Below are 57,671 nucleotides of genomic sequence, written 5' to 3' on the forward strand. Positions count from 1 at the left end.
AAGATGCCAGCGGCGATTTCAGCGCTGAACTGGACTTGGCGAATGGGCGGATGTGCTACCTGCTTGAAATTGAAGGCCTAGACGATTTCGCCGCCGCGCATATTCACGAAGGCATGAAGGGCAAGAATGGGCCGCCTGTCGCCACACTGGAACTGGTTGGCGAAGACGGCGACGATGTCTGCACTGACGCTGACCCCGAACTGTTGAAGAAGATCGCAAAAAACCCGGCACGCTACTACGTCAACGTGCATACTGCCGCATTTCCAGCGGGCGCAGTACGCGGGCAGTTGGGCGAATAGGGCGGGCCGGGCAGGGCGCTTATGCGCCTCCTGTTGCCGCCATCAGTGCGGCCAGGCCTTCGCTCTCTTCAGCTGTCAGCTCTAGCGGGGCGCCGCAGCGCGGATCGGTCTTTTGCAGCGCGCGGATCATCGCGTCGTTGATCGGAATCGGGTCACAACCGTGATCCGTGCTGCAAATCATGTCGAACTGTTCTGCGGCCTTGGCGTGGCATTCGAGGCAATTTCCATCAAAGCGGTTCACGACATCGACGTGCCCGCGGTTGCGGATCGATGTGCCTTCGGATGAGACATCGAACTCGAAGAATTCCCAGTCCTTGGTATCCGCGTTGAAGCCGTTGGCGCGCTTTACCATGGCTTCGCCCGGAACCAGCTGAACGACAGAGCCGACCGGGAATACACCACCATCTTCGGAGGAAGCGATCGCGACAGTTTCCTCAAGATTACCGTCAAGGTTCCCTACAAAGAAGCGGTCAACTTGCGTCAGATCGCGGATGCAGCCGAAGCTGGCCGCTGTCATTTTCTCGGTCGCAGAAACGACGGCTTCTGCGTCCTCCTCGGCAGGTTGGGCGCAAGCTGAAAGGGCCAATGCGGCGGTGGAGGCGAATGCGATGTTGGCAACTGTGCGAGTCATGAATGATCCCCCGTTGTGTGTGGACACAGGAGTGATGGGCTACGGCCGTGCTGTCAAATGCCAATTGGCGACGGTGTGAAGCTTTAAGGAGCGAGCAGTTCCATGTGCACTTCGCCGACACCGCGTTTTACCAGTCCGATCTCTTCTGCAGCGGCGCGACTGAGGTCGATTGTTCGTCCGCTTACAAATGGTCCGCGATCATTGATCCGCACGATTACAGAACGGCCATTGCGGGGGTTTGTAACGCGCACTTTGCTGCCGAATGGCAATGTTTTGTGCGCGGCAGTAAACTGGCGCGGATTAAACCGTTCACCGCTGGCTGTTGGACGGCCTGCGAAGCGTCGACCGTAGTAGGAGGCATGCCCGATACCCAGATCGCGCAACACGTCGCCCGCAGCCGGCTCGCCGATCGGTTCAAACTCTGTGATGTCAACGGCGTCTTCGGGGTGATCGTGTGGTGGGGGGATCACATCGAATTTGGAGAAACCGTCTTCAAAAGAGGTCTCATGGGCGGGTCCTTCTCCGACAGAAATTTGTGGGGCTTCTTGTCCCAAAGCCAGTGATTCAGCGGTTGCAAGTAGGGCCGCTATCGATGCGCAGCAAGTCCACGCGAGGGTATGGAAACCTCTTCCCATGAGCAGGAGATAGCCGCTTTGCAAGCGAAGAGGCAAACCCGGGGCGTGCAAATCGGCGTACGAAAAGCCGAGTTGGTCGACGGACGTGCCAAATTTGCGGCAGGTTGCAATCCCGCGTAGACAAGTCCGTCCTACGTGCGAAAAAAAGCAAATGGGGCCGACATTGCTGCCGACCCCACTCTTACCGTCGCGTGGTCTTCTGTTCCGGCGAACCTTCCTAGAAGCGCTTGGCAATCGGTTTCTATCCCCTCCAACGGGTTGGAGGTTCTTTTCACCGACGCTCGCGTCGGCATCCGGTCTCGCCTTCCGATCAGTCCTACTTTTCCGTGCCGAAGCCCTTCCAAGCGGTCCTTTTCTTTCAACGCTACCGAGACCATTCCCCCTTCTCGGCTGCTTCCCTCAAGCGGCTGGTTTCTGCCTCAGCTTCCACCTTCCATCGTTTCACAACCAGGTTCCTGGCCTATCCAGTGAACGTGCTTCGCGTTCTTCTCGGGCAACTGCACTTGCTTCCGGTTTGCACTTTCTGCATGTCCAGTCTCAAAGACCGCGTGGACAATATCCACTGCGTCGGTTGATCTGAGAAACTCTCGTGAAATCAACTCGTTAGAGCCAGATTTCCGGTTGGGTTTCTCTCCCTTCCGATGTCTTGAGACTGCGCCCTCAGAGTGAGTCGCGCAAGCTTTGCAACCCCGACTTTTCCACTTTTCCTCAGATCAGTTGTGGATGAGAGTGGATAACTCAACCATTCATCGCAAAATCGATCTTCGGTTTAGGATTTATCGCGTTTGGCGAGCAGTTTGAGCCGCAACGCGTTCAATTTGATGAACCCTTCCGCGTCTTTTTGATCGTAGGCGCCAGCATCGTCTTCGAAAGTGACGTGCGATTCGGAATAGAGGGAATTCGTGCTCTTGCGCCCAACGACGCCGGCAACGCCTTTGTACAGCTTCATGCGAACCGTCCCGCTGACCCTCTCTTGACTGTGATCAATCGCGGCCTGGAGCATCTCGCGCTCAGGCGCGAACCAGAAGCCGTTGTAAATCAGTTCGGCATATTTGGGCATCAGCTCATCCTTGAGATGCGCTGCCCCGCGATCCAGTGTGATCTGCTCGATACCGCGATGGGCGCGAGCATAAATCTCACCGCCCGGTGTTTCATACATGCCGCGGCTCTTCATTCCGACAAAGCGGTTTTCGACCAGATCGAGTCGACCGATGCCGTGCTTGCCCCCGAGATCGTTGAGCGCGGTAAGCAGCGAAGCGGGGCTCATCGCTTCGCCGTTAAGCGCCACGCCATCGCCGCGCTCGAAATCGATCGTGATATATTCAGGCGTATCGGGCGCGTCCTCCGGATTGTCAGTGCGCGAATAGACATAGTCGGGAGTCTCTTCCCACGGATCTTCCAGCACTTTGCCCTCAGAAGAGGTGTGGAGGAGGTTCGCATCGGTCGAGAACGGGCTTTCCCCACGCTTGTCCTTGGGTACCTGTATCTGGTGCTTCTCTGCCCAGGCGATCAGCGCTGTACGGCTGGTCAAATCCCACTCGCGCCACGGCGCGATGACCTTGATATCGGGATCCAGCGCATAGGCCGACAGCTCAAAACGCACCTGATCATTGCCTTTACCCGTAGCACCATGAGCAATCGCATCCGCGCCGGTTTCATGTGCGATTTCCACCAAACGTTTGGAGATCAAAGGGCGAGCGATTGACGTGCCCAGCAGATAATCGCCTTCATAGCGGGCATTGGCGCGCATCATCGGGAAGACGAAATCGCGCACGAATTCCTCGCGTAAATCCTCGATATAAATGTGCTTGTCCGGGATACCCATGGCCCGCGCCTTGGTGCGAGCGGGCTCGATCTCTTCCCCCTGGCCAAGATCGGCAGTGAATGTGACGACTTCGCAGCCGCGTTCAACTTCAAGCCATTTGGCGATGACGGAAGTATCGAGGCCCCCGGAATAGGCGAGAACAACACGCTTGATATCAGACATGGTTTCAAACTCTCAATTAGACGCGGCGCGGCTAGCAGGCGCAGCGGGACTGGGCAATGAAGAAGCGCGTCGATTCGCAAAAGCTTGGCTTGCGGCTAAGAAGGGGCGGATCAATTCAAGCTCACATTCGTTGAGCAACAAAACAAGTTTAACCCGGGGGGAGCGTTCCATGTCATTCAGAGGTGCAGGAAGAAGTCTATTGATCGTTGCCATTGCAACGGCGCTTGGATTGGGATTTGCATTTCTAACGGGATCCGGCGGGATCACAATTGATGACTATCCGGCCTTGTTCGCCTGCGCGGTGGTAGCATTCGCTGTCAATTGGCTGGCATTCATCCCCTCGGCGCTCGCACAGAAGGACACGTATTACGATACCGTGGGTGCTCTCACTTACCTCTCGGTCATCGGGTACTCCACCTATCACGCAGCCCCGCTCGATACGCGCGCGATCGTAGTCGCGGTCATGGTGGGCATCTGGACTGTCAGGTTGGGCAGTTTCCTGTTCATGCGGATCCACGCGTCGGGTGGGGCAGACGAACGGTTTGAGAAGATCAAGAAGAACCCGCCGCGCTTTCTGGTGGCATGGACGCTGCAAGCGGTGTGGGTAATCTTCACAGCTTCCGCTGCGTTGGTGATCATCACTTCCCAAGACGCCGCACCGCTCGGCCTATTCTTCTGGGCCGGGGCTGCGATCTGGGTGATCGGTTTTGCGTTTGAAGTCATCGCCGATGACCAGAAGCGGCGTTTCAAGAAAGACCCTGCCAACAAAGGCAAGTTCATCAAGAGCGGGCTGTGGGCCTGGTCACAACATCCGAACTATTTTGGAGAGATCACACTATGGACCGGGATTTTGGTAATGGCAATCCCGCTGCTTTCAGGCTGGTCTTGGCTGGCGGTGATCTCACCGATCTTCGTCTATCTGCTGCTGACGCGGATCAGTGGGGTCAATCTGCTCGATGGCATTGGCAAAGATCGCTGGGGCGATGACCCTGCGTATCAGCAATATCGCAAGAACACGCCGGTGTTATTCCCACGTCCGCCGAAGGGTTGATCCGGCTTACTCAGCGGCTTCCTTTAGTTCCGGATCAAAGCGCCACTTGGGCACTTCGCCTTTCTCTCGCAAGCGGGCTGATTCCTCGACCATATATTCGCGAGTCATCGGCACAGCTGCGCGATCCTTCACATACTGGATCTGCCAATTGACCATGGTGCCGTTGCGGAAGCTTTGCTCTGCGCCCGCAAGGTAGAACAGCCACATGCGGTAGAATGTCTCGTCATACATCGCGGTGATCTCTTCGCGGTGCATGACAGTGCGCTTGTACCATTCCTCCAAGGTGTAAGAGTAGTGGAACCGCATCGCTTCGACATCCATAATCTGCCAACCGTACCTCTCGCTCTGACTGACAAGTTCTGAAAGCGCCGGAATGTAGCCGCCCGGGAAGATGTATTTACGGGTCCAGGCATCGGTGAATCCGGGAGGGCCAGCGCGGCCACAACAATGGCTGATCATGACGCCACCAGGCTTCAGGAGCCGGTGCGTATGCTCGAAAAACTGCGGGTAATGGATAGTGCCAACGTGTTCGAGCAGGCCGACAGAGGAGATTCGGTCGAATTCACCTTCCACATCGCGGTAATCCATCAGGTGGAACTGGACCTTGTCCGACACGCCATTGGCCTCGGCGCGTTCCTTGCAGAACGCGATCTGATCGTTCGCCAGCGCTACGCCGGTGACTTCCACCCCATACGTCTTGTGCAGATACAGCGCGAAGCCACCCCAGCCGCAGCCAATATCCAGAACCTTCATCCCTGGCTTGAGGCACATCTTCGCAGCCAGATGCGCTTTCTTGTCCATCTGCGCCTTCTCAAGCGAAGTGGAGGCCGGATCATCCTCTCGATAATAGGCCATGGTGTACTGGCGATCCTCGTCGAGGAAGCGTTCGTATAGCTCGCGTGTCAGATTATATGTGTGCTCTGCATTCTTGGCCGCAGATGTGCGCAGGTTGATGCCATCTACGGCTGCGATAATTTTCTGCCCAAGTTTGCGCAACGGTGTCTGCGGCTTGAGGGACTCTTCGCCCAAACGCTTGGCATTCATGGTCACGAACAGAATCATGTCGCGAATGTCGTGCGGCTCTTCGACCACCAGCCATTCCCACATGTAAGCTTCACCCGCGCCCAATTGCGGGTAACGCGCGATATGTTTGGCCGCTTTGGGATGCGTCAGGCGAATCCGGATCGGGCCCGGTTTTCCGCCGATTTCTTCGGGGTAGCTGCCTGGATCAGTCCCGTAAGTATATTCTTTGCCATCGTGATCCGTGACAATGAATTGGCCGTGTTTAATGGCCTTTTTCAGAAACTTGTCTAGCAACCACATAGAATTGCCACCCCTCTATTACCTCATGACAGACTGCGCATTGCGGATTAGGCTGTCAATCTTCTTGAGGAGAGGTTGGGTGACAGAGGCGAAGACGCAAATTACTGGGATTGATCCACAGAAGTTCATTTCACTCGTAGAACCAGAAGCCAAGCGCCAGGATGCCATGGCGCTCGACGCACTGTTCCGAAAGGTGACGGGCGAGAGGCCTCAGATGTGGGGGCCGTCGATTATTGGCTATGGCGTTTACAACACAACCTATGCCAGCGGCCGCGATGTCACGTGGATGCGAGCGGGGTTCAGCCCGCGCAAAGCAAAGCATTCGCTTTATCTGATGGGCGGATATTGCGACGACATCGCAGCCAGCAGACGCGAAGAGCTGTTAGCGAAACTGGGCAAATACAAGACCGGGAAGAGCTGCCTCTACATAAACAAACTCGCTGACGTTGACATGGACGTTCTGGAGCAATTGATCGCCGCCGATTGGGAGGCGATGGAGCGCATCTATCCGCGTTAGCGCGGTCAATCATGGCGGGATTTTTCCGGTGAACCAGCGGGATGATGGGACAGTGTCGAACCGCGTGAAGCTTGAAGCTGTTGAACTTCGGAAGAACTTCGGCAAGCGGGCTGTTTTGGATGGTGCTTCGTTTGAAGTTTGCCAAGGAGAGATTGTTGGCCTGTTCGGGCCGGATGGGGCGGGCAAGACGACGGCCTTTTATTGCCTGTTGGGATTGCTGCGCCCTGATATGGGCCGCGTAATGCTTGGCGGGCAGGACGTGTCGAGATTGCCATTCTACCGGCGCGCAATGTTGGGCCTCGCCTATCTGCCTGAACAGCCTTCGATTTTTCGTGGCTTGACGGTTGAAGAGAATATTCTTTCGATGCTCGAGATAGTCGAGCCTGTTCCCGAACAAAGGAAAAGGTTGCTCGAAGACCTGTTAGGTTCGCTTGATCTTGCGCGCCTCAGGACGGCGTCAGCAAAGTCGCTTTCCGGTGGGGAGAGGCGGCGCTGCGAAGTGGCGCGGGCGCTTGCTCTGAACCCGGCCATTATTCTGTTGGATGAGCCATTTGCTGGCATCGATCCACTCACGATTGCCAACATCAAACAAATGATCCGCGATATGCGGCAGCGTGGGATCGGGATCTTGCTGACCGATCAGAATGTTCCAGAAATGCTAAGCCTGATTGATCGTGCTTATGTTCTGGATGAAGGAAGGATCATCTTTTCAGGCAGCCCGGCTGAAATGCTGAGCGCGCCAGAAGTGATCGAACATTATCTAGGTAATAGTCGCCCGTAGTCATCTTAAACTACATCCCGGCATACCATTGATACCCGTAGTTATCTTCCCAGAATCCGCCTTTACCACCTTCGATATCGTCCAAACTCGACACGGCTTCTATGGCAGTCAGGTATTTCGGATGCTTGTAGCCTAGCTGACGCTCAATACGCATGCGCAACGGCGCCCCGTTCTTTTCCGGCAATGGATCGCCATTCAATTCATGCGCAACAATGGTTTGCGGATGATAGGCATCGACCATATCGATGCTTTCATAATATCGTTTACCGTACAAAATATCCGCGCAGTAGAAGACTATGAAATTTGCCTCTGGCAGCACCTCTGCGGCTTCTAAAAGCTGGGACAGCTGTGGGCCGCGCCACTCGCCAATTGCGCTCCAACCTTCGACGCAATCGTGTCGCGTGATCTGCGTGCGCTGAGGCATCGCGCGCAAACTGTCCAAACTTAGCGACAACGGGTTCTTGACCAACCCCCTGACTTGCAATCTCCAGTCCGGGAATCCTCTGGCTAATTGGTCAGCATAGATGTCGCTTTCAACAGTGACCGACCCGTTACCTTTGAATACCGGCGATATGTCAGCTTTGCTGTACTCTGGAGCCAAGGCCTCTCGATCAGCCAGTGCGCGATGCGCCTTGCGGTTCCATCCTTCGGCCAGATCGAACAATGATTGGCCTGTGCGGCTGTCAGCTATCTTCGAGCAGGCGCCGGTGAGCAACGCGCTCAGACCAAAAAGCGCTGCTCTACGTTTCATCGACACCTCCAGTGATCATGTCGCGGATCTGCTTGATCGGACCTGACAGCAGCACCAGCAATATATGGATCACGAAAAAGGCAAATAATGCCCAAGCCGCCAGAAAGTGGATTGAACGCGCGCTTTGCCGTCCGCCAAAAAGATCGACCAACCAGGGTGCGGCTGGTTCGAACCCTGGGCTGATTGCAAGTCCGGTAAAAATCAAAGCGGGCAGCAGAACGCCAAGGACAACCCCATACGCAAGCTTCTGTAAGAAGCCGTATTTTGCGCCTTCATGACTGAAATCGAGCGTGGCGTGCTTGACGATATCCGCCCAGATTTGCGTAGGCGTCCATTCCTCACGGCGCGTGCGTATGTCACGCCAGAAGTGTCCGCCGACGAGCATGCCGATCCAGAACACCAGCAGACCGATTGCGAACGGCCACGAGAGAAGGATGTGCCAATCCCGTGACTCCGCCAGATCATAGCGTTGCGGAATGGTTGCCCAATCCGGAAATCGAATGACGGCGGTCCATGCCTCTGAAGGTTGTGACCCGGCATCGCCCCAGTAGAGGTATCTGTGGGCGTTCGAGATCCCTAGCCCGCTCATGAAAAGCACAATCACGCAAAGCGCGTTCAGCCAGTGCCAAAGCCGAGTTAGAAGTGAGTGTTTTGTCTTCATTGCGCTGCTGCAGCGGCCAATTCGCGTGCGAGGTAGATCACGTCGCGCGGCTGATCGAGTAAGTGCTGGCCGCTGTCGACATAGACTGTTTCGCCACTGCGCAGATGACCTTGCGCCAGCATTAATACTGCCGCCGCGATCTCGTCCGGTCCAGTCTTTCGGCGCAAAGGATTCAGCCGATGTGAAACCTCGATCTCGTCTTCTGTCTGATCGTGACTGGCCAGAATAGCTCCGGGTGCGAGGCCATAGACTCTATCGATCGGCCCGCAAGCGCCATCAGCCAACATGGGAATTGTGGCCGCTAGAGCATGCTTGCTCATCGTGTAACTGAAGAAATCGGGGTTCGAATTCTCTAGTTTCTGGTCAGTAATATGAACCACTGTGCGGCCCGCATCGCTGTGCGCTTTGGCCAGGAAAGCTTGTGCCATTCGGGCGGGAGTTTCCGCATTAACCTGCATCGCTTCCTTGTTCGTCGCTGGATCCAGTTTGGTTGCATCATCGTATGAAAAAATCGATGCGTTGTTGACCAACATGCGCCAGTCATCATGCAGAATCGCCAATTCTTCGATCATTGCGACCGCCGCGTCGCCATCCTTGAGATCGCACTGGAAAATTTCCGCAGATGGCAAGGTTTCGGCCAACGCGCGCGCTTCCTCATCTGATCCGCGATAATGGATAATGCAATGCCAGCCTGCGTCGGCAAACGCTCGGACTATGCAGGCACCGATCCTTGCGGCACCTCCGGTAACAAGAATTGCAGGTCTGGACATCAATTCTATTCAGCAGAATTGCGTGAACTTGGCTAGAGAGCGTGCGAGCTTTGGAGATATGCGATGAAGATTGATCTGGTGGATGTCTTTGGATCCGGTCCATTGAGCGGCAACCCGCTTGCAGTGGTGCATGGGGCGGACAGTCTGACAACAGACCAGATGCTGGCACTGACGCAGTGGCTGGGATTTTCGGAAACGACTTTCTTGCTGCCACCTTCTGATCCCGCAGCCGACTACCGTGTGCGTATTTTCTACCCTGCGGGCGAGCTGCCTTTTGCCGGCCATCCGACCCTAGGTTCATGCCACGCATGGCTGGAAGCCGGAGGTGAGCCTCAACACGATGGGGTAGTAATGCAGGAATGCGGAGTAGGGCTGGTCGAGGTGCGGCAGGATGGCGCGCAACTGGCATTCAAGGCGCCGCCGCTTACCAAGCAAGGCGATCTTACTGCAGAAGAGCGGGAGAACGCGATCATGCTAACAGGCGTCGATCCAAGTGCCGTGGTCGAAGCGGTGCACGTACAAAACGGGCCTGGTTGGCAATTGCTCAGACTTGCCAGTGCGGCAGATGTTCTGGCAGCAGACCCAGTGGCGAAAGCAGCGCAGGGTACCGACATTGGCCTTGCTGGCCCATCCGAGGCAGGAGCGGAGACTGACTGGGAGCTACGCGCCTTTTTCTCTGACGCGATTGGCCGCTTTGTCGAGGACCCTGTGACAGGCAGCTTTAATGCTGGCGTGGCGATACATCTGTTTGCAACCGGCCTTGCCAATGGCAGCTATCGCGCTGCCCAAGGGCGCAAGGTTGGTGCGAATGGACTGGTGCATTGCCGCCAAGATAATGCGGGCGATGTTTGGATTGGTGGAACCTGCTCAACGGTAAGCAGCGGTGGCATCGTGCAACCAAATCTCTGATCATGCAAAAGGGCCGCCCATCGCGAAGACGAGCGGCCCGGTACCGAGCAGTCTAATTTGCGATCATCGTATCAACGGCATTGAAGACTGCCGCGGTCGATCTCGCGCCCAAGAACGCCGCCGATCGCCGCGCCCAGCAGCACGCCGAGCGTCTTGTCTCCATTCCCTGCAAGCTCGTGCCCAGCCAGCGCGCCGACACCTGCACCGATAACCAAACCAGTCGTGCCATTGTCACGTTTGCAGTAATATTCGCCGTCGCGGCCTTTCCAGATTCGCGAATCCCGTGTGATACGGCGCGGCGAGATATAGTACCCGTTGGCATCATAAATTGCCGCGCGATCCTTTGCGCGCTTGCCATGTGCGGGCGCATGCGGCGGCGGATCTGCTAGGGCTGGGGCCGCAGGGACTGTTAGCGTCGCGGCCGCGAGCGCCAATGCGAATTTATTCATTTCGGGTTCCTCCCAAGGTAATTTGTGGGTGGTTGGTAGGCTGAAGTGTCAGAACCTTGCATGAATGCGGGTGGTTTCTGAGCAGTTAGGGATTGCGCGAGGCAGAAACAGGCCGAAGCTGCGGGGTGAACTGGCGTTTTGCCTAGTTGGTGGCGGCTTCCGCTGCTTCGCGATCCCGTTGAGCGCGGCTCTTCTTTTCCGCAGCGGTTTTGAGCTGACCGCATGCTGCATCGATGTCCCGGCCGCGCGGCGTGCGTACCGGTGCGCTGATGCCGGCCTCAAACACGATGTTTGAGAAGCTCTTGATGCGTTCCGGCGTAGAGCACTCATATGCCGAACCGGGCCACGGGTTGAACGGGATCAGGTTCACCTTGGCTGGCAGGCCATATTCCTTGATCAGTCGCACAAGTTCGTGCGCATGCTCGTCGCTATCGTTCTTGTCCTTCAGCATCACGTATTCAAACGTGATCCGCCGGGCATTGCTTGCACCGGGATAGGCGGCGCAAGCGGCCAGCAGTTCCTCAATGCCGTATTTCTTGTTGAGCGGGACGATTTCGTCGCGGATTTCCTTGGTCACTGCGTGGAGCGAGACTGCCAGGTTTACCCCGATCTCATCGCCGCATTTGCCCATCATCGGAACCACACCGCTAGTGGAGAGCGTGATCCGGCGGCGCGACAAAGCAAGGCCGGCGCCGTCCATCACGAGTTTGAGCGCGGTTTTGACATTGTCGAAATTGTAAAGCGGCTCACCCATGCCCATCATCACGATATTGGTGAGCAGGCGGCCATCGGCGCGGTATTCGCTGCTGTCTTCTTCTCCATCAAGACCTGCCATGCTGCCCTTGGGCCATTCGCCCAGCGCATCGCGTGCGAGCATTACTTGACCCACAATTTCGCCCGGCGTCAGATTGCGCACCAGTTTCATTGTGCCGGTGTGACAGAAGCGGCAATTGAGCGTGCAGCCAACCTGCGAACTGACGCACAGAGTGCCGCGATCGGCATCAGGGATGAAGACCATTTCATACTCATGACCGTCGGCAGTCTTGAGCAACCATTTGCGCGTGCCGTCGGTCGAATGCTGAGCTTCAACAACTTCCGGCCGCGCAATGACAAAGCGCTCTGCCAGCCAGGGGCGCATCGCCTTCGAAATGTCGGTCATATCTGCGAACTCAGATACGCCGCGGTGGTAGATCCAATGGAAGACCTGTTTCGAACGTAGCTTGGCTTGCTTGGGATCGAGACCCGCCTCGGCAAACAGTTCCTGAATACGCTCTTTTGGCACGCCCATCAGATCAATACGACCGTCGGCGCGCGGCGTGATGTCACGCGGCGCGGGCACGGGATCAACCTGTCCCGGGATGCTCATGAGTGCGGTGTCGGCCATGGAGGCCGCGCATATAGGGGCGCTTTATCTGTTTGGCTAGCTTCTGCGCGCTTGCTCAAGTGCTGCAGGCGCGCAACCCAGGGTCGCAGCGTCGATCGCCGTTGCTACTCCGTCAAGCACGTAGGTGTCGGTAAAGCGGCGTCCGCTGGTCGTCGTTGAAGTAACACGCATGCTGTCTGAAGAGCGCATCCGAGCAATAATTGCTGCGTCCATCGCGCGATCTTTCGCCCATGCGTCACCGCCGCCGCCGGACAGTTCGAAGGTACGCCCGCCTAAACGGAGACTGATAGATGCGCCTTGAGCGATTTCGCGAGACAGGCGGATATGCAGTTGGTTGCGGATCTGGCGATAGGGCCAGCTGCCGATGCTGGCATAGGGCTCATAATCCCTCGCCGCGCTCGCCTGAGGACCGACCGGTTCCGCCAGGGCGATTGCATAGCATCTTGGTGCTTCGATATCGCGGAACGCCGCCCAATCGGAGAATACGCCTAGGCTGTCTTTCGCCGCGAGCGGTGCTGCGAGCAGCACACACAAGCCAAACACAATGGTGGGTGTGAACAATCTATTCATAGCTGATCTCGAGTACTTCCCATTCCTTCGTTCCGGAAGGAAGCCTGACCACGCGTAAATCCCCCACAGATGCGCCCCGCAGCGCCTTCGCCATTGGCGAATTCCAGCCGATCCGACCCTTGCCAGCATCCTGTTCGTCATCGCCAACGATGGTCACGATCTTGCGCTTGTCATCCTCGTCCGCGAGCTCGACAGTAGCGCCAAAGAATACGCGCGCCGTGTCAAGCTGCTCGCCCGGATCGACCACGCGCAAGGCCTTCATCCGGCGAGAGAGATGTGCAAGCTCCCGATCAATCTCTCGCATGCGCTTGCGTCCATAGAGATAGTCTCCGTTCTCGCTGCGGTCACCATTGCCTGCAGCCCAGCTGACGATTTCCACGATCTCGGGTCGTTCAGTGCCCAACAAGTGGTCATAGCGCGCCTTTAACGCCGCCATGCCTTGAGGCGTGATCGGATCGCCTTGAGGCTTCAATGTTCACTAGGACTGCAAGAAATAGTCGATATGGCGCGGTCGCCCGCCAGGAGCTTTTTCCGGGTACATGTTGTCATAGGTAACCGCATTGCCGAGCACGCGCATGATATAATAGCGGGTTTCGAAATTGGCCGGAATCTTTTCGATCCAGGTGACATAATCAATCGCGTCGGTGCGCGGGTCACCATTTAAGCGAAGCCACTGATTCACACGGCCCGGGCCAGCGTTATATGCGCCCAATGCCAAGGGGTAAGACCCGTCATAGTAATCGAGCATCCGGCGGAAATAGGCGTCGCCCAACCGGATATTGTACTGCGTGTCAGAGGTGAGATTGGCTGACATGTAGTTGACGCCCAACTTGCCGGCTTGTTCGCGTGCGGTTCCGGGCATCAATTGCATCATGCCCCGCGCGCCGGCATGGCTCACCCGATTTTGGTCAAACTCGCTCTCCTGCCGCATAATGGCGTGTGCCATGGTCCAATTGGAAGTGGTCGGAACACGCACGGTCGGATGAGCGAACCGTTCGAAGCCGAAAAGGCCGTGTTCGGGCGCAGTGGCCCCGGCAACCACGGCAAACTCGTCAAGCAACAGTTCTTCGGACAACTCCGACAACAGGACCATGTCTTCAGGCGTTCTCACGCTGTCTGCCAGTGCTTCGAAGAATGCACGTTCAGTGCGCCAATCACGGCGTGAAGAGGCAAGGGCGGTCAAAGCTTTCACAAGCGACTTGTTCCGGAATTCAGCACGCTCCTCAGTTGTGATCCCCGCCGCTGGCAGTTGCGCGAACTCGGGCACGGGTTTGCCCATCGCGCTGAGTGCCAGCTGACCATAATACTGGTCCGCAAATTTCGCCGCCATCTCGTAATAGCGATTTGCTTCGGCGGTATCACCGGCCTGCCGCGACGCGCGACCGGCCCAATAGAAACCTTTTGCTTTTGTCAGCGGAGTGCGTGCCGCAGCTCCGTAACGATAAAACAGCGGAGCCGCCTTTGCGCCATCGCCCAATTTCCAGAGGGCTTCGGTGCCACCCAGCCACATCAAATCGGTGTACTTGTCGCGCAGGCGGAACGACCCCGCGCTGATGTCCGTATCCGGCGCGAACAGATCATCCACAGAGGCGGCGATCTGTACCGCGCGTCTTGAGCCCGCTCCTTTAGCGGCGATCAGCATTTCGTTGACAAGGTCAGATGCTTCATGCGGCAACGATGCAAATTGCGGGCGGGACGTCAGCACATCGATTGCCCGATCCATCTGCCTGTTCTGGCGGTAATAACGCACCAGATTGTAGACCACGCCTGGCTGGTCAAGCGCGCTGCGCGCAATCGCCGAGCCTTCATCAGCGGGCAATTTATCCTGTAAAAGCGCAAGCCTTTTGCCGAACAGGTCACGTTTGTTTGAAGAGGTCATCAGCATATGGCGCACCGCACCATCTGCATCACCTTCCCACAGCAACGCTTCCATCCGCGTATCATTATCGGCTTGTGTGAACTGGCCTGCGAACAAACCTAGAAGGTAGGCTTCGGTCGTCTCCTGCATTGGCCCGCTGCGCCAAGCTTCGCGTGCCACTTCGGAAGCTTCTGGCCGACGTAGCGTACTAAGCGCCAAGGCATAACGCGCCCGCCCGGTATTGGTCACCGGCGGATGCGTATCAAAATAGGCAACAAGTTGTTCCGACGAAGCTGGCGTACCGTCCAGTGCATTCTCGGCGCGAAGTCTGAGCCGCGAAGAGCGCGGAAAATCAGGATAGGCCAGCAAGAAACCTGAGTACGCGTCGAAGCTCAGCTCTTCGTTCTCACTCAGGTATTCCCAACGATTGAGCACCATATCCATTCGGGTCGGCTGCTGTGCTACCATTTGAGCGCGCGCAAGATCCGCAGGGCTGGCATTTTTCGTTGCTGCAGGCGCGCCTATTGCCAGCCCGGTGGTGCCGAGCAGAAGCGTGGCGAACAGGTATTTTGCGCCGAATTTTCGGCTGGGGGACTTTTGCATGCTGGACATCCTGCCAGTGCGCTCCTTATCAGGCCGTGAATGGTTTGAAAAAGCCCACGGCGCTACGATTTCCCCTCAAACCGTAGTATGCCACCAAGAAAGGTCCGAGATCAATGTTTTCTGGCTCTATTCCTGCACTAGTCACACCATTTCGCGATGGTGCGTTTGACGAGCGCGCGTTTCGACGTCTTGTTGATTGGCAGATCGATCATGGAAGTTCGGCCTTGGTACCATGTGGAACGACGGGCGAAGCGTCCACATTGTCAAACGCTGAGCACCACAGAGTAATCGAAGTTTGCATCGAACAGGCGGCGGGGCGTGTCCCGGTAATTGCGGGCTGCGGCTCGAACGACACGCGCAACGCCTTGTTGCACATGAATTTCTCAAAGAAAGCGGGTGCGGCGGCTGGGCTGTGCGTTGCGCCATATTACAATCGTCCGAGCCAACGGGGGCTGATTGCACATTTCAGCTTTCTCTCGGAAAACAGTGATCTGCCCATTGTTCTTTATAACGTGCCGAGTCGCACGGTAACTGACATCGAAGATGAGACAGTGGTCGAATTGGTACGCAAATACCCGGACCGGATCGTTGCGATCAAGGATGCGAGTGGAGACCTCTCGCGGGTTGCAGATCACCGGATGGGTATCGGCCGTGAATTCTGCCAGCTATCAGGCAATGACGAGCTATGGCTGCCGCATTCCGCAGCGGGCGGGAAGGGGGCAATTTCGGTAACTGCAAACGTCGCACCGGCGCTTTGCGCGGAATTTCATCAGGCCATCGCTGCAAACGATCTGAAACGAGCACGCGAACTCAACGACAAGCTGTTTCCGCTGCATTACGCTATGTTCAGCGATGCATCTCCCGCGCCCGTGAAATACGCGCTCAGCCGTGTGCACGACTGGGTGGAACCGTCGGTCAGGTTGCCGCTTGTCGAATGTTCGGATGCGGCCAAGAAGGCGGTGGATGAAGCGCTGGAAATCGCTGGGTTGATTTGAGCTTTCAGCCCGGCGGATTATGCCGCTCTACGAACCCTACTGCCGCTTTGAGCATGGCTTTGCGTGTATCGGGCTGTGACAGATAGTGATCTTCACCGTCCAATGAGATCATTGCGACCGGCTTATCTGCGTCCTCCAAAGCATCCTTCATGAACAAGGATTGTTCATATGGGACAACTGTATCATCGCGTCCATGGATCAGCATTATCGGGGCGTCAGCCCGCTGAGCAAGCTTGGTTGGCGAGATCGCGTCCAGATCGGTCTCTTTGCCGAACTGCCGGTCCGCCGCGCGGCGGAAAATATCTCGCCTACCGGTTATGCGCCAATCGAGAAGACGTTTAAGATCAAACACTCCGTTGACTGCGACTGCGCAACGATAAACATCTTGCTCGATGGTTACGCCGGCAACTGCCGCATAGCCACCATAGCTTGCGCCGACGATGCAAGCGCGTCCAGCGTCAACAATACCCGCTTTGGCCAAGGCTCTGAGACCGTCCGATTTGTCCGTCTGCATCTTCCGGCCCCATTCGCCATCGCCGGCGTTGACGAAGTCTTCTCCGCGCCCAGTCGAACCGCGGAAGTTAGGTTGAAAAACGGCGTAACCACGCGATGCGAAGGCTTGTGCCCACCAGTCGAACTCAAGGTCGTTATGCGCATTCGGACCGCCGTGAGGCAAGATCACAACAGGCAGATTTTCTGGCTGTATTCCTGGCGGCAGGGTCAGAATTCCCTGCATATCGAGCCCATCTTGCGCCTGGTATGAGAATTCCGAAACTTGCCCGATCACCGGCCCTTGAATTGCAGGCCGCTCCAGCGCGAGAATCGAACGGCTGTCGTTATCCGGGTTGACCCTGAGCCAAGTGCCGCTGTCGTAGTTCCCGCTTGTCGAGACGACGATAGCCCGCATGTCGGAGCTGAAGCCCTCTACTTCGACACCGATCCCTTTACGACCGAGGGCCACGTTCAGCGCCTCTTGCATTCGAGCTTGCTTGGCCTCTTCGGCCAGCTGGTATTTGGCGTCGGTCGTCAAAATGCCCATGACAACGCCTGAGCTTTTGTCGCGAACGAACTCTGAGATTTGAACGTCTGTCCATAGCTCAGTGGTTGTCGAACCATCGGCAGAAACTTGCATGCGCTTGTTCTGCTCAACTGCATCGTCGTAGTAGCGATAGATTATGCTGCGTCCGTCAGCACCAAAGCCGGTCAAACTTACCTCGCCACGCGGCTGATTTCCTTTCGCAATCGTCTTCCCTTCGGCGTTTTCTATCCGCCAACCGCCGTTTTGTTCATTGATTTCCAGCGTCGCTCCAACCTTGCCTTCGGCGTTTACCAGCCATCTTCGCAAGGTTGGATAATCCGGCGCATAGGCAACCAGATCGACCTCTCCGCTCAGAAGATCAACAGCATACAGCGCAGGCGCGAAATCAAGAATGCGCGCACGCTCCCCAGATGCCCGTCCCTTTCGAAAGCCGCCGAAGTAGCCCTTCCATCGGCCGTCCACATTGCGAATGCCGTAGAAACCAACAATCGCATTCGCCACGTAGCGTTGATTGGCAAATATCGAAACAACGTCGCGACTGTCGTCCAGCGGAATCACGTTCCCCCGCCACCATTCGACCTTTTCATTCCCGAAACGGCGGGTGGTGCGATCCGTTTCAGTGCGCAAGAGAAGAATAGCTTCTTCACCAACCCATTCGATGCCTCGTACTCGCGCGTCGCCAACGGCAAGCTGCTTTACCGGATTGCCCGCGGAATCGATAACCGTGATTACGCGCTCACCGCGTGCGGTCTGCAGGAGCGCGGTGTATGCGCCTGACGGGGACACCACTGCGTCTTCAACTGCAGGAAGTTCACCGTAAAACTCAAGTGGCGGAACCTGAATCTGCGCTGCAATCGGCACGGGCGCCACAAGACCTGCTCCAAACAGCATGGTCGCAAACACTGATCTTGCAGTTGCGAGCGACTGCAGATTTATACGTGGCATAACTTTCTGAGCTTTCGAGATAATAGGCTTTGATGTTGATCGATCCTTGTGGATCGCGGGGATAAATTCAAGTCGCTTGCGATGAATACAAACGGACCTTTCGCATTTGACCACAAATCCCTACATGATCCGCATTATGGCGCGCCCCAAACCAGAATCCTTCGACAAGCAAAAGATCGTCGCTGAAAACCGGCGCGCAAGATTCGATTATGCTATCGAGGAGAAGTTCGAAGCAGGGCTCGCCTTACAAGGCACGGAAGTAAAAGCATTGCGTGCAGGTGAGGCGACGATCGCTGAAAGCTATGCGGAAGTACGCGATGGCGAAGTATGGCTCATCAACGCGAATATTCCGGAATATAGCCATGGCAACCGGCTCAATCATGAACCCAAGAGGCCGCGCAAGCTGCTGCTGAATTCGCGTGAGATCAACAAGCTGTTCGGTGCGGTCGAGCGCAAGGGCATGACATTGATCCCGATGTCGATCTACTTCAACAAGGCAGGGCGGGCCAAGGTAGAGTTGGCTTTAGGCAAAGGCCGAAAATCGCAAGACAAGCGTGAATACATCAAGGATCGCGATTGGAAGCGCGACAAGGCGCGCTTGATGCGCGAAAAAGGCTAGGGGCTCATTCGTCAAATTTTCTGTCGGTAATTCACAATATTGTCAGGCAGTTTCTGCTACCCATATCGACGACAACCAACGCTTTGCCGATTTACGTGGCGCGCCGCTCTTGCGCAGCTGCGGTGAGGAGCGCATGGCGACCACGGAACTGAAATGGCGAAACGATCAAAGACCTGGTTAGCGGACAAACTGCGCGGCTATTTTCCCAAACGGGAAGAAATGGCGCGCAATCGATATCTGGCGCCAATCGCACACAGGTTTTTGTCGCCAGAGCTTTGGCGTTTTACACGCAGGTCCGTTCCAAGAGGCGTGGCGCTGGGCCTTTTTGCTGGATTTATCATTCCGGTCGGCCAAATCTTTCTGGCGGCTTTCCTCGCTCTTCCTGCACGTGCCAATGTTCCGCTTTCCGCGCTTGTGACATTCGTGACTAACCCGTTCACTTTTCCGTTTTGGGCTGTTGTAGCAAACCGGCTGGGCGCATTTATTCTCAAGATCGACAGCGCTGCGACAGGCGGCGCGGCGCGATCCGAGATCGAAAGCGGCCGTTGGTCCTGGCTGATCGAAATGTTCGAAGGCGTCGGCGTGACAGTGCTTGTGACAGTGCTCGGCTTTATTGTCCTTGCTGTTGTAAGCGCTGCAGTCGGTTATCTGTTGTCGAGCATTGTATGGCGTTTCATGGTCTTTCGTCGGCGATCAAGGCAATTGCGCCGTATGGAAGCTCGGCTGGATGAGCGGTTGGGAGCGCATCAGGGATGACGCCATTTGGCGGCACAATCGAAACAACGGGAAGCAGAACTCACTTGCGGCTGTTCGTCAGTTTGGCGCTTGCTTTGGTTGCAAGTGCTGGCGTGCTTTGGATCGCCACAGGTGAATTGCTATTGGTACTTGCCTACTCGTTAGGAATTGCAATTCTGCTCGCAGGTGCGCTGGCTTTCCAAAGGATGCAAGCCGCACCTGAGTCAGAAGTAGTCGGCATGCCCGATTGGTCGGTCACTGTCGCAGCAATTGAAGTGCCAGGAGCGGCAGTTGCGATTACGGACCGGGCGAACCGTCTAACCTGTGCCAATTCGAGTTTTATAGAATGGTTCGGTCTGGACGCGGCGCCACCGAACATCGCTTTGAATCGGGCCAGTCAGGAAGAGCTTTTGCGTATGATTCGTCATGCCTGGCGGGATGGTTCAGCGCGTTCGGACAAGCTCGAAAGTGTGGAAACGGAGACAAGATGGCGCGCGGAGGCAGAACGAGCAGGTCGCGGTGATGATCACCTGATATGGCGGTTTCGCAAGATTGAGCCAGAGATCGCCGATCCGCTGGTGAGCTACGATGTCACAGGCGCATTCGGGACGATGCTCTCCAAGGCGGGAATTGAGACTGCGATCACTGCGCCTGACGGGACGATCAAGAGTGTGAGTTCCGGGTTCGCCGAACGTGCCACGGGAGACGCGAATTCGACATTGGCCGGTCAGGACTTCGTCTCATTTCTGAGGTCGGATGACCGAGACCGGATATTTTTCACAAGAGAAGGGCGAAGCGGTACACCGCAAACGCTGATTCACGTTCCGCTAGATGATCCGAATATGTCATCCACGACAGGCCCGGATGAGTCGCCTTCCTTGATGCTACTGATAGACGCAGGTGTCGGTATTGGCGGCGGATGGGAGAATTCATCTACAGGCACGGCTCAGCTCGAAGGTCTATTGGGTCAGCTTCCGCTGGGATTGGCGATGACCGATCGCGACGGGCGCTTCCTGTTTTCGAATGGCGCCTTTTTGCGGGCAGTTAATCGTGAAGAGCAGGGGCTGCCTTCATTCCCGACTGATCTAGTGGTGCGGGATGATAAAGCCGCGCTGTCCGACGCGGTTCGTCGCCACGGGCGAGGCCCATCGACCAGCGGCAATATGGCAATTCGCCTGGCGAATGAGCCGGACGAAACCATCTCGCTTGGACTTGCAGGAGTGCGGGGCATGGGTGATGCCTCGGTTCTGTTAAGCCTGACCGACTCCAGTCAGGAGACACAGCTTAAACGGCAAGTCGCACAAGCCACCAAGATGCAGGCTGTTGGTCAGTTGGCGGGCGGTGTTGCGCACGATTTCAACAATGTGCTGACTGCGATCATCGGGACGTGCGACCTGATGTTGTTGCGTCATACGCCCGGGGACAGCGATTACGACGATATCCAGCAGATTCTGCAGAACTCAAACCGGGCAGCCTCTTTGACAAGGCAATTGCTTGCATTCTCACGCCAGCAAACCTTGCGGCCTGAAATTCTGCAATTGCCTGATGTAGTGAGTGAAGTTGGTCCGCTGATCACACGGCTTCTTGGTGAAAAGATCGAATACAGTATCAATCATGACCGCGATCTTGGGGCGGTACGGGCTGACCCGCAACAGCTTGAACAAGTGATCATGAACCTTGCTGTAAACGCGCGCGACGCAATCAATATGCACCGTGGCGGAACCGGCAAAATATCGCTCACCACGCGTCGCGTGAACATGCGCGAGGTCGAGCAGATGGGCTCTGAGATTCTGCCCGCAGCAGATTATACTGTGCTGGTTCTGGAAGACACAGGCGGCGGTATTCCCGAAGCGGTAATGCCTAAACTGTTCGAACCATTCTTCACAACCAAGGAGCAGGGCAAGGGTACAGGGTTAGGACTGTCGACGGCCTATGGTATTGTGAAGCAATCCGGCGGCTTCCTTTTCGCGGACAATGTGAAAGGTTCGGGCGGGCGCGTAGTTGGCGCGCGTTTCACCATGTATTTGCCCGTTCATGAGGGATCTGTCCCTGCGGCCGTCGAAGATCCAATCGAAGAGCAATCGAGCGAATGGTCCGGCGGCGGTCGATTGCTGCTGGTGGAAGATGAAGACATGGTGCGTGCAGTGGCCGAACGGGCACTCACCCGGGCCGGCTATGACGTCACAACCTGCAGCGATGGCGAAGAGGGGCTCTCGGCCATAGCCAGCGGCGGGGAGTTTGATCTTGTAGTCAGCGACGTTGTTATGCCCGGTATGGATGGACCCGCCATGGCGCGCGCTATCCGCGAGCTTCATCCTGACCTGCCGGTATTGTTCATGTCTGGCTATGCCGAAGAACAATTGCGCAAGGATATCGACATTCCAAAAATGTACTTCCTGCCCAAACCATTCAGTGTGCAGCAGATCGGCGACAAGGTTGCAGATGTCATGCGAGGTCTCGCTCGAAAGTAGATACCCTCTGGGAAGCTATTAGGGTTCGGCCAGCTTTCGTTCACATAACAGTGGTGTAGCATGTCTCCTATTCCGGTTTAGGAGGTCACTACGACATGCATATATTGAAGAACCGCGGGCGTGCAGCTTTGGCAACCGCAATGCTGTTGTCGAGTAGTGCTGTTCTGTCGCAGGATGACAGCAGCGCGCAAGGAGATGTCTCCGTCACAATCTATAACAACGATGTGGCGCTGGTTCAGGACATTCGCCAAATTGCGATCAACGCTGGCCGAAGCCGGATCGAGTTTCCCGATGTCTCTGCCCGTATTCGCCCTGAAACCCTGAGCTTTGCTGCCAACGGCGCGGCCATTGTTGAGCAGAACTTCGATTTCGATCTGCTGACACCGCAAAAAATGATGGAGAAGTCCATCGGACAGACCGTCACGCTGATACGGACAAACCCCGCGACAGGGCTCGAAACCCGGGAGCGCGCAAAGGTGCTTTCGACTGCCGGTGGCGTTGTTGTCCAGATCGGCGACAGGATCGAAGTTCTTCGGGATGACGGTCTGCCTGTGCGCGTTGTATTCGATCGCGTTCCGCCCAATCTGCGCGCGCGCCCCACTCTGTCAGTCAACGTGCAAAGCGACCGTGCAGGCACGCGACCCGCTTCTATCCGGTATTTGACTTCGGGGCTGGGGTGGGGGGCCGACTATGTCGCGCTGTTTGACGAAGCTCGCGGTACTATCGACATGCAGGGTTGGGTTACCCTGACCAACAATACCGGGACAACCTTTCACAATGCGGACACATTGCTGGTTGCGGGCAATCCCGGTTCGGCTCAGCGCCAGTATAGCAACTATCCGCGCGGCCAGACTTCGCGCGGCGCTCCCGCCATTCGTCCTGGCATCGAAAGTGCCAATCGCGAGCAAGTCGGTGACTATTATCTTTATCCGATCAGCGGGCGGACCACGATCGCCAACGCTCAAACCAAGCAAGTGAGTCTTCTGGATGTGCAGGGTGTGCCAGCCCGCAAGGTCTACGGCCATACCGTTGGCTGGTTGGCGAACTTCGATGAGCCGCAAAATGTCAGCAGCCAGATATCATTCAGTTCATCGAGTGAAGGTGGATTGGGCGATGCGCTGCCGGCCGGCACAGTGCGCTTCTATCAGCGGGACCGGGAAGGCAGTCCTCAATTCATAGGAGAAAGCTCGGTCAGCCATACTCCCATGGGTAGTGAACTGACTTTGCGCACCGGTGACGCATTTGACATAATGGTCAAATCCGAAGTCGAAAAGCGCGAGCGAATCTCGTCGAGCGAGTACGACACCTACAAGCGCTGGCAAGTGATTGAAGACGGTGAAATCGCACGAGAAGGGACGGTACAATACGCCCGCCAATATTGGCGCACGACAATGCGTTACACGCTTACCAATGCGAAGCCCACGCCGGTGGAAGTTGAATTGGTCCAGGCGGGCCTGGATTGGGGCTGGTGGCGCCGCGATTTCCGCGTGATCAGCGAGGATGTTCAGGGTGAGCAGCTTAATGCCGACAAGCGCAAATATGTAATCTCCGTACCCGCAAACGGAGAGCGTGAAGTCCGCGTTACTTACGCTACGGCGTATTGATACAATGAGTGCGGTTCGCGCCTTCGTCGGTCTGGCGCTGGCTCTTGCCAGTTCGCCGCTGGCTGCGCGTGATCTGGTTCAGGCGTCACAGCCAAGCGATGTCGCAGTCACGATCTATCGTGACCCCTACGGCGACTTTGACCGCAATGACCCGCGCGGTTTTGCGATGATCAGTGAAACGCGCTCGGTCACTTTGCCTGCAGGCGACTCCACAATTCGGTTTGAAGGTGTAGCCGAGGGGATGATCGCGGTTTCTGCGATTGTTTCAGGTCTGCCAGGCGGAACGATCGAGAAGAACCGCAACGCCGATCTGCTTTCGCCAGCGGCGCTTGTCGATGGGACTTTGGGAAATCGTGTCACTATCACGCGAACCAATCCCGCAACCGGGCAAGAGGAGAGCGAGCAAGCAATTGTCCGCACCCGAGCAGATGGTGGGATCGTCCTTCAGACTTCGCTGGGTTACGAGGCGGTGCGGTGTTCAGGGTTGCCTGAACGGGTGAATTTCGACTCTATCCCTGATGGTCTGTCCGCACAGCCAGTGTTCTCCATCGACACACATGATGAAACCGGCGGTACTTACCAAGTGACGTTGACTTACCTGTCTTGGGGCTTCGATTGGCAAGCGCACTATGTCACGAGGCTGGAAAAACCCGGGCGTCGCAGCAAGCAAAATGCAAGCATGCTCAGCTGGTTGACGCTGGTGAACGATAATGCCCAGAGCTTTCAGAACGCGGAGCTTATGGTGGTGGCAGGTAAACTCAATGTCGAGAGTGACTTTGAGGAACTGGCACAGCCGCCTCGAGGAGAGCCTCTCCGCCTGACATGCTGGCCAAGGGGAAATACTGCTGCAGGAAGTGTTCCCGATGTCTATCCCAACCTGCCGCCTCCTCCGCCGCCATCGCCGATGATGAATGAAACCATCGTGGTTACGGGTGCGCGCGTACGTTCTGAGATGTTTGATGCGGCCGCACCGGTCGCGGTTCTGGCCGGAGAGGAAAACCTCGGAGACCTTAAGCTCTTTCGCGTTCCGGAGCCGATTACAGTTCGTGCCAAGGGGCTCAAGCAGGTTGCCTTCCTGAAAAAGGACAGAGTGCGCGGCGAAATGATCTATGAGGCGGCATGCGCCTACTGGGACAGTCGTAATGAAGGATCGTTTGAACCTGCTCGCTTAATGTTCATCACGGAGAACGATGAAGAGCACGGTCTAGGGGTCTCATTGCCGCGCGGCGGGGTTACCGTGTTTGAACCCTCATCCGCAGGCGAACTTCTGGTCGGCGAAGATGACATCCGCGATTATCCGGTCGGTCAAGAGGTCGAGATCCAGCTGACGCAAAGCACGAACCTCTTTTACAAATGTACGGCGACCGGGAAGACCAGATCGGCAAGGGAAGGGCAATCAGAATGGCGAGAGATGCGTACGGCGATAACCAACGCCAGTTCACAATCCGCGCGACTTAGGCTTGAGATCGGTTCTACCGACAATGTCGAAGTGCAGCGCGTTAAGGGATTAAAACTTCGAAATGGCGCCCATGTGATAGAAACGCGAATGAAGCCAGGCGAAGAACGGGAGATCACGTTCTGGGTTCGTTACACCTGAACTAATAAGTATCTGATTTTCTGCCCTAAAAGGCCTGTCAAAAAAATCTACGTTCCCTACTTGTTCTTATAGAACAAATCAGATACATCCTGTTTCCAACAGGGCAGTCGATAACCGATTCTAGCCCCTAGGCAAGCAAGGGAGGTCATGCGATGGCTACAAATCTGAAACTGGTTGAAAAGGAGTCATCCGTGGATCGTCAGAAGGCGCTTGACGCCGCGCTTGCACAGATTGACCGGGCCTTCGGCAAGGGCTCGGCTATGAAATTGGGTTCTAAGGAAGCGATGAATGTCGAATCGATTTCGACTGGTTCGCTGGGCCTGGACATTGCTCTTGGGATTGGTGGTCTGCCGAAAGGCCGCGTGATTGAAGTGTACGGCCCGGAAAGCTCAGGCAAGACCACACTTGCGCTGCACGTGATTGCAGAAGCGCAGAAGAATGGTGGCACGGCGGCTTTTGTCGATGCGGAGCATGCGCTTGATCCGGTATATGCCAAGGCGCTTGGCGTCGACATCGACGAACTGATCGTGTCTCAGCCGGATACCGGCGAACAGGCACTAGAGATTACGGACACGCTGGTGCGCTCGAATGCGATCGATGTGCTGGTCGTGGACTCTGTCGCTGCACTGGTGCCGCGTGCCGAGATCGAAGGTGAGATGGGTGATAGCCACGTTGGCTTGCAAGCTCGCTTGATGTCGCAATCGCTGCGTAAGCTGACCGGCTCGATCAATCGTTCAAAGTGCATGGTGATCTTTATCAACCAGCTGCGCATGAAGATCGGCGTAATGTACGGTAACCCTGAGACCACTACTGGTGGTAATGCACTTAAGTTTTATGCTTCGGTTCGCCTGGACATCCGCCGCACTGGTCAGATCAAGGATCGCGACGAGGTGGTCGGAAACTCGACCCGAGTTAAGGTGGTCAAGAACAAGGTGGCCCCGCCCTTCAAGCAAGTCGAATTCGACATCATGTATGGCGAAGGTATCTCCAAGATTGGCGAAATTCTCGACCTCGGTGTGAAGGCTGGCATTGTTGAGAAGTCAGGTAGCTGGTTCTCCTATGACAGCATTCGTATCGGGCAGGGTCGCGAGAACGCCAAGACTTACCTGAAAGAGAACCCTGAGATTTGCGACAAGTTGGAAGCTGCTATTCGCGGCCGCACCGATGAAGTCGCCGAGGAAATGATGGCAGGGCCTGACGCGGAGGCCTGACACATATCCTCAAGCGGGCGCGCGGGACCGGACGTCCCACCAGTGTGCCCGGTAAACCGGAAAGCCGGTGCCATCTTCTCACCCCCCGAGAAGCGGCACCGGCTTTTCCGTTTGAGCTCACCCTTTGATCGAAGGATCTTCAGGATCATGGCTATTGAACGGGGCAAACGATTTCAGTTGATCATTAATCCGTCTTGTCGCTTTGACGCTTAGGCCCTAACTGCGCTTGCATGACGTCGACCAATGATATTCGCCGCTCGTTCTTAGAGTATTTTACTGCTTCCGATCACGCTGAAGTCGCAAGCGCACCGCTTGTGCCGTACAATGATCCAACGTTGATGTTCGTCAACGCAGGTATGGTACCTTTCAAGAACGCGTTCACAGGTTTGGAAACGCCCCCTGCGCCGCGGGCGACCAGCTCGCAAAAGTGCGTGCGCGCCGGGGGCAAACACAACGACTTGGACAATGTCGGTTACACCGCACGGCACCACACGTTCTTTGAAATGCTCGGTAATTTTTCGTTTGGCGACTATTTCAAGGAACAAGCGATACTTCATGCTTGGACGCTTCTGACGAAAGAGTGGGGACTGTCTCCGGACAAGCTGACAGCGACGGTCTATCACACGGATGATGAGGCTTACGACCTTTGGCGCAAGATTTCCGGACTGCCAGAGGATCGCATCATCCGTATTCCCACCAACGATAACTTCTGGTCGATGGGTGACACGGGACCATGTGGACCTTGTTCTGAAATCTTCTACGACCATGGCGAGCACATCTTTGGCGGGCCTCCAGGCAGCCCCGACGAAGATGGAGACCGGTTCGTTGAAATCTGGAATCTGGTCTTCATGCAGTTTGACCAGTCTGCCGATGGCTCGCGCAGCGATTTGCCGAAGCCATCGATCGATACAGGCATGGGACTGGAGCGCATCGCGGCGGTCATGCAAGGCGTGCATGACAACTACGATACGGACACATTCAAGGCGTTGATCGGTGCATCAGAGTCACTGACCGGTGTAAAGGCCGAAGGTGACCAGACTGCGAGCCATCGCGTGATTGCGGATCATCTGCGCTCGACCAGCTTTCTGATGGCCGATGGCGTTCTGCCTTCCAATGAAGGCCGTGGGTATGTCTTGCGGCGGATCATGCGCCGGGCGATGCGCCACGCGCATTTGTTGGGCGCGAGCGAACCGTTGATGCATCGCTTGGTGCCGGCACTGGTTGCGGAGATGGGCCAGGCATACCCTGAATTGGTACGCGGCCAGGCTTTGATCGAGGAAGTGCTTGAGCGTGAGGAGACCCAGTTCCGCAGGACGCTGGAAAAGGGTCTGCGGTTGCTGGACGAAGCGACTGCCGAGATGGCTGAGGGCGGCGAACTGGACGGGGAAACTGCGTTCAGGCTCTATGATACATATGGCTTCCCTTATGATCTGACCGAAGATGCGCTCCGGTCGCGTGGGTTGGGCGTTGACCGCGCCGGATTTGACGCGGCAATGGAGCAGCAAAAGGCAGCCGCACGCGCAGCATGGAAGGGCTCCGGCCAGGCCGCCGATAGCGAAGTCTGGTTTGACATCGCCGAACGTGAAGGCGCCACTGAGTTCACGGGCTACTCGTCGACGAGCGGTGAAGGCACAGTTGTCGCGCTGGTAAGGGATGGTGAAGAGGTCCAGTCCGCAACAAGCGGTGAGGAGATTGTGATCCTCACCAATCAGACCCCCTTCTACGGTGAGAGCGGTGGCCAGACCGGAGACGTTGGCACGATAAGCACGACTGAGGGGCTGAACGCGGAGGTGAGTGACACTTCGAAGCCGCTCGGCCGCTTGCACGCGCACCATGCCAAGCTGAAAGCTGGCTCGATTGCGGTTGGTGATACAGTTCATCTCGAGGTCGATGTCGAGCGACGAGACCGTATTCGTGCTAATCACTCCGCGACGCATCTTGTACACGCGGCATTGCGCAACACGCTGGGCGATCACGTGACACAGAAGGGGTCACTTGTTGCTGATGATAAGCTGCGCTTTGACTTCTCGCATCTCAAGCCGCTTACGCCGGAAGAAATTGCTGAAATTGAAGCCGAAGTGAATGCCGAAATCCGTGCAAACGAACCGGTTTCCACTCGATTGATGAGCCCAGAGGACGCCGTTGATGCGGGCGCGTTGGCGCTCTTCGGAGAAAAATACGGCGACGAGGTCCGTGTCCTTAGTATGGGGCGCGCGGGCGATGGCGGGCGCAACTACTCAGTCGAACTGTGCGGCGGCACACACGTCAAGGCGACCGGCGATATCGGCGTCTTCCGCATCGTCTCCGAGGGCGCAGTCAGTTCGGGGGTTCGCCGCATCGAAGCATTAACCGGAGAGGCCGCTCGCGAGTGGTTGGTGACACGCGAGGAAGCGTTGAAGACCGCCGCCGGTGAAATCCGCGCGACACCTGAAGAGGTACCGGCACGGGTTGCAGCTTTGCTGGCAGAGCGCAAGGCGCTGGAGAAAGAGCTGGCCGACGCAAAGAAGGCCTTGGCACTTGCAGGTGGTGGAACCTCTGGCCCAACTCAGTCAGCGGATGAAGATATCGGCGGACTCAGATTCAGCGGTCAGGTGCTCGAAGGCCTCAACCCCAAGGAACTTCGGCCTCTGCTTGATGACGCCAAGAAGCGCTTGGAGTCCGGCATTGCTGCGGCAGTCGCAATCAATGACGGTAAGGCTGCGTTCGCTGTGGCTGTAACGGACGACCTGACGGACCGTTTCAGCGCGGTGGACCTCGTTCGCGTCGGTGTTGAGACGCTGGGCGGAAAGGGCGGTGGTGGCCGCCCTGACATGGCGCAAGGCGGCGGACCTGATGGAAACAAAGCCGATGATGCGATCGCGGCGGTTCGTGCCATTATCGCGGGTTAAGGCTTAGGCCTCGCTGCTTGAAGTGCGCAATTTGGGGCGGTGGCCAAGTTGGCCATCGCGCTCAAGCTGCTCACGAAATTCGTCCCTCTTCTCGTGAATCGACGCGATAACCGGTCCCATCGCGACGCCGATATCCACCAGAACCGCCTCTGACAGCTGCAATGTGGCTTCGAGTGTTTCAGGCACGGCGTGGCTCGCGCCTGCACGATAGAGAATTGCCGCGTGCTCGGGATCGCGCGCGCGCGCAACAATCAGCAGATCGGGATGCTCCTTGCGAAGTTTCGACACCAGTCGTTGCGCAAGCACCGGTTCGTCCATCGTGAGCACAATGGCGGGCGCTGTTTCAATCCCGAGGCGCGATAAAGCATCGCCCCTTACTGCGTCGCCGAAGATCGCACGATACCCATCACGGGCAGCCCGCTCAATCAGGTCAGGATCGGAATCTATTGCGACATAGGGCTTGTCATGAGCCTGCAGCATGTCTGCAACAAGCCGTCCAACACGGCCGGCCCCGATGATGATTGTTCGCGGTTCGTCGGTTTCGTCTTCGCCGAGCTCGGGAACGGGCTCGATCCGGCGGGCAATCGCTCGGCCCAACTTGGCCAGCAAAGGCGTAACAGTCAGTCCGATTGCAGCCACGATTTGCCAGAATTGCGCTGTTTCAGCATCGATGACCAAAGCGGAAGTGGCCGCCGCCAGGACAATCAGAGTCGTTTCAGAGGGGCTAGCCATCAAGACGCCGGTCTCTGCAGCAGTGCTGCGGCGCGCGCCCATCATGCGCAAGAGGGTGCCCGTCACGATAGCCTTGAACGTCAGCACGCCAACTACTGCGAGCGCAATCTCTCCCAGATTGGCCCAGATTTCTCGCAGATCGATGCTCATGCCGATGGTGATCAGGAAAACACCAAGTGCCAGACCCTTAAAGGGGTCCATGATCGTCTCGACTTCTGTGTGGTATTCGGTCTCCGCGATCAGTAGACCTGCGATCAACGCACCAACAATGGGCGAGAGGCCTGTCGCAGCTGTCGCGAGGCTAGCGCCGATGACAACCAGCAAAGATGCGGACAGGAACAATTCCGGGCTCTTTGTCCGCGCAGCCTGACTGAACAGTCGTGGCAATCCAAACCGGCCCACCACCAGCAAAACCAGGACGACAAGTCCGCCGTTCAGGAGCGTGGTTGTCAGCCCCTCAACACCATCGCCCGAAGCATTAGGTGCCAATGCGCCCAGGATGAAAATGATCGGGACTATCATGATGTCTTCGAACAGCAGCATGGAGAGCGCTGCTCTGCCGACTGGGGTCTTTGTCCCGGATATCGGTAACACGATCGCTGTCGACGAGAAGGCGAGCGCGAAGCCGAGTGCCAGCGCGGCAGTCGTGCCCATGCCGCTGACATAGGCGAAGAAGGCTGCGCCGACCGAGCCAATAATGAGCAGTTCAAGGCTGCCCAGACCGAATACCAGTTTGCGAAGCTGCCACAGCCGGTTGAACGACAGCTCGAGCCCGATCGCAAACAGCAACAGAATGATTCCGAAATCCGCGAAGGGGGTCAAATGATCGGCTTCGGTAATGGTTATATGCCTGAGCCAGGGTATTTCCGGCACAAGGGTGCCAAGCCCGTAGGGGCCGACGGCAAGTCCAATCAGAATGAAACCGATGATTGGCGTGATGCGGAACCGGGCGAAGACCGGAATCACGATACCCGCTGCGCCGAGAATGACAAGCGCGTCAGACAACATCGGGGAAAGGGTCAGTTCGCCAGCCACGTTTGAGAGTTAGCCATCCCTTTGTTTCATGTCACTCGCCGATTGCGCCTTAACCACCGCCGGGTGCGTGTTTTCTTCCCGGTGCCGTCGTGCGTCCCGAGAGTTCCTCGCCAATTGGCGTGCTGACCTGGCCAACGCGCTTGTCCCATTCGATGCGGTAAAGATCGAAACGACGGTCTGCCAGGTTCTGAACAGTGCCCTCGGCACGCGCCCAGCTGAGGTCCGCCAAGTTCACATCGCTGATCGTCAGAGTCTCCACGTTCTCGCTTGCCTCCGCAGCTATGCCGTCGCGCGCGAAGGGGAAGTCGCAGGGTGTCAGAATGCAGCTTTGCGCATACTGAATGTCCATGTTGGCAACATTGGGCAGGTTGCCGACGTTGCCGCTCAACACGACGTAACACTGGTTTTCAATCGCGCGTGCCTGAGCGCAATAGCGCACGCGCATGTAACCTTGTCGGCTATCTGTGCAGAACGGGACGAAAATGATCCGCGCACCTTCGTCAACCAGCCGGCGTGCCAGTTCCGGAAATTCACTATCGTAACAGATCAATACACCAATCGGGCCACAATCGGTCTGGATTGCGTCGATGCTGTCACCGCCTTTGATGTTCCACCAATAGTCTTCGTTGGGGGTAGGGTGGATCTTCTCTTGCGCATGGACCGAACCATCACGCAGGCAGACATAGGCGACGTTGTGAATGTCCCCATCTTCCATTCTCGTCGGATGTGAACCGCCGATAATGTTGATGTTGTAGTTGAGAGCCATCTCGCTCAGTGCTTTGCGGATGCGCGGCGTATATCGGCTCAGCGCTTCGATCGATTCCTGCGGGTTAAGCTCTTCCTCTTCGGCACTCAGCAACATCAGAGTGAAAAGCTCAGGAAACACGATGAAATCGCTCTCATAGTCCGATGCAACGTCCACGAAATACTCGATCTGCTTCATGAACTCGTCAAAATCAGACACAGCGCGCGCTTGTAGCTGGCAGGTGGCGATGCGCACGCTTTCGACATCGCGTGGCAGTCTGTGCTTCTTGGGAACGTCAGCATCGACATAGGGATTGCGCCAGACCATCCGCACTGCGTTCGCCTTGGACTGCTTGTCTTCGGGCAGGTAGTTGTGCAGCACACCTTGCGGTTCGAACCCGTTGGCAAGCTGAAAGCGGAGCACGGGATCATGCACTTTGCCTTCCAGCACCAGATCGAGATATTCCTCCGGCGTATCCGCGCGGTTGTTTTTGCGCCGGGTCGCGCGGGCGAAACCAGGCATGCGCCCGCCGAAGACTATCCCGCTCAATTCAAGCCGCTCAGCGAGAGCCCGCCTTTCTTCATACAGCCGCCGGCCGATTCGCGTACCGCGGGTCTTCGGATCGACGCACATTTCATAGCCGTAAAGCCATTCGCCCTTGGGATTGTGGCGGCTGCCGAAGCCATTGCCGGTCACCTCGTCCCAACTGTGGCTAGATAGGGCGATACGCTTGCTGAGACGCATGGTGGCACAATAGCCAACAAGCTTGCCGTCCAGCTTGGCGACAAAGCAGCCTTCCGGATAGTTGTTTAGCTGGCCGCGGATTTCGCCATGTGTGTACGCGGGCATATCCTCATACACGCGGCGCACGAGGTCAGCGATGGCGCGAACATCGGCGAGTTGTGCCTGTCTGACTTCGAGTCGTGCTTTGGCGCGTGATTGTGTCATAGCTTGTCCATGCCCTTTAGAATGACAAAGGGCGAGCGGTCCGTACGACCACCCGCCCTTTTGTTACGATAGGCAATCGTGCTGGTTCCGAACTCAGCTCCAGTTCTGCATCTCAGCTTCGAGGTTCGTCACGATCGCTTCAAAGAACTGTTCCGTGGTCAGCCAGTTCTGTTCAGGACCGATCAGCAGCGCCAGATCCTTGGTCATCTGACCGTTCTCGACAGTTTCGATACAAACGCGCTCAAGAGTCTCGGCAAAGCGCACAACCTCAGGCGTATTGTCAAAACGGCCGCGATAGATCAGGCCACGGGTCCAGGCGAAGATCGATGCGATCGGGTTGGTGCTTGTCGCCTTTCCTTCTTGGTGCTGACGATAGTGCCGCGTAACAGTGCCATGTGCTGCCTCTGCTTCTACTGTCTTACCGTCAGGGGTCATCAAAACGGACGTCATCAGACCCAGTGAGCCAAAGCCCTGCGCAACGACGTCAGACTGAACGTCGCCGTCGTAGTTCTTACAAGCCCAAACAAACTTGCCGCTCCATTTCATGGCCGCTGCAACCATGTCATCGATCAGGCGGTGTTCGTAGTGAATTCCGGTTTCCTTGAACCGGTCGGCAAACTCCTCGTCGAACACTTCTTGGAACAGGTCTTTGAAACGGCCGTCATACTTCTTGAGAATGGTGTTCTTAGTGGAAAGATAAACCGGCCAACCGCGGTCGAGACCATAGTTCATGCAAGCGCGCGCGAAATCGCGGATGCTATCATCAAGGTTGTACATTGCCATCGCAACGCCCGGAGATTCGAACTCGAACACATCCAGATCTATCTTTTCGCCGTCTACACCTTCAAAGACCAGGCGCAGTTTGCCCGCGCCAGGGATCAGCGTGTCAGTTGCGCGGTACTGGTCACCGAACGCGTGACGACCGACCACGATCGGATCAGTCCAGCCCGGTACCAAACGCGGCACATTATCGATCACGATAGGCTCGCGGAATACAACCCCACCCAGGATGTTGCGGATTGTGCCGTTCGGCGAACGCCACATCTTCTTAAGGCCGAATTCCTCGACGCGTGCTTCGTCAGGGGTGATCGTAGCGCATTTTACGCCGACGCCATGTTCCTTGATCGCGTTTGCAGCATCAACGGTGATCTGATCGTCCGTCTCGTCACGCTTCTCGATCGAAAGATCGTAATAGCGTAGGTCAACATCGAGATATGGCAGGATCAATCGTCCGCGGATCCACTGCCAGATGATTTTTGTCATTTCATCGCCGTCGAGTTCGACGACCGGGTTCTTGACCTGAATTTTCTGCATGATGTTCCTGTGTGCTGCAATTTGTCGGAAAAAGAGTTGGCCGCGCTTTAGCAGAGGAGGGCGGACACGCAAGTCGGAGAGAGGGCAACAAAAAAGCCCGCCGAGATCGGCGGGCCTTTTGCGATGGTGGGCGTAGAGAGAGTTGAACTCCCGACCCCTGCGATGTCAACACAGTGCTCTACCACTGAGCTATACGCCCACGCCATCGAACATGTCCGCTTCCGGACAGGGCGCGCCATTAACCTGCGTCTGCGATAGACGCAAGCGATTCGCGCCAACTAAAGGCTGAGTTCTTGCGGTTCCCCGAATGCGCGCTCGACTTCGAGCACCAAGTCGCGCAAGTGGAATGGCTTGGACAACACCTTGGCATGAGGCTGCTCCCGGCTCGCACGCAACGATACCGCAGCAAAACCTGTGATAAACATGACCTTGGTTTGTGGCGAGATTTCGGCGCACCGTTGCGCGAGTTCGATGCCGTCCATTTCCGGCATCACAATGTCCGACAGCAAGAGATCGAAACGCTCATTCTCCAAAAGCGGAATGGCAGAAGTGCCGCGGTCAACAGCAGCCACTTCGTAGCCGGCATTCTCAAGCGCACGCACCAGGTATGTGCGCATGGCATCTTCATCCTCGGCAAGGAGGATTCGCAATTTTGAGCCCGAATTCATACTGATCATATAGCCTGAATGACTTAACAAAACTTGTTCTTTCCTGCGCTTGGCCAGCTTTGGGACAGTTCCCGATGAACTGCTGAACGGGAGCTCTCCTTAACAAATTCAGCTTTGACAGGTTAACGGGTAAGCGGCAGCAGGGAGTGATGACGGCGTCCAACTACGAATCGCATGAATATCGAGTTGAGGAAGGCGGGCAAATACCCGGCACTTCGGAGCCATCGTACACGCTTAGAGCGCAGTTAAGCCCCCCAATTCCGGTCATAATTGCCGTTCCGCATGGCGGGCGTAGTTATCCGGAAGAGCTGCTCGCTAACATGCGCGAGCCCGATTATTCGGCCCTCAGACTCGAAGATCGGTTGATTGACGAGATTGGAGCTGAACTGGCTCGCCAAACCGGCGCTACTTTAATTGTTGCGCATGCACCGCGTGCAATGCTGGACCTCAATCGGGCGCGTGATGATGTAGACTGGGAAATGATAACAGGTCCTAAGCCGCATCCGGTGCGGCATTCTCTAGCTAATCGACGCGCGCGCAGCGGGCTTGGTTTAGTCCCGCGGCGGCTGCCAGGCTTCGGCGAAATATGGCGTGGCAAGCTTACTCGCGACGAGCTCAATGCACGGATTGCAGGCGTCCATCGGCCTTATCACGCAGCACTGAGCCGAGAGCTGGAATCGATCCGCGATGAGTGGGGGTGTGCACTGCTGGTTGATCTCCATTCGATGCCGCCCTTGAAGCAAGCAGCGGACCGGGGCGTAGTACCCAGATTTGTGATTGGCGATCGGTTCGGCACATCGTGCGATGCGGGATTGGTCAGCCAAGCTTACCACTATCTTTACGATCAAGGTCAGCCCGTCGCTCACAACAGGCCATATGCTGGAGGATATGTGCTGGATACCCATGCTGCGCCGCGCCATGGCATACATGCGATCCAGTTGGAGGTCTGCCGTTCCACATATCTGGACAGCCGCCTAGAAGGCATGTCGCCCAAAGCAAATGCCGTGACCAAGTTACTTAGTGGTCTGGTTCGTGAGCTTGGGGCAGTGACTGCCCGTATGGCGTCTCCCGACGAATTCCGAAATGCGGCAGAATAGCAATTACTGCTCGTAAGTCAGCGAATAGAAAAGAAAAAACCACCTCGCGCAGAATGCGCGAGGTGGCCAAGGTTCAGGGAGGATTGCGCCTACGAAATCGCAGGAGCAATATTCAGGCGGGCTATGAGGGGGGCGCCCTACCTGAACTCTTGAGATCTGGGGTTTGGCGGGGCCTTTTTCAAGCCCCGCGACACCTGGCTTTACGCGCCGGCTTCGGTATTCGCTTCAGGTTTCGGTACCTTGCCTTGCTGAGATTGACGCGTGAAAACGTTGCGCATCAAGTTTAGCGAATAAAGGTGCGCATGAATGAGCACGAGAATGCCATTCGCGTGCAGCGTTTCGAGCGTTTTGCCCTTCAATTCGCGCAGCTTGTTTTCATCAACCATCTTGAAGCCACGATACACAAATGGATTGTCCGGATTTTCTTGCATCGTGATTGCAATCTCGCCGTCCATCAGGAGGTCGTGCTTCTTGAGTTCTTCCATGAAAGCCTTTGTACGAGCACCGGATTCCTCAAATTTCTGACAAAATTCGAGGACGTTCTTCGTGTAGTCGGTCGGCTCATCCTTGTCGTCGAAAAGTGCATTGCCTTCGCCATGGTCGCCGATCACACCAGCGCTTGGATCGAAGCAAAGTGATAGCTCATCGCTATTCGGTTGCAATTTTGCGAGCATAAATGGGTAGCGGCGGACATAAGCCGGCAGATATACATTCTCTGTGATAACGCCCTTGTCATCGACAAAAGTGTTCACGCCTTCGTTCAATCCCATCAGTGCGAGTGGAACCGGATTTTCGCCTGCGCTGAATACAATTGGAAAGTGGCGTTGCGCGTCGATGAATTCGTCCACTGTAACCGGAATCGCGTGATGCTTGCTCATAAAGCTCACGTCGTTGAACTGCTTGGAATACCAGCCTTTGTGATCGCGGCTGTTAAGTGGCATCAAGTCATTGAAAAATATTGGCAGGTTGGGCTTCGGCGCGCTTGCCATTGAACGTCTCCAAGAAAATGTGCAAACTCTAAAAAAGGGCCGCGCTGGATATCCAGCGGGCCGTACGCTGCGCGCTTTAGGCGCTAGCGTACACGTACGCAAGCGTCGCTAGGTAGAGGTAGGGATAAGCTTGCCAGGGTTGAGTATCCCTTGCGGGTCAAGCGCTTGTTTGACCGACTTCATCATCGATAGCGTAACAGGGTCACCAAGCCTTTGAAGTTCATCACGTTTGACTTGACCAATGCCGTGTTCAGCACTGATCGAGCCACCCCAGTCTGTGACCATTTCATAAATCAGGGCGCTGATCTTCTTGCCATGCGTGTTTTCCCATTCACCAGCCGTCGCTCCCTTCGGCGCGAGAACATGGAAATGTACATTGCCGTCGCCCAAATGTCCGAAGGCGAGACCTTTTGTACCGGGAAATTGTGATTCCACATGTGGGATTGCTGCTTCGACGAAATCGGGCATCCGCTCAACCGGTACGGAGATGTCATGCTGCATTGCGGGGCCCAGCGCGCGTTCAGCAGGCGCTATCTCGTCTCGCAGCGTCCAGAAATCCTCTGCCTGCGTCTCATTGGCAGCGATAACTGCATCGTGCAGCAAATCATGCTTGATCGCGTCAGCAAGGTTCGTTTCGGCGGCGTCACGTAACTGTTGGGCACCATCTACTGTTGAGACCAATTCGATCAGCGCATTCCATGGGTAGCGTGTCGCGAGTGGGGCGCGAGCACCTGGCAAATGTGCAAGGACGCTGTCCAGACAATGATCCGGAACAACCTCGAAGCCTTCCAGTTCTTCTGGCATTTTGGCCTCGAAATGCAGCAGCAGTTGTCGCGCTTGCTGGATACTTTCCAGACCCGCCCAGATGACTACGCGATCGCCGATTTCGGGCAACAGGCGCAGGTTTGCTGCTGTTACGATCCCCAGTGTGCCTTCGGAGCCGATCAGCAGTTGTTTCAGGTCAAATCCGCGATTGTCTTTTTTCAGTGCGGTCAGTCCATCAAAGATTTCACCATTCGCCAAAACCGCTTCAATGCCAAGTACCTGTGCTCGCATGGTTCCGTGGCGCAACACTTGTGTGCCGCCGGCATTGGTCGACACCAGCCCGCCTACAGTCGCTGACCCTTTGCCACCAAGGGTGAGGGGAAAGCGCAGGCGCTCCTTCGCGGCCAAATCGTGCAAATTCTGGAGAATGACACCCGCTTCGCAGATGATCTGCCGCGCGCTGGTGTCGAAGGAACGGACGTTTTCCATTCTGCGCAGCGATAAGAGCACTGAATGCCCGCTTTCGTCTGGCGTAGCGCCGCCAACCATCCCGCTATTGCCGCCTTGTGGAACGATAGGGATCTCGTGTTCACAACATAACTTCACAAATTCAGAAACAAGCTGCGTGGAACTGGGTGAAGCAATCCCGATGGTCTTGCCATGAAAACGCCTCCGCCAGTCAGTCAACCATGGCTCAAGCAGATCGGGATCGCGGGTAAAGCCACGCTCCCCAAGCAGTGCCTCGGCGCGCGCTACGAATGCTGAAATATCGGTCATGGCGCGCCATTGCCACACTGGGTCGGTTCATTCCAGCACTTGCTGGTGGTTTGCTTTTCCCGAAATTCGCATTAAGCCACTATTCAACCCGCGCAGGTATAAGCACCGGTATGAGTTGGACAGGGGTCAGGATAACGGCGCTGGTCGCCCGATATTAAAGCCATCATGCAAAGCATGCTCGCCTATCTCGCGCCCCTTGCGCTTCTGCTGCCGCTTGGCACGTCGGGTGACTTTGCCTTTGGTAGCGATCGTGGTGAGGCAAATCTTGATCCGCGCCAAGTCGAGCTGATGAGCGGGCCATCTAGCAAGATCCCTCGGACTTCCAGCTCTCATACCGTTTTGCCACCTGATGTTTCTTATCAAGTGCGGATTGAGGGGCGTGTTACTGTGCGCATCGTACCGCGCAGCCGTGCTCCACGCCAAAATCTGATGGCGGGCATTGAGGAAACGCGCGATCCTGTCCGGTATGAAGAAGGTAACAATGCAGAATGTGTGTCGATCAACGACATCGCCGGTGTTCAGACAGGCAGCGGTAACCGCCTTGTGCTTTACCTTCGTGATCAAAGCATGATCAGCGCACGCCTGGAAAAGAGCTGCCGTGCCCGAGATTTCTATTCGGGTTTTTACGTTGAGCGTCAGGAAGACGGCAACATTTGCATCAACCGCGACAAGCTACTGTCGCGCGCTGGAGCAAAGTGCGAAGTTAGTCGTATGCGTGAATTGATCCCCGCCACCAGCTGATCGGGCGGAATTCTTGACTTTTTGAGGCTTTTCGGCGAAGGGCGCGACGTTCGTTACGAGCGTATTCGTAACTGCATCAAACTTGCGAAGTTCTTCTTCGCTCAATCCGGAAAACCGATACCATATGTCATTTGCCGATCTCGGCCTTTCACCTGAATTGCTAAAGGCGGTTGAGTCCGCTGGATATACCAAGCCGACCGATATTCAGGCGGAGGCGATACCCGCTGTCCTGATGATGAAGGACCTTATCGGGATTGCGCAGACTGGCACCGGTAAGACGGCAAGTTTTGTGTTGCCGATGATCGACGTAATGGCGGCTGGTCGAAGGCGTGCTCTTATGCCGCGCTCGTTGATCCTTGAGCCCACGCGCGAGCTGGCTGCGCAAGTTGCCGAGAACTTCGAGAAATACGGCAAGAACCATGACCTGACCATGGCGCTGCTGATTGGCGGCGTACAGATGGGTGACCAGCTGAAGGCGCTTGACGAAGGCGTCGACGTCCTAATCGCCACTCCCGGCCGACTTATGGACTTGTTTGAGCGGGGCAAAATCCTGCTCAATGGCTGTGAGTTGCTCGTGATCGACGAAGCTGACCGGATGCTCGACATGGGTTTTATCCCGGACATCGAATTCATCTGTTCGAAACTGCCGGACACCCGCCAGACAATGCTTTTCTCGGCTACTATGCCGCCGCCGATCGAGAAGCTGGCAGAGAAGTTTCTGAATAATCCCAAGCGGATAGAAGTGAGCCGTGCGGCAAGCACGAACAAAGACATCACGGCTTTCAAGATCCCGGTGGAGACGCGGCAAAAGCGTGAAACATTACGCTGGCTCCTGCGCCACGATCTGGTTGAGACGGCGATCATATTCGCCAACAAGAAGACGACGGTGCGTGAGCTTAACAAGAGCCTGCAGCGACACGGCTTTGCCAGCGGAGAGATCCACGGCGATATGGATCAGAATTCGCGCCTTAGGGAACTTGAGCGCTTCAAGAGTGGCGATATGAACATCTTGGTCGCCTCTGACGTGGCTGCACGCGGGCTCGACATCAAGGGCGTCAGCCATGTCTTCAACTTTGATACGCCCTGGCATCCTGATGACTATGTTCACAGGATTGGTCGAACCGGCCGGGCAGGGGCGAAGGGCCGGGCATTCACCTTCGTGGCCAAAGAGGACGCTGAAGCGATCGCCAACGTCGAGAAGCTGACCGGCAGCAAGATTGCCGTATTCGGCAAGAAGGATGTGCGCGTTGAGTTGGCTGAGCCAGAGGCAAAGAGTGGCAAGTCGCGCGACGAAAACAAATCGCGCGATGCCCGCAAAACTGCAGACCAGCAGTCTGAAGAAGCTCCGAAGAAGCCCCGGCGAGAGAGAAAGCCCAAGACCGAAAAGAAGCCGGAGAGAAAGACGTCTTCAAGTCGCCACAATGAAGAAAATGAACCGATCCCTGCTGGCGAATGGAATGGTCCCAAGCCCGGTTTCCTTGATTTTGGCGTGAGTTAGTTAATCGGCTTGTCGCCAAAGCTTGACTGGCCTACCGTGCTACGGGGGGCAGCAATTGAGCGTTCTTCTCGATAATCTTTCCTATTTTGCCAAGTATATCTGGCCCATCGCCGCGTGTTTCACGCTGCTCGCGATTGTTACCAAGCGGGAGCGTATTCTAGACGCGGTCTTGCGCGTTCGTCGCGAGTTCACGACCAATGTCGGATTGGCGTTGGTGAATACGGTCCTGCTTGCACAGTTCTTCGCGTTTTCCAGCAATACGGTTCATGGCTGGCTGGGCACCCACGCGGCTTTGGTTGAATTCTGGAGCGGCACGAACAATCTATGGAGCTTGATTGTAGCATTGGCTGCGCTGGAATTTGCAGGCTACTGGCGTCACAGGTTGGAGCATACGCGGTGGTTCTGGCCTATTCATGCCACCCATCATTCCGACGAAAAAATGCATTGGATGACACTGCTGAGGAAACATCCACTTGGGCATATGCTTAGTGCTATTCTGGATGGCATATTCGCGATACTTTTGGGCTTGCCAGTCGACATTGTAGTATTGGCTAGTGTATTGCGAACATGGTGGGGCTTCTTCACGCATGCTGACGTGCCATGGACCTTGGGAATCGTGGGCGAGTTCATGATTTCTCCTGCGGCTCACCGTTTGCATCACATCCGCGACGAAGAATTGATGGGGAGCAATTACAGCAACACGTTTACTTTTTGGGACCGCGTGTTCGGGACCTACGTCGATCCTAGGCCCTATCTCAATTGCGAGACGGGGATAAACGAAGGAACACGTGGTTTTCTTGGCGAGCTTTTGCGGCCGTTTGAACGTCGATATTGGGGCCGCGCTCAGCAATCGTCGCTGACTGAGAATGAAGCGATTTAATCCGCCAAATTCACGAAGCTGTCGATCACGCGTTTCGTACCCGAATGCTCGAAATTGATCTCCAGCTTGTTGCCTTCCTGATCCACAACGGTGCCATATCCGAATTTCTCATGGAAGACGCGCTGCCCGATGGCGATATCGCTGCGTGGCTTTGCAGCGAAGCTGGCCGCAGAGCGCATATTCTCCCGAACGCGGATTTGTTTGGTCTGAAAGCCAGTGGAAAGCGCACGTTGCCATCCCGGGCCGCGCTGCGAAGAGCGCTCTGGCCGATCTTGTGCGACATGGGCGAACGGGTCTTCGCTCTCAGACCAGTTTGCCTGCCACAACGATGCACCGCCTGTCAGCGTGTTTTCCTGATCGATATGTTCTTCAGGCAGTTCCTCGATGAAGCGGCTGGGAATACTGCTGGTCCATTGACCATAGATCCGACGGTTTGCCGCATGCAGGATCGTACAGTGGCGCCGGGCACGGGTGATCCCGACATAGGCCAGGCGGCGTTCCTCCTCGAGGCTCGCCAATCCCCCTTCATCGAGTGATCGCTGTGAGGGGAAAACGCCCTCTTCCCAACCGGGCAAGAAGACGTGGTCGAATTCGAGGCCCTTCGCACCGTGCATCGTCATGATGGTGACTTTCTCGCCATCGTCAGCTGCATCATTGTCCATGACAAGCGAAACATGCTCAAGGAAATCGCCGAGAGTTTCGTACTCTTCCATAGCACGTGCGAGTTCGGACAAGTTCTCGATCCGCCCCTTGGACTCCGCCGTGTTCTCGTTCTCGAGCATGGCTAGGTAGCCTGTGTCATCGAGCACAAAGCGCAACAGATCGGCTGGCGTGACTTGCTCTGCCTGTTCGCGCCAATGAAGGAATTGTCCCAATAGCGCCGCGATTGTTCCAGCGGCACGTTTTGGCAGCTCGTCGCTGTCGGCCAATTGGAGCGATGCAGCAGCAAGCGGCAGGCCAGTTCGCCGCGCGTGCTGGTGCATCTTTTCCAGTGTCTTCGCGCCAAGCCCACGTTTGGGCTGGTTATAGATCCGTTCAAACGCCAGATCGTCCTGAGGTTGCGCTATGACCCGCAAGTAGGCCAGCGCATCGCGGACCTCAGCACGTTCGTAAAAACGAAAGCCGCCGATGATCCGGTAGTTTATTCCAATCTGGATGAAGCGGTCTTCGAATTCGCGCGTCTGGTACTGAGCACGAACAAGGATTGCTACACGGTCAAGCGGCGCGCCTTCACGCTCAAGGCGCTCGATTTCTTCGCCGACGCGGCGCGCTTCCTCAGGTGCATCCCACACCCCGATGACACGAACCTGATCGCCGCCATTGGTCTCAGTCCATAGGGTTTTGTCATGGCGCTCGGAATTTGATCGGATCAAACCTGATGCCGCCCCCAAAATGTGGGGTGTCGAGCGATAGTTTTGTTCAAGCTTGACTACCTTGGCGCCCGGGAAATCCTTTTCGAACTTCAGGATATTGGCGACTTCGGCGCCACGCCATGAATAGATCGACTGGTCATCATCGCCGACAACGCAGATGTTCTTATGCGCCTGTGCCAGCAGACGCAGCCAAAGATACTGGACTGCGTTGGTATCCTGATACTCGTCGACCAGAATATACTTGAAGCGCTGCTGGTAGTCTTCCAGCACCTCTCGGTGGGTGCGAAAGATATACAGCATGTGCAGCATAAGGTCGCCGAAATCACATGCGTTCAAAGCTTTCAGCCGGTCTTGATAAAGCTGGTAGAATTGCTGCCCGCGACCGTTGGCGTAGCTTTCATTTTCCACCGCATCGAGATCACCGGGATTAAGGCCGCGGTTCTTCCAGCGGTCGATCAATCCGGCAAGTTGGCGCGCTGGCCAGCGTTTCTCATCCAGATCGTTCTGTTGGATCAGCTGCTTCAGCAAGCGCAATTGGTCATCTGTGTCGATGATTGTGTAATTGGGTTGCAGCCTGACCAGCTCCGCATGACGGCGCAGCATCTTGGCGCAAATCGAATGAAAGGTGCCAAGCCACGGCATGCCTTCAACTGCCTGCCCCAAGTGGCCGGCCACGCGCTCGCGCATTTCACGTGCAGCCTTGTTGGTAAAGGTTACACACAGGATCTGGCTGGGCCAGGCGCGGCGCGTCGCAACCAAGTGGGCCAACCGCGCAGTGAGCGCAGCAGTTTTGCCTGTGCCGGCACCTGCGAGCATCAATACCGGGCCTTCCGTAGTCAGCACGGCTTCGCGCTGCGGCGGATTTAATCGCGCGGCATAGGCTGGGACTTGCGGGCTATCCGAAGCCGTCGAGATGGGGCTGTGATCGGTCATTTGCGAATGTGAACAGGTAGAGAACGATTGGCCTCGCGGCAAGCCTCACCGGGCCTTGGTCAACAGCGTCAGTCGGGCTTTGCCAACTTTGCGGTCTGCGACGATATCCAACCCGTCAACGTCGACTGACTCCTTTTCCGAAGTCTCTACCGCGACCCATGTTGCGTCGCCGATCCATCCAAGGCGTTGCATCCGGTCAAGCGCAACATTGGCCGCACCAGTTCGGTAGGGAGGGTCTAGAAAGATCATGTCCATCGGTTCACGTGCAGGTCTAAGCGACATGACCGAGCCATGCTGTACGTCGCTCCTGTCGCGAGCATCCAGCGCGACTACATTGGCCTTTATCGCGTCTACAGCGGGCTTCTCCTGCTCTACAAACAGGCAATACGCCGCTCCGCGTGACAGGGCTTCCAGACCTAGCGCACCTGAACCCGCGAACAGATCCGCTACGCGCAGCCCTTCAAAATCGCCTACGCGGCTGACAAGCATGTTGAACAATGTCTCACGCGTGCGGTCAGCGGTCGGCCGCGTTGCATCACCGCGCGGCGCGATCAGTTTCCGCCCGCGCCATTTACCCGCAACGATCCTCATGACCTGAAACCGCGCCTCAGCTGGCTACGAAACTTGCCTAACTCGTGCTTGCGGATCTCGCGTGCTCTGCCACGGGGCAATTCTTCCAGTTCAAACGGTCCATAGGCGGTCCGGATTAGTCGACTGACCTGAAGTCCCAGATGTTCGAGTACCTTGCGCACTTCACGGTTTTTGCCTTCGGTGATGCTCACTTCAATCCATTGATTGCGGCCGGTACGCCGTTCCAGATTAGCATCGATCGGGCCGTAATGGACTCCGTCAATCGTGACCCCGTCTATAAGCTCTTCCAGCATCTCCTGCGTCACCTCGCCGAAGGTGCGGGCGCGGTAGACCCGCGGAATACCTGACGCCGGAAGCTCCATCTGACGTTTGAGTTCGCCATCATTGGTGAGCAGCAACAATCCTTCGGTGTTGAGGTCCAAACGCCCGATTGGCATCAATCTGGGCGTGTTTTTAGGCAGCGCATTTTGCAGTGCCGAGTAGATTGTTGGACGCCCCTTTGGGTCGCGCTCAGCCGTAATCAGACCAGTGGGCTTGTTGAATGCGAAGAGCCTGGTCGGCTCAGGCGCAGCGACTGGTTTGCCATCGACTGTTACACCTTTGAGATCTGTTAAAAAGGTAGCAGGAGTCTCGACAGGCTTTCCATTGATCGCGATCCGCCCTTCAGCGATCATTCGCTCGATCTCACGACGGCTCGCGACGCCAGCGCGGGCCAGCAATTTTGCGATGCGATCGCCCTCGGGGCGATCAGCGGAGGGAGGTGGGGCCTTCGGCATAGCCCAGCCGGTTACGCGTTCAATTCACTTCGCGCAACGTCTCTTCGATGACTTCATGGAAACGGCGAATGCCACCTTCCAATGTGCCAAGGGTCAGTTCCGGAATCGCGCCCGTGGATAGGCCTTGCTGACCCAACTCGGCTGCGCGGAAATCCTCCGACGCAAATACACCTCCATCCAGCAGCGCCCAACTGCGCTCCCAGTGGTCACGCGCTTTGTCCGTGGCCGGGGCCTCCGGGATCAGCATGAAATCCTCGACCATCGTCAGGTCATGCCCTTGCGGCATCAACACCATGACATTGAGGTAATCGGGGCTGGGGATGATCACCGTCGCGGGCAACAGCTGGTAGGCATAGGTCACCACTCTGCGCAGCGCCGCCATATCGGTCAGGTCGACGCCTTCCATATCCTCTAGTCGGCCAACCGCGCTGCGTTGATGCGGGCCGATCTGATCGCCTGACGTCACGCCATCCTTGAAGAAGGGGCCGATGGTTTGCGAATGCAGTCTGGTCACATGGTAGCTCTCCAGGAACGCATCCATGATCAGCTTCCAATTGCCTTTGACCGTATGAGTCTTGCGGCGGAACAGCAGATGATCAGCCATGCCGAACGTTGCCATATCCTCACCCAGTTCACGCGCATGCGTGAAGTCAGCGCCTTCGACCGGTGCGAACCAGATCAGTCCGCCCGCTTCGCAGCTGGGCAGCTCGACCAGGCCCATGTCGCCCTTGTCCATTCCAGGAAAGGTTTCCGGGCGGGGTAGGGCGAGCAGCTTGCCGTCCAGCTTGTATGTCCAGGCGTGGTATGGGCACACCAGCCGCTTCGCGCATTGCACATCCTCGCCTTCGACCAGGCGTGTTCCGCGGTGGCGGCAGACATTCAGGAACACATGGGCCACGCCATCGGCATCGCGTGTAATCAGCAGCGGACGCCCCGTGGCATCATGCGGCAGCGCCATTCCTGCATCGGGAAGCACCGCACTGGGGCAAAGCACCTGCGGCAGCCGTTCGAACAGCGCAGATTTCTCTCGCGTCCAGTGTGCGGGATCTGTGTAAACATTTGCCGGGACCTGGGTGATCCCGCTTGTTTCGCGTTGTTCGCCCCGCTCAATCGCGCGTGCCAACGCCAATTGTCCCTCCGTCGGGCGCAAAGGTGGTGATTTCGTATCAGCCTCGTTCATAGGGGCGTTCCTATTCCTCTCATCCATGGGTAATGTCGCACAAGTTTGACGTTTCGGGAAGGACGCTAGGGAATGGCCGCTGGGGCTTCACCACAGAAGAAATCCGCTTGGAAGGCGCTTGGTATGGCGCTGACCAACCGCAAAACTGGCTTCATGCTGGTTTTCGGATTTGCCAGCGGGCTGCCCTTTGCCCTTTTTCTGGGGACTTTGTTTGCCTGGCTGACTGAAGCCGAAGTCGAGCTTGAGACGATGGGTATCTTTTCGCTCATCGGGCTCGCCTATGCGTTTCAGTTCCTTTGGTCGCCGCTGATTGACAAGGTCGACATTCCGCTGCTGCGAAAGCTGGGCAAACGCAAGCAATGGATTGTGCCGATGCAGGTACTGCTGGGTACAATCCTTGTCACATTGAGCCTGCTCGATCCCAAGTCGCAGTTGGGCATGTTCTCTCTGTTGGCTGGAATCGGCGCATTTGCCAGCGCGACCCAGGATATCGCGATCAATGCCTGGCGCATTGATGTTGCCGATGATGTTGCGACGCTGGATATTCTCTCGACCGTTTACCAGATGGGCTATCGCTTCAGCTCGTTAGTTGGCGGGGCGTTGGGATTGATCATCGCTGCGCGGATCGGCTGGCCTGAAACATATATGCTGATGGGCGCATTGCTGCTCGCAGCGGGCGTGATTGGCCTGTTCGCCCCCAATGCAGCGATTGATGCTGAAGCTGCCGCCGCCAGCGAGGGCGAAGTCCGCGCGTTGCGCAAGGCTGGCGAACTTTCGCCGGAAGTGCGCGGACGTGCATTGGCAATCGTCGGACTACTTTGGGCCGCAGCGATCGGCGTCGTGCTGGCATTCATGATCATGTCGATGACATACGCGCCGGAGGATCGCCCCAATCCGACGCAATTCACGCTGAACTTCGGGCCATGGATTATAGTCGCTACGATAATCCTGCCGTCTCTGATTGCCGGCTGGTTGGCAGCGCAAAAGAAGCAAGGCAAAATGGTGCTGACAGAGGATGCACCGGTCGCGACTGGCGGCGGATATGCGATGGATCATCTGTACCGCGCGCTGGTCTTGCCGCTCGTCGAATTTGTTGGCCGGATGGGGTGGAGCCTCGTGCTCATCCTTGCAGTCGTGCTGACCTACCGCATTTGCGATGCGATCTGGGGCACATTTGCATATCCGTTCTACCTCGGCGAACTGGAGTACACCAATGATGAGGTCGCGTTTGCGTCCAAGTTCTTTGGTGTAGGCGCGATCATTGCCGGACTGGCTTTGGGCGGGCTGATGCTGACCGCGATTGGCCGGATGACTACGCTTTTCATTGGAGGCCTGCTCGCCGCGCTGACAAACCTGCTTTATGCTGATCTTGCGATAGGCGGGCACAATATGCAGGCGGTCAGCGATGCCGTGGGCTTTACATGGCTGATCAGCCAGGTGCCGGGCATTGGCAGCGCGTCACTTGCCAAGCTGACCTTCACGATCTTCTTCGAAAACTTGGCCATCGGGATCGCTGGCGCTGCCTACATCGCGTGGCTGAGTTCGATCGTGTCGAAGAAATTCAGCGCAGTGCAATATGCACTTCTGTCATCGCTCACACTGCTTGTCGGCACGCTGGGGCGCGGCGCGCTGGGCGAGATGATCGAGGATCAGGGCTATTTCGATGTCTTTGTCCTGACGACTTTCATAGGGCTGGCCGCCGTTGTGCTGGTCGCGTTCGAATGGTGGCGGCAGGCGAGGGCGGGGGCAAAGTCTGGCGTCGTCACACCAGATGCCACCGCGCATCCGGCGGAGTAATCAATCGGGGATCTCGTCATTGAGGCGCAGAACCTCGCCCGCGAGATAGAGCGAGCCTACGATGAGTACCGAGTAATCGTCCGACGGCAGATTGAGCAGGGCTTCCTCAATATTTGCGGCTGCCTTGGCTTGCGGTCCGAAGGCTTTGACCGGATGCGACGGGAAGTTTGGTACAGGTACAACCTGAAGCGTGCGGATACGGTCACCCAGCGGCCCGATGATGGCCAGCGGGTCTTTGCCTTCAATCATTCCGATGATGAGGTGCACCCCATGACATGCGAAATGAGCGCCCAGCATCGCCCCTGCAGAGGGGTTGTGCCCACCGTCGAGCCAGATTTCCTGCTCTGGAGCGAGTGCAGTGAGGGGACCTTCAGATAACAACTGCAAACGCGCGGGCCAACTCGCGGTTCGTAGCCCAATTGCGATTGCTTCATCCGACACGGTGATTTTCGATTGCGAGCGAAGCATTGCTATCGCCAAGCCGGCATTCAGGCCCTGATGCTCACCCGGCAGAGCCAAATCGCGTTCATCGACGCGCGAAGCAATGATCACAGGTGCTCCCGCGTCTTTGGCCACTGTTTCGATTGCCTGTCTCTCTTGCTCTGGCTGAGCGATCGTCACCAGCGGAACGCCCTTCTTCGCGATGCCGGCCTTCTCGAACGCAATCCGCGCCATCGGCTCTTGCGGCACGCCATCTTCGGGCGCGAGGAGGAACTTCTCGTGGTCGATGCCCAGCGCGGCAATTCCGCACGCTGCCAATACGTCTGGCTCGAGCACATTGGTCGCATCGAGCCGTCCACCCAGACCAACTTCCACGACGCAGGCATCGGCTGGCACGCGCGCGAACTCCACAAAGGCCGCCGCAATGCTGATTTCGAAGAAGCTGCAATCGAGCCCTTCTGCGGCATCGAACACTTCCTCCAGCAATTCGGCGAGCCGTGCGTCTTCGATCAGCTTGCCAGCCACTCTGAACCGCTCATTATAGCGCACCAGATGCGGAGAAGTGGTGACGTGGACCTTGTATCCTTCCGCCTCCAGCATCGCGCGCAGGAACGCGCAGGTTGACCCCTTGCCATTGGTCCCCGCGACGTGAAACACAGGCGGCAATCGCTTGTGCGGATCGCCAAGCCGCCGCAGCAGCTCGCGGATCGCATCAAGCCCCAGAGTGTCACGCTGAATGCTTAAGCTACCAAGTCTGTCGAGCTGGGCCTGAACGCGCGGATCGTCCGAGCGCCCCATATCGCGCATTGCGTTGGCGCCTTAGGCTGCTTTGCGCGGCTGCAGATAGCCGAGCACGGTTGCGAGCTGTTCCTTCAGGTCCGCTCGGTGAACCACCATATCGACCATGCCGTGCTCGTAAAGATACTCGGCCCGCTGGAATCCTTCGGGCAATTGTTCGCGGATTGTATCCTGAATCACGCGTTGGCCGGCAAAGCCGATCAGCGCGCCGGGCTCTGCAATCTGCACATCGCCCAGCATGGCATAGCTGGCGGTAATGCCGCCGGTGGTCGGGTCAGTCAACACGACGATATAGGGCAGGCCAGCCTCTTTCAGGCGGCGTGTCATGACGGTGGCCTTGGGCATTTGCATCAGGCTGAGGATGCCCTCCTGCATACGCGCGCCGCCCGCTGCGGTCACGACGATATAGCCGGCCCTGCGTTTCAGAGCTTCTTCTGCGCCCGCGACAAAGGCCGCGCCCACGGCCATGCCCATCGATCCACCCATGAAGCCGAAATCCTGAACGCCGACCACTGCTGCGCGCCCGTCAATCGTGCCCGAGCCGACACTGAAGGCATCGGCATGCGGCGATTTGGCGCGCGCGATCTTCAAACGATCAGTGTATTTCTTGCTGTCCTTGAACTTCAGCGGGTCTTCCTTGACCTCTGGCTGCGGCAACATCTCGAAACCTTCGTCGAGTAGCAGATTTAAGCGCTGATCCGCGCTGATCCGGCCATGATGGTCACACCGCGGGCAGACCCACAGATTGTCCATATACTCCTGCTCGAACAGCATTTCCGCGCAGGACGGGCATTTGACCCACAAATCCTTGTCAGTGCTACGTTTTTCGCCAAAGCCGAACGAATTGCGGACGCGTGTGAACCAGTTCATTTCGAATATCCTAGCGAGCGGTGCGAACCGCTTGTGAAAGGGCCGAAGTCAGCTCCTTTAGCTTGGCAGGGGCATCTTTGCCAAATTTGCCGACCAGTTCGACCAAGGCTGAGCCGACGACTACGCCATCAGCAACCTTCGCGATTTCCGCCGCCTGTTCGGTCGTGCGCACCCCGAAACCGACCGCAACGGGCAGATCGGTCGATTGCTTGATACGGGTGACATTGGCTTCGATACTGTCGATTGCGGCCTGCTGTTTGCCGGTAATGCCGGCGACGGAAACGTAATAGACGAAGCCCTCAGACCCTTCGAGAACGGCGGGCAGGCGAGCGGCGTCGGTGGTAGGCGTGCTGAGGCGGATCGGTGCGATTCCTGCGGCGCGCAAGGCAGGGCCAAGCTCGCCGTCTTCCTCTGGCGGGATATCGACGCAGATCACGCCATCGACGCCGCAGCCACGGCATTGTTCTGCAAACCATTCAGGCCCGCGCCGGATCATCGGGTTGGCATAGCCCATCAGCACGAGCGGAACGTCAGGATGCCGCACGCGGAACTCGTTCGCGATCATTAGCACATCGGCGGTGGTTGTGCCTTTACCCAAGCTGCGCAGGTTTGCTGCCTGAATCGCGGGGCCATCGGCCATCGGATCGGTAAAGGGCATGCCCAGCTCGATTACATCCGCGCCTCCTTCGACCAGCGCATCGAGATTGGCCGCGGTGTCACCATCGCCCGCGGTGATGAAGCAGACGAGCGCGGGATGAGTTTTGGCGAATGCAGTGGAGAGGCGGGTCACATCTCCACTCCCAGCTTTTCAGCCACGGTGAAGATATCCTTGTCCCCGCGACCGCAGAGATTCATCAGGATGATCTGATCCTCGCGCATTTGCTTAGCACGGTCAGCGACCGCGGCCAGCGCGTGGCTGGGCTCAAGCGCGGGGATGATGCCTTCGGTGCGGCAGAGCAGCTGGAACCCGTCCAATGCCTCATCGTCGGTCACAGCGGTGTATTCAACCCGTCCGCTTTCCTTCAGCCATGCGTGTTCTGGCCCGATGCCGGGATAGTCCAGTCCTGCGCTGATCGAATGGCCTTCGGTGATCTGGCCATCCTCGTCTTGCAGCAGATAGGTCTTGTTGCCGTGCAGGATGCCCGGCGCTCCGCCCAACAGCGAAGCGGCGTGCTCATCACCATCAAGGCCATGTCCCGCCGCTTCAACGCCGAGCATCTTAACGTCCGGATCGTCGAGGAACGGGTGGAATAGGCCAAGCGCGTTTGATCCGCCGCCGATGCAGGCGATCAACAGGTCCGGCAGACGGCCCACGCGATCCAGCATTTGCGCGCGCGCTTCCTTCCCGATCACGCTTTGGAAATCACGCACCAGTTCAGGGTAGGGGTGTGGTCCCGCAGCGGTGCCGATGATGTAGAACGTGTCATGCACATTCGCGACCCAGTCACGCAGGCCTTCGTTCATTGCGTCTTTCAGCGTCGCTCCGCCGCTGGTGACGGGGACAACTTCGGCGCCGAGCAGCTTCATGCGGAAGACATTGGGCGATTGCCGCTTCACGTCCTCTGCGCCCATGTAGATCACGCACGGCAGGCCAAACCGCGCGCAGACGGTCGCGGTCGCCACGCCATGCTGGCCCGCACCGGTTTCGGCGATGATGCGCGTCTTGCCCATGCGCTTGGCAAGCAGGATCTGACCGATGCAGTTATTGATCTTGTGCGCGCCGGTGTGATTGAGCTCGTCGCGCTTGAACCAGACCTGCGCGCCTCCCAATGCCTCGGTGAGACGCTCAGCGAAATAGAGCGGGGAAGGGCGCCCGACATAGTGCTCCAGAAGATCGTCAAATTCGGCCTTGAACGCCGGGTCGGCCTGAGCCGCGCGGTACTCGCGTTCAAGGTCAAGGATCAACGGCATCAGCGTTTCAGCGACATAGCGTCCGCCGAACTGGCCGAAATGCCCGCGTTCATCGGGCTGGTTACGGAAAGAGTTTACCTGGTTCATTGAGGCAGCGATTGGCAGAGCTTACACATGGTGTCTAGCGTCAACACGTTCATGGGGTGTTTTGCAACTGCGCTAGCAGATTTGCGTCGAGTGCCCCCCTCACTGGATCCTGCCTATGCATATTTGCATGAGAGGCAGTCGCTTTTCGGCAATTTCCATTCATTTACGTTGAAGTTAGCTGGCCTCAATTCGTCTCCTCTCCGACGAATCAAGAAAACATAGGAAGATAAGATGAAAAATATTGCGATGGTTGCCGCAACGGCGGTGGCCTTCATTGCCGTGCCTGCAAAAGCTGATGAGACGCGTTTGGAAGCGCGTGGCGGAGTAGTATGGTTTGATGGCGGCGAAGAAGCTGTTGCAGGCGTTGCCGCCGGACACGATTTTCACCTCGATGAAAGCTTCTTTATCGGCATCGAGGGTTCGGCCGACAAGGTGCTTGCAGATGGTGCCGATGTGTTGTTTGGAGCAACCGCTCGTGCGGGATTTATTGTTGCCGAAGATCTCAAGCTATTTGTCGCAGCCGGCTATAGCTTCAACAATAGCGATGCTGTTCACGCAGGTGGTGGGCTTCAATACAATGTCAGCGATCAAGTGTATCTGAAGACTGAGTATCGAATCTATTTCGATGGCTTTGCGAATATCAACAGCGCAGTTGCCGGAGTTGGTTTCCGCTTTTGATCGCGGTTAACCTGTTGGGCGAGGGGTGCGCCGCATGTGCACCCCTTGCTCAAGCATTGCGGGCAGCGCTGCAAAACGCTTGGATCAAGCTCACATCCTTTACACCCGGCGCAATTTCGAGGCCACTTGACGCATCGACCAGCGGCGCGCCCGTTGCCAGGATCGCCTCGGCAACATTGTCTGCCGTCAAGCCGCCCGCGATACCCCAGTCAACCTGATGCTTGTGGCCCGCAAGCAGATTCCAGTCGAAGGCGATACCATTGCCACCAGGCAGTTTTTTCGCTGGTGCATCGAACAGAAGACGGTCAACTTTGCCAAAGAAGGCCGAACTGCGGGCTAGTGTGCCGGCATCTTTAAGCCCCAGCGCCTTCCACACCTCAACACCGGTCTTTTCCCGGACCATTCCTGCCCATTCGGGTGTTTCGCGGCCGTGGAATTGAACTACATCTGGTTTGACGGTGTTCAATGCAATCGCGGTTTCGTTCGGCTGCATATTCACCAAAAGTAGCACAACCTTGACACTCGTCGGCACGCGCGCGCGCAACTTGGCCGCGTCTTCCAGCGATACATGCCGCACACTTGGTTCGAAGTGGACGAGGCCAACGTGCGTCGCGCCGGAATCGACAGCCGCATCTATGGTTTCAGGCGTCGAAAGCCCGCATATCTTGATCTGAACTGACATTTGTTGGCTCTAAAGCGTTGCCTCGATCGCGCGCGCGGCCTCCAAAGGATCGTCTGCCTTGCTGATCGGGCGTCCGATGACCAGGACACTTGCACCATCATCTCGAGCTTTGCGCGGTGTAACGACACGTTTCTGGTCGCCTGTTGCCTTGCCGCCGGGGCGAAGTCCGGGAACAACGAAGAAACCGTCTTTCCATCGCTTGTGAACAGCGCCGACCTCTTGGCCTGAACACACAATACCATCCAGCCCGGCGTCTTGCGCCAGCTCAGCCAGCCGCATGACGTGGTCATGCGGCGTGCCCGTAATGCCTGTGCGTGCCATGTCACGCTCATCAAGGCTGGTCAGCATGGTCACTGCTACAACCTTGCACCCGTCGGCCGCCGCTGCCTTGGCATCTTCCATCATCGCACGACCACCGCTGGCATGGATGGTGACGATTGCGGGTTCCAGCACATGAATTGCCTGCATGGCGCCTGCGACGGTGTTCGGGATGTCATGCAGTTTCAGGTCAAGAAAGATTGGCAGGCCGGTTTCATGCGCAATCTCATGCACCCCATGGTGACCGTGCGCGCAAAAGAACTCGAGACCCAGTTTGACCCCGCCGATATGCGATTTCACTTTGTTCAGAAGCGCTTTCGCCGGCGTTATCTGGGGCACATCAAGAGCAAGAAAGATCGGATTGCTCATCAGTTGCTGTCATCCGGCTTCAGCGTGTCGCCAGCGGTGCCCGCGTCGCTGGCATCAGCGGCTGTCTGTGCAGGCGACGGGGACGGAGGCGGCGCGCTATGGCGGGCGCTTAATGAATTAGAGCGTACGGCATTCTGCAACGAGGTAATCCGTCGATTGAGGCTCCACTTGACGCCACGGTGGTAAATCCAGGTCGGGATCATACCAAGCAAGAAGAACACAATCGCAATAACACCCACTGGCCATTCGAACAGGAAGTTATCGCCATCCGAAGATGGCCAGATCCGCACTTCCTGAGGTTCGCCCCAATTCATTGTCACGAACAAAACCACAAACGCTGTTATGGCGACCCAGATCAGTGTGCGAACATATTGCATGCTTGGTTCTCCTGCCTCTGCGTTACGCTAGTTGTCTTGAGCAGACAGGTCCAGTCCGAGTTAACCGCCAAACACCCGCGCAAATATCGTCTCGACATGTTTGAAGTGGTAGTCGAGATTGAATTTTTCCTCGAGTTCCTCGGGCGAGAGAGCCGCTGTGACTTCATCATCGGCTTTGAGCAATTCAAGCAGCGACAACTTGCCGTCCGATTCCCAGACTTTCATCGCGTTGCGTTGAACCAGACGATAGGCGTTGTCGCGAGTGATGCCTGCCTGCGTCAAGGCCAGCAGCACCCGCTGGGAATGGACCAGCCCCCCCATCAGATCGAGGTTCTTCTCCATCCGCTCCGGATAGACCAGCAGCTTGTCCACCACACCCGTGAGACGAGCCAGTGCGAAGTCCAGAGTGATTGTCGCGTCAGGTCCAATGAAGCGTTCAACCGAGGAATGGGAGATATCACGCTCGTGCCACAACGCGACGTTCTCCAGCGCAGGCATGGCATAGCTGCGGATCATGCGCGCCTGACCGGTAAGGTTTTCCGTCAGGATCGGATTGCGCTTATGCGGCATCGCACTGGAGCCCTTTTGCCCGGGCGCGAAGTATTCTTCCGCTTCCAGCACTTCGGTGCGTTGCAGATGACGAATTTCAACAGCGAGACGTTCTATCGAGCTCGCGATGACCGCTAGAGTAGAGAAATACATCGCATGGCGATCACGTGGTATCACCTGCGTGGAAACCGGCTCTGGCGTCAGACCCAGTTGTTCAGCTACATACGCCTCGACAGAAGGGTCAATGTTGGCGAAGGTGCCAACTGCGCCGCTGATCGCGCAAGTCGCGATCTCCGCGCGCGCGTTAATTAGGCGAGTCCTGCAGCGGTCAAATTCGGCGTAGGCCTGCGCCAGTTTCAGACCGAAGGTCACGGGCTCTGCATGGATGCCATGGCTGCGCCCGATGGTGGGCGTGAACTTGTGCTCTTCCGCGCGGCGTTTGATCGCGGCTAGCAGCGCGTCCATGTCTTCAAGCAGCAAATCGGTTGCACGCGTCAGTTGAACCGCGAGAGTGGTGTCGAGTACGTCGCTGCTGGTCATGCCCTGGTGCATGAAGCGTGCTTCGGGGCCAACTTGCTCCGCCACCCAATCGAGGAATGCGATCACATCATGCTTCAGCACTGCTTCCTTGGCGTCGATCGCGGCTACGTCGATCTTTGGCTCGGTTGCCCACCAATCCCACAGCGCCTTCGCACCGCTTTCAGGCACAACCCCCAGATCTGCAAGTTTCTGCGTTGCGTGCGCTTCGATCAGGAACCAGATCTCATATTTGCACTCCGGCTCCCAGATAGCCGTCATGGCAGGGCGGGCATAGCGAGGGACCATTGTTGAACTCCGTGCACGAAAAGGAGCTTGGCGGCTAAGGTCGGATCGCTTGCCGGTCAACCCGGCCAGCTGAATTCCAGCGCGGTTTCTCCGGTTTTCTCACCGCTGGCGTCAAAGCGCCGCTCGAGAATCCGGCCGTGACCGTGCTTGTTGACTGTGACAACAGTTGAGCATCTGGTCCCGTAGACCGGGTTTCGTATGAAGGCCGGCGTCTCCTGAGCTTCCAGCGGCATGTCAGATGGCAAGCGCGGTTGCAGGCCCAGACTCGGCAAGTTCTCGCTGCCGAGGGCATCGAACAGAGGCGCAGATAAGCTGCCGCTCTGCCAAAGCCAGTCAAACAACGCGGTCTTCAAATGGACGGTTTTGGCCCATGGTTCGTCCAGTTGTCCGTTTGAAAGGCCATAGACGCCGCGAGACAGATTAGCGCTGATATGGTCAGGGCGGTTAGTCAGAAAACGTGCTTCGTCCCGGCTTGCGTGAATGATGTTGAACGGGTTGTAGCTACCCATATCGAGTGTTTGATTTTGATCGGTCAGAAGATCTGTCACGAGTTCGCCTCGTGACTTGCGAGACGGATCGGGCTGGCCATAGCCACGCAAGTTTGTAACGAGCACAAATTGACCCTGTTCGGAAACCCCTAACCAGGTCCCGCCGGACTGAAGATCTGGACCTGCGATTACACCTTCTCGGTCTTTCCAATGAGCCAACGGCGCGGCCGGCCTTTGATGGTATTCGTCGCGATTGCCGATCGCCACCAGATGCCAATCGGGGTGCGCTCGCCAGGCAAAGGCCGCGACGCACATCTCAGATTAGCCCTTTCGCACGCAACGAGACATGCCCTTCGTGACCGATGATAATATGATCATGTACGATCACGCCCAATAGGCGCCCGGCCTCAGCGATTTTCTTCGTGATTTGGATGTCGGCACGGCTCGGCTCCGAGCTGCCGCTAGGGTGATTGTGAACAAGGATCAGTGCGCTCGCCCCCAGGTCCATGGCTCGGCGGATGACTTCGCGCGGGTGGACTGCGGCTTCATCGGTCGACCCATCCTCGACGTGATGATCGTCAATCAGCCGATTTCGACTATCGAGATAAAGAACGCGGACACGCTCTAAGTTGAGATGTGCCATATCGATCGCCAAGTAATCGAGCAGGGACTGCCAGCTGCCCAGCACCGGTCGATCTTTCACCTCGCTCCACGCCATTCGCCGCGCAGCTATCGCGACGCTTTTCAAGGCCGCCGCGCTCGTCTCCCCCACGCCATCCACTTGAGTCAGGACTGCCGGGTTCGCATTCAAAACGGCAGACAGAGAGCCAAACCGCTTGAGTAAGGCCTTTGCCACAGGCTTAGTGTCGCCCTGACGCATGGCCGCAAACAGCAAGTACTCTAGCACTTCATAGTCTGCCAAAGCTTCAGCACCGCCGTTCAACAAACGATCGCGAAGACGGGCACGATGGCCCGACCCGGCGTGTTTTGTCGGCCGCTTGTCAGGATTGTCTTCAGCTTTCGGCAATATTGTTCTCGATAATGCTTTATGCGCATCGCAGCATTGCCTTTGTCAGGTGAAAGGCGCAAGAGTGCTAAGACATGGCTGACGCCGACGAACTCCCTGATCCTGAAGTAAAAAGGCGGTTGAAGCTCT

Annotated in this window: 53 protein-coding genes and 1 tRNA gene (2 of these 54 running past the window's edge); 20 read left to right on the forward strand and 34 right to left on the reverse strand. The window is 56.8% G+C overall.

The window, feature by feature from the left end; translation table 11 throughout:
* Positions 1-299 carry the 3' portion of a CHRD domain-containing protein gene (locus A6F69_RS06730; protein ID WP_067598987.1) on the forward strand. Its footprint begins 145 nt before the window's first position, so the window shows 299 of its 444 coding nt (coding positions 146-444); its start codon lies off the left edge, out of view; the stop codon is at positions 297-299.
* 19 nt (positions 300-318) lie between these two features.
* Here A6F69_RS06730 and A6F69_RS06735 read toward each other — a convergent pair whose 3' ends face one another.
* The 3 genes from A6F69_RS06735 to A6F69_RS06745 form a co-directional block, all read right to left on the reverse strand.
* Positions 319-930, reverse strand: coding sequence for a hypothetical protein (locus tag A6F69_RS06735; protein WP_144573648.1), 612 nt, complete (start codon positions 928-930; stop codon positions 319-321).
* An 83-nt stretch (positions 931-1,013) separates the two neighbouring features.
* Entirely contained in the window at positions 1,014-1,484 is a 471-nt protein-coding gene (locus A6F69_RS06740) for a septal ring lytic transglycosylase RlpA family protein (protein WP_342669847.1), read from the reverse strand.
* An 850-nt stretch (positions 1,485-2,334) separates the two neighbouring features.
* Positions 2,335-3,552 (reverse strand): argininosuccinate synthase, encoded by a 1,218-nt coding sequence (locus A6F69_RS06745; protein ID WP_067598994.1) that lies wholly within the window; start codon positions 3,550-3,552, stop codon positions 2,335-2,337.
* 169 nt (positions 3,553-3,721) lie between these two features.
* On the opposite strand from A6F69_RS06745, the gene A6F69_RS06750 reads away from it, so the two are divergent.
* Positions 3,722-4,603 (forward strand): DUF1295 domain-containing protein, encoded by an 882-nt coding sequence (locus tag A6F69_RS06750; protein ID WP_067602692.1) that lies wholly within the window; start codon positions 3,722-3,724, stop codon positions 4,601-4,603.
* A 6-nt stretch (positions 4,604-4,609) separates the two neighbouring features.
* Here the strand turns inward: A6F69_RS06750 and A6F69_RS06755 are convergent, their stop codons facing one another.
* Positions 4,610-5,926, reverse strand: coding sequence for an SAM-dependent methyltransferase (locus tag A6F69_RS06755; RefSeq protein ID WP_067598997.1), 1,317 nt, complete (start codon positions 5,924-5,926; stop codon positions 4,610-4,612).
* Between the two features lie 79 nt (positions 5,927-6,005).
* Between A6F69_RS06755 and A6F69_RS06760 the strand changes: the two genes are divergently transcribed.
* Together A6F69_RS06760 and lptB are read left to right on the forward strand one after the other, a co-directional pair.
* Entirely contained in the window at positions 6,006-6,443 is a 438-nt protein-coding gene (locus A6F69_RS06760) for a DUF1801 domain-containing protein (RefSeq protein WP_067599000.1), read from the forward strand.
* Positions 6,444-6,471: 28 nt separating this feature from the next.
* On the forward strand, positions 6,472-7,224 hold the full coding sequence (gene lptB / locus A6F69_RS06765; RefSeq protein ID WP_245638201.1) for an LPS export ABC transporter ATP-binding protein: 753 nt from the start codon (positions 6,472-6,474) through the stop codon (positions 7,222-7,224).
* 10 nt (positions 7,225-7,234) lie between these two features.
* On the opposite strand, the gene A6F69_RS06770 is transcribed toward lptB, so the two are convergent.
* The 3 genes from A6F69_RS06770 to A6F69_RS06780 are packed head-to-tail and all read right to left on the reverse strand — an operon-like array spanning position 7,235 to position 9,406.
* Positions 7,235-7,975 carry a molybdopterin-dependent oxidoreductase gene (locus tag A6F69_RS06770; RefSeq protein WP_067599006.1) on the reverse strand — a complete coding sequence of 247 codons (741 nt, stop codon included), beginning with the start codon at positions 7,973-7,975 and terminating at the stop codon, positions 7,235-7,237.
* Positions 7,965-8,636: a cytochrome b/b6 domain-containing protein gene (locus tag A6F69_RS06775; protein ID WP_067599009.1), complete on the reverse strand. Its 672-nt coding sequence runs from the start codon at positions 8,634-8,636 to the stop codon at positions 7,965-7,967. Before A6F69_RS06775 ends, A6F69_RS06770 begins: the two co-directional genes overlap by 11 nt.
* Positions 8,633-9,406: an SDR family oxidoreductase gene (locus A6F69_RS06780; RefSeq protein WP_067599012.1), complete on the reverse strand. Its 774-nt coding sequence runs from the start codon at positions 9,404-9,406 to the stop codon at positions 8,633-8,635. The genes A6F69_RS06775 and A6F69_RS06780 overlap by 4 nt, the downstream gene beginning before the upstream one ends.
* 63 nt (positions 9,407-9,469) lie before the next feature.
* Between A6F69_RS06780 and A6F69_RS06785 the strand changes: the two genes are divergently transcribed.
* The gene (locus tag A6F69_RS06785; RefSeq protein WP_067599015.1) at positions 9,470-10,315 is read left to right on the forward strand and encodes a PhzF family phenazine biosynthesis protein; all 846 of its coding nucleotides are present in this window, start codon (positions 9,470-9,472) and stop codon (positions 10,313-10,315) included.
* A 71-nt stretch (positions 10,316-10,386) separates the two neighbouring features.
* Here the strand turns inward: A6F69_RS06785 and A6F69_RS06790 are convergent, their stop codons facing one another.
* The 5 genes from A6F69_RS06790 to A6F69_RS06810 all read right to left on the reverse strand — a co-directional run bounded on the left by A6F69_RS06790 (position 10,387) and on the right by A6F69_RS06810 (position 15,179).
* Positions 10,387-10,764, reverse strand: a complete 378-nt coding sequence (locus A6F69_RS06790; RefSeq protein WP_067599018.1) for a glycine zipper 2TM domain-containing protein — start codon at positions 10,762-10,764, stop codon at positions 10,387-10,389.
* A gap of 142 nt (positions 10,765-10,906) precedes the next feature.
* Complete coding sequence (gene rlmN / locus A6F69_RS06795; RefSeq protein WP_067599021.1) at positions 10,907-12,148, reverse strand: dual-specificity RNA methyltransferase RlmN; 1,242 nt, start codon at positions 12,146-12,148, stop codon at positions 10,907-10,909.
* A 36-nt stretch (positions 12,149-12,184) separates the two neighbouring features.
* Positions 12,185-12,718 (reverse strand): hypothetical protein, encoded by a 534-nt coding sequence (locus tag A6F69_RS06800; protein WP_067599024.1) that lies wholly within the window; start codon positions 12,716-12,718, stop codon positions 12,185-12,187.
* A complete protein-coding gene (locus tag A6F69_RS06805; protein WP_245638202.1) occupies positions 12,711-13,154 on the reverse strand; it encodes a GreA/GreB family elongation factor in 444 nt (147 codons plus the stop codon). The genes A6F69_RS06800 and A6F69_RS06805 overlap by 8 nt, the downstream gene beginning before the upstream one ends.
* A 42-nt stretch (positions 13,155-13,196) precedes the next feature.
* Complete coding sequence (locus A6F69_RS06810; protein ID WP_245638203.1) at positions 13,197-15,179, reverse strand: lytic transglycosylase domain-containing protein; 1,983 nt, start codon at positions 15,177-15,179, stop codon at positions 13,197-13,199.
* A 113-nt stretch (positions 15,180-15,292) separates the two neighbouring features.
* Between A6F69_RS06810 and dapA the strand changes: the two genes are divergently transcribed.
* The gene (gene dapA / locus A6F69_RS06815) at positions 15,293-16,174 is read left to right on the forward strand and encodes a 4-hydroxy-tetrahydrodipicolinate synthase (protein WP_067599033.1); all 882 of its coding nucleotides are present in this window, start codon (positions 15,293-15,295) and stop codon (positions 16,172-16,174) included.
* Positions 16,175-16,178: 4 nt separating this feature from the next.
* On the opposite strand, the gene A6F69_RS06820 is transcribed toward dapA, so the two are convergent.
* Complete coding sequence (locus A6F69_RS06820; RefSeq protein ID WP_083984728.1) at positions 16,179-18,158, reverse strand: alpha/beta hydrolase family protein; 1,980 nt, start codon at positions 18,156-18,158, stop codon at positions 16,179-16,181.
* Between the two features lie 136 nt (positions 18,159-18,294).
* Here A6F69_RS06820 and smpB point away from each other — a divergent pair, with 136 nt between their 5' ends.
* The 7 genes from smpB to alaS all read left to right on the forward strand — a co-directional run bounded on the left by smpB (position 18,295) and on the right by alaS (position 29,283).
* Positions 18,295-18,777 (forward strand): SsrA-binding protein SmpB, encoded by a 483-nt coding sequence (smpB, locus tag A6F69_RS06825; protein ID WP_067602698.1) that lies wholly within the window; start codon positions 18,295-18,297, stop codon positions 18,775-18,777.
* 153 nt (positions 18,778-18,930) lie between these two features.
* On the forward strand, positions 18,931-19,533 hold the full coding sequence (locus tag A6F69_RS06830; protein ID WP_067599036.1) for a DUF2062 domain-containing protein: 603 nt from the start codon (positions 18,931-18,933) through the stop codon (positions 19,531-19,533).
* Positions 19,530-21,983: a response regulator gene (locus A6F69_RS06835; protein WP_067599039.1), complete on the forward strand. Its 2,454-nt coding sequence runs from the start codon at positions 19,530-19,532 to the stop codon at positions 21,981-21,983. Before A6F69_RS06830 ends, A6F69_RS06835 begins: the two co-directional genes overlap by 4 nt.
* A gap of 95 nt (positions 21,984-22,078) precedes the next feature.
* Complete coding sequence (locus tag A6F69_RS06840) at positions 22,079-23,587, forward strand: DUF4139 domain-containing protein (protein ID WP_067599042.1); 1,509 nt, start codon at positions 22,079-22,081, stop codon at positions 23,585-23,587.
* A 4-nt stretch (positions 23,588-23,591) separates the two neighbouring features.
* Entirely contained in the window at positions 23,592-25,184 is a 1,593-nt protein-coding gene (locus A6F69_RS06845) for a DUF4139 domain-containing protein (protein WP_067599045.1), read from the forward strand.
* A gap of 152 nt (positions 25,185-25,336) precedes the next feature.
* Positions 25,337-26,395, forward strand: coding sequence for a recombinase RecA (gene recA, locus A6F69_RS06850; RefSeq protein WP_067599048.1), 1,059 nt, complete (start codon positions 25,337-25,339; stop codon positions 26,393-26,395).
* Positions 26,396-26,625: 230 nt separating this feature from the next.
* Positions 26,626-29,283: an alanine--tRNA ligase gene (alaS, locus tag A6F69_RS06855; protein WP_067599051.1), complete on the forward strand. Its 2,658-nt coding sequence runs from the start codon at positions 26,626-26,628 to the stop codon at positions 29,281-29,283.
* A gap of 3 nt (positions 29,284-29,286) precedes the next feature.
* On the opposite strand, the gene A6F69_RS06860 is transcribed toward alaS, so the two are convergent.
* From A6F69_RS06860 to cpdR, 5 genes are all read right to left on the reverse strand, one after another.
* Positions 29,287-31,050, reverse strand: a complete 1,764-nt coding sequence (locus A6F69_RS06860) for a cation:proton antiporter domain-containing protein (protein ID WP_067599054.1) — start codon at positions 31,048-31,050, stop codon at positions 29,287-29,289.
* A 49-nt stretch (positions 31,051-31,099) separates the two neighbouring features.
* A complete protein-coding gene (locus A6F69_RS06865; protein WP_067599057.1) occupies positions 31,100-32,743 on the reverse strand; it encodes a bifunctional GNAT family N-acetyltransferase/carbon-nitrogen hydrolase family protein in 1,644 nt (547 codons plus the stop codon).
* 93 nt (positions 32,744-32,836) lie between these two features.
* The gene (locus A6F69_RS06870; protein WP_067599060.1) at positions 32,837-34,057 is read right to left on the reverse strand and encodes an NADP-dependent isocitrate dehydrogenase; all 1,221 of its coding nucleotides are present in this window, start codon (positions 34,055-34,057) and stop codon (positions 32,837-32,839) included.
* Between the two features lie 124 nt (positions 34,058-34,181).
* A tRNA-Val gene (locus A6F69_RS06875) sits at positions 34,182-34,256 on the reverse strand.
* Between the two features lie 79 nt (positions 34,257-34,335).
* Entirely contained in the window at positions 34,336-34,725 is a 390-nt protein-coding gene (gene cpdR / locus A6F69_RS06880; protein ID WP_067602701.1) for a cell cycle two-component system response regulator CpdR, read from the reverse strand.
* 149 nt (positions 34,726-34,874) lie between these two features.
* Here cpdR and A6F69_RS06885 point away from each other — a divergent pair, with 149 nt between their 5' ends.
* Complete coding sequence (locus A6F69_RS06885; protein WP_067599063.1) at positions 34,875-35,822, forward strand: N-formylglutamate amidohydrolase; 948 nt, start codon at positions 34,875-34,877, stop codon at positions 35,820-35,822.
* A 200-nt stretch (positions 35,823-36,022) separates the two neighbouring features.
* On the opposite strand, the gene A6F69_RS06890 is transcribed toward A6F69_RS06885, so the two are convergent.
* Both A6F69_RS06890 and A6F69_RS06895 read right to left on the reverse strand, forming a co-directional pair.
* Entirely contained in the window at positions 36,023-36,811 is a 789-nt protein-coding gene (locus A6F69_RS06890; protein WP_067599066.1) for a SapC family protein, read from the reverse strand.
* 108 nt (positions 36,812-36,919) lie between these two features.
* Positions 36,920-38,353, reverse strand: coding sequence for an FAD-binding oxidoreductase (locus A6F69_RS06895; RefSeq protein ID WP_067599069.1), 1,434 nt, complete (start codon positions 38,351-38,353; stop codon positions 36,920-36,922).
* 165 nt (positions 38,354-38,518) lie between these two features.
* On the opposite strand from A6F69_RS06895, the gene A6F69_RS06900 reads away from it, so the two are divergent.
* The 3 genes from A6F69_RS06900 (at position 38,519) to A6F69_RS06910 (ending at position 41,472) form a co-directional block, all read left to right on the forward strand.
* The gene (locus A6F69_RS06900) at positions 38,519-39,094 is read left to right on the forward strand and encodes a hypothetical protein (protein ID WP_067599072.1); all 576 of its coding nucleotides are present in this window, start codon (positions 38,519-38,521) and stop codon (positions 39,092-39,094) included.
* Between the two features lie 124 nt (positions 39,095-39,218).
* Entirely contained in the window at positions 39,219-40,592 is a 1,374-nt protein-coding gene (locus A6F69_RS06905; RefSeq protein ID WP_067599075.1) for a DEAD/DEAH box helicase, read from the forward strand.
* Between the two features lie 55 nt (positions 40,593-40,647).
* A complete protein-coding gene (locus tag A6F69_RS06910) occupies positions 40,648-41,472 on the forward strand; it encodes a sterol desaturase family protein (protein WP_067599078.1) in 825 nt (274 codons plus the stop codon).
* On the opposite strand, the gene A6F69_RS06915 is transcribed toward A6F69_RS06910, so the two are convergent.
* Genes A6F69_RS06915 through A6F69_RS06930 form a run of 4 tightly spaced genes read right to left on the reverse strand, consistent with a single transcriptional unit; the run spans position 41,469 to position 46,325 of the window.
* Positions 41,469-43,778: an ATP-dependent helicase gene (locus tag A6F69_RS06915; RefSeq protein ID WP_067599082.1), complete on the reverse strand. Its 2,310-nt coding sequence runs from the start codon at positions 43,776-43,778 to the stop codon at positions 41,469-41,471. The two genes, A6F69_RS06910 and A6F69_RS06915, sit on opposite strands and share 4 nt — an antisense overlap.
* 45 nt (positions 43,779-43,823) lie before the next feature.
* The gene (gene rsmD / locus A6F69_RS06920; protein ID WP_067599085.1) at positions 43,824-44,369 is read right to left on the reverse strand and encodes a 16S rRNA (guanine(966)-N(2))-methyltransferase RsmD; all 546 of its coding nucleotides are present in this window, start codon (positions 44,367-44,369) and stop codon (positions 43,824-43,826) included.
* Positions 44,366-45,145, reverse strand: coding sequence for a pseudouridine synthase (locus A6F69_RS06925; protein WP_067599088.1), 780 nt, complete (start codon positions 45,143-45,145; stop codon positions 44,366-44,368). The genes rsmD and A6F69_RS06925 overlap by 4 nt, the downstream gene beginning before the upstream one ends.
* A gap of 19 nt (positions 45,146-45,164) precedes the next feature.
* Entirely contained in the window at positions 45,165-46,325 is a 1,161-nt protein-coding gene (locus tag A6F69_RS06930; RefSeq protein WP_067599092.1) for an aromatic ring-hydroxylating oxygenase subunit alpha, read from the reverse strand.
* Positions 46,326-46,397: 72 nt separating this feature from the next.
* On the opposite strand from A6F69_RS06930, the gene A6F69_RS06935 reads away from it, so the two are divergent.
* Positions 46,398-48,122 (forward strand): AmpG family muropeptide MFS transporter, encoded by a 1,725-nt coding sequence (locus tag A6F69_RS06935; protein WP_067599095.1) that lies wholly within the window; start codon positions 46,398-46,400, stop codon positions 48,120-48,122.
* Here the strand turns inward: A6F69_RS06935 and A6F69_RS06940 are convergent, their stop codons facing one another.
* From A6F69_RS06940 to trpB, 4 genes are read right to left on the reverse strand one after another with little or no spacing between them, the layout of a single operon-like run.
* Entirely contained in the window at positions 48,123-49,370 is a 1,248-nt protein-coding gene (locus A6F69_RS06940) for a bifunctional folylpolyglutamate synthase/dihydrofolate synthase (RefSeq protein ID WP_067599098.1), read from the reverse strand.
* 12 nt (positions 49,371-49,382) lie between these two features.
* Complete coding sequence (accD, locus tag A6F69_RS06945; protein ID WP_067599110.1) at positions 49,383-50,231, reverse strand: acetyl-CoA carboxylase, carboxyltransferase subunit beta; 849 nt, start codon at positions 50,229-50,231, stop codon at positions 49,383-49,385.
* 10 nt (positions 50,232-50,241) lie between these two features.
* Positions 50,242-51,021: a tryptophan synthase subunit alpha gene (gene trpA, locus A6F69_RS06950; protein WP_067599114.1), complete on the reverse strand. Its 780-nt coding sequence runs from the start codon at positions 51,019-51,021 to the stop codon at positions 50,242-50,244.
* Positions 51,018-52,229, reverse strand: coding sequence for a tryptophan synthase subunit beta (gene trpB / locus A6F69_RS06955; RefSeq protein ID WP_067599117.1), 1,212 nt, complete (start codon positions 52,227-52,229; stop codon positions 51,018-51,020). Before trpB ends, trpA begins: the two co-directional genes overlap by 4 nt.
* A 231-nt stretch (positions 52,230-52,460) precedes the next feature.
* Here trpB and A6F69_RS06960 point away from each other — a divergent pair, with 231 nt between their 5' ends.
* Positions 52,461-52,907 (forward strand): outer membrane protein, encoded by a 447-nt coding sequence (locus tag A6F69_RS06960; protein WP_067599120.1) that lies wholly within the window; start codon positions 52,461-52,463, stop codon positions 52,905-52,907.
* A 49-nt stretch (positions 52,908-52,956) separates the two neighbouring features.
* Here A6F69_RS06960 and A6F69_RS06965 read toward each other — a convergent pair whose 3' ends face one another.
* From A6F69_RS06965 to radC, 6 genes are read right to left on the reverse strand one after another with little or no spacing between them, the layout of a single operon-like run.
* Positions 52,957-53,589, reverse strand: coding sequence for a phosphoribosylanthranilate isomerase (locus A6F69_RS06965; protein WP_067599123.1), 633 nt, complete (start codon positions 53,587-53,589; stop codon positions 52,957-52,959).
* Positions 53,590-53,598: 9 nt separating this feature from the next.
* Complete coding sequence (gene pyrF / locus A6F69_RS06970; protein WP_067599126.1) at positions 53,599-54,276, reverse strand: orotidine-5'-phosphate decarboxylase; 678 nt, start codon at positions 54,274-54,276, stop codon at positions 53,599-53,601.
* Positions 54,276-54,653 carry a LapA family protein gene (locus tag A6F69_RS06975; protein WP_067599130.1) on the reverse strand — a complete coding sequence of 126 codons (378 nt, stop codon included), beginning with the start codon at positions 54,651-54,653 and terminating at the stop codon, positions 54,276-54,278. Before A6F69_RS06975 ends, pyrF begins: the two co-directional genes overlap by 1 nt.
* 60 nt (positions 54,654-54,713) lie before the next feature.
* Entirely contained in the window at positions 54,714-56,027 is a 1,314-nt protein-coding gene (gene purB / locus A6F69_RS06980) for an adenylosuccinate lyase (protein WP_067599133.1), read from the reverse strand.
* Between the two features lie 56 nt (positions 56,028-56,083).
* Entirely contained in the window at positions 56,084-56,830 is a 747-nt protein-coding gene (locus A6F69_RS06985) for an NRDE family protein (RefSeq protein ID WP_067599136.1), read from the reverse strand.
* A 1-nt stretch (position 56,831) separates the two neighbouring features.
* Complete coding sequence (gene radC, locus A6F69_RS06990; protein WP_067599139.1) at positions 56,832-57,542, reverse strand: RadC family protein; 711 nt, start codon at positions 57,540-57,542, stop codon at positions 56,832-56,834.
* A 74-nt stretch (positions 57,543-57,616) separates the two neighbouring features.
* Here radC and A6F69_RS06995 point away from each other — a divergent pair, with 74 nt between their 5' ends.
* Positions 57,617-57,671: the 5' end (the start) of an intermembrane phospholipid transport protein YdbH family protein gene (locus A6F69_RS06995; protein WP_067599142.1), read on the forward strand. 3,218 nt of this gene lie beyond the right edge of the window; the window shows 55 of its 3,273 coding nt (coding positions 1-55); it begins with the start codon at positions 57,617-57,619; its stop codon lies beyond the right edge, outside the window.

The organism is Altererythrobacter ishigakiensis, from assembly GCF_001663155.1.
GTDB lineage: Bacteria > Pseudomonadota > Alphaproteobacteria > Sphingomonadales > Sphingomonadaceae > Erythrobacter > Erythrobacter ishigakiensis.

Coding starts and splice junctions, on each gene's coding strand:
- A6F69_RS06930 (WP_067599092.1), bottom strand. CDS start 46,325: ATGAACGAGGCTGATACGAAATCACCACCTTTGCGCCCGACGGAGGGA.
- A6F69_RS06750 (WP_067602692.1), top strand. CDS start 3,722: ATGTCATTCAGAGGTGCAGGAAGAAGTCTATTGATCGTTGCCATTGCA.
- A6F69_RS06900 (WP_067599072.1), top strand. CDS start 38,519: ATGCAAAGCATGCTCGCCTATCTCGCGCCCCTTGCGCTTCTGCTGCCG.
- A6F69_RS06865 (WP_067599057.1), bottom strand. CDS start 32,743: ATGACACAATCACGCGCCAAAGCACGACTCGAAGTCAGACAGGCACAA.
- A6F69_RS06845 (WP_067599045.1), top strand. CDS start 23,592: ATGAGTGCGGTTCGCGCCTTCGTCGGTCTGGCGCTGGCTCTTGCCAGT.
- A6F69_RS06975 (WP_067599130.1), bottom strand. CDS start 54,653: ATGCAATATGTTCGCACACTGATCTGGGTCGCCATAACAGCGTTTGTG.
- A6F69_RS06925 (WP_067599088.1), bottom strand. CDS start 45,145: ATGCCGAAGGCCCCACCTCCCTCCGCTGATCGCCCCGAGGGCGATCGC.
- rlmN (WP_067599021.1), bottom strand. CDS start 12,148: ATGGCCGACACCGCACTCATGAGCATCCCGGGACAGGTTGATCCCGTG.
- trpB (WP_067599117.1), bottom strand. CDS start 52,229: ATGAACCAGGTAAACTCTTTCCGTAACCAGCCCGATGAACGCGGGCAT.
- A6F69_RS06735 (WP_144573648.1), bottom strand. CDS start 930: ATGACTCGCACAGTTGCCAACATCGCATTCGCCTCCACCGCCGCATTG.
- A6F69_RS06785 (WP_067599015.1), top strand. CDS start 9,470: ATGAAGATTGATCTGGTGGATGTCTTTGGATCCGGTCCATTGAGCGGC.
- A6F69_RS06915 (WP_067599082.1), bottom strand. CDS start 43,778: ATGACCGATCACAGCCCCATCTCGACGGCTTCGGATAGCCCGCAAGTC.
- A6F69_RS06965 (WP_067599123.1), bottom strand. CDS start 53,589: ATGTCAGTTCAGATCAAGATATGCGGGCTTTCGACGCCTGAAACCATA.
- dapA (WP_067599033.1), top strand. CDS start 15,293: ATGTTTTCTGGCTCTATTCCTGCACTAGTCACACCATTTCGCGATGGT.
- A6F69_RS06780 (WP_067599012.1), bottom strand. CDS start 9,406: ATGTCCAGACCTGCAATTCTTGTTACCGGAGGTGCCGCAAGGATCGGT.
- A6F69_RS06820 (WP_083984728.1), bottom strand. CDS start 18,158: ATGCCACGTATAAATCTGCAGTCGCTCGCAACTGCAAGATCAGTGTTT.
- recA (WP_067599048.1), top strand. CDS start 25,337: ATGGCTACAAATCTGAAACTGGTTGAAAAGGAGTCATCCGTGGATCGT.
- A6F69_RS06895 (WP_067599069.1), bottom strand. CDS start 38,353: ATGACCGATATTTCAGCATTCGTAGCGCGCGCCGAGGCACTGCTTGGG.
- cpdR (WP_067602701.1), bottom strand. CDS start 34,725: ATGAATTCGGGCTCAAAATTGCGAATCCTCCTTGCCGAGGATGAAGAT.
- A6F69_RS06805 (WP_245638202.1), bottom strand. CDS start 13,154: ATGGCGGCGTTAAAGGCGCGCTATGACCACTTGTTGGGCACTGAACGA.
- A6F69_RS06985 (WP_067599136.1), bottom strand. CDS start 56,830: ATGTGCGTCGCGGCCTTTGCCTGGCGAGCGCACCCCGATTGGCATCTG.
- purB (WP_067599133.1), bottom strand. CDS start 56,027: ATGGTCCCTCGCTATGCCCGCCCTGCCATGACGGCTATCTGGGAGCCG.
- A6F69_RS06810 (WP_245638203.1), bottom strand. CDS start 15,179: ATGCAAAAGTCCCCCAGCCGAAAATTCGGCGCAAAATACCTGTTCGCC.
- A6F69_RS06905 (WP_067599075.1), top strand. CDS start 39,219: ATGTCATTTGCCGATCTCGGCCTTTCACCTGAATTGCTAAAGGCGGTT.
- accD (WP_067599110.1), bottom strand. CDS start 50,231: ATGAACTGGTTCACACGCGTCCGCAATTCGTTCGGCTTTGGCGAAAAA.
- smpB (WP_067602698.1), top strand. CDS start 18,295: ATGGCGCGCCCCAAACCAGAATCCTTCGACAAGCAAAAGATCGTCGCT.
- rsmD (WP_067599085.1), bottom strand. CDS start 44,369: ATGAGGATCGTTGCGGGTAAATGGCGCGGGCGGAAACTGATCGCGCCG.
- alaS (WP_067599051.1), top strand. CDS start 26,626: ATGACGTCGACCAATGATATTCGCCGCTCGTTCTTAGAGTATTTTACT.
- A6F69_RS06870 (WP_067599060.1), bottom strand. CDS start 34,057: ATGCAGAAAATTCAGGTCAAGAACCCGGTCGTCGAACTCGACGGCGAT.
- A6F69_RS06885 (WP_067599063.1), top strand. CDS start 34,875: ATGACGGCGTCCAACTACGAATCGCATGAATATCGAGTTGAGGAAGGC.
- A6F69_RS06935 (WP_067599095.1), top strand. CDS start 46,398: ATGGCCGCTGGGGCTTCACCACAGAAGAAATCCGCTTGGAAGGCGCTT.
- A6F69_RS06770 (WP_067599006.1), bottom strand. CDS start 7,975: ATGAAACGTAGAGCAGCGCTTTTTGGTCTGAGCGCGTTGCTCACCGGC.
- A6F69_RS06755 (WP_067598997.1), bottom strand. CDS start 5,926: ATGTGGTTGCTAGACAAGTTTCTGAAAAAGGCCATTAAACACGGCCAA.
- A6F69_RS06835 (WP_067599039.1), top strand. CDS start 19,530: ATGACGCCATTTGGCGGCACAATCGAAACAACGGGAAGCAGAACTCAC.
- A6F69_RS06745 (WP_067598994.1), bottom strand. CDS start 3,552: ATGTCTGATATCAAGCGTGTTGTTCTCGCCTATTCCGGGGGCCTCGAT.
- A6F69_RS06840 (WP_067599042.1), top strand. CDS start 22,079: ATGCATATATTGAAGAACCGCGGGCGTGCAGCTTTGGCAACCGCAATG.
- A6F69_RS06800 (WP_067599024.1), bottom strand. CDS start 12,718: ATGAATAGATTGTTCACACCCACCATTGTGTTTGGCTTGTGTGTGCTG.
- A6F69_RS06790 (WP_067599018.1), bottom strand. CDS start 10,764: ATGAATAAATTCGCATTGGCGCTCGCGGCCGCGACGCTAACAGTCCCT.
- A6F69_RS06940 (WP_067599098.1), bottom strand. CDS start 49,370: ATGCGCGATATGGGGCGCTCGGACGATCCGCGCGTTCAGGCCCAGCTC.
- A6F69_RS06775 (WP_067599009.1), bottom strand. CDS start 8,636: ATGAAGACAAAACACTCACTTCTAACTCGGCTTTGGCACTGGCTGAAC.
- A6F69_RS06960 (WP_067599120.1), top strand. CDS start 52,461: ATGAAAAATATTGCGATGGTTGCCGCAACGGCGGTGGCCTTCATTGCC.
- pyrF (WP_067599126.1), bottom strand. CDS start 54,276: ATGAGCAATCCGATCTTTCTTGCTCTTGATGTGCCCCAGATAACGCCG.
- A6F69_RS06830 (WP_067599036.1), top strand. CDS start 18,931: ATGGCGAAACGATCAAAGACCTGGTTAGCGGACAAACTGCGCGGCTAT.
- A6F69_RS06890 (WP_067599066.1), bottom strand. CDS start 36,811: ATGGCAAGCGCGCCGAAGCCCAACCTGCCAATATTTTTCAATGACTTG.